Origin of the sequence: Burkholderia sp. AU31652, assembly GCF_002223155.1 — a bacterium.
Lineage (GTDB): Bacteria > Pseudomonadota > Gammaproteobacteria > Burkholderiales > Burkholderiaceae > Burkholderia.
Window position 1 is genome coordinate 282,136 of record NZ_NKFG01000007.1, and the last position, 57,671, is coordinate 339,806.

Here is a 57,671-nt window from a genome sequence, read left to right on the forward strand (position 1 = left end):
GCCAGCTGTTCCTGTCCGCGGTCAAGGTCGGGCCGGCGCTCGCGGCCGGCTGCACGGTGGTGCTCAAGGCGTCCGAGGAAGCGCCGGGCCCATTGCTCGAATTCGCGCGGCTCGTGCACGAGGCGGGATTTCCGCCCGGCGTCGTCAACGTCATCACCGGCTTCGGTCCGGAATGCGGCGCGGTGCTGAGCAGCCATCCCGGCGTGGACAAGGTCGCGTTCACCGGCGGCCCCGAGACTGCGCGCCACATCGTGCGGAACACGGCGAACAATCTCGCGAAGGTGTCGCTTGAGCTCGGCGGCAAGTCGCCGTTCATCGTGTTCGCCGATGCCGATATCCAGAGCGCGGTCAATGCGCAGGTCGCCGCGATCTTCGCCGCGAGCGGCCAGAGCTGCGTGGCCGGTTCGCGCCTGCTGATCGAGGCCTCCGTCAAGGAGCGGTTCCTGGCACTGCTGGTCGAACGCGTAGCGCGCATTCGCGTGGGTTCGCCCGGCGAGATGGCAACGGAGTACGGGCCGCTCTGCACGGAGCGACAGCTTCGCCACATCGAGGCGGTCGTCGCGCGCTCCGTGCGCCAGGGCGCGAAAGTGCTCGCCGGCGGGAACAGGCTGGAGCGCGACGGGTACTACTACGCGCCGACGATTCTGGATTGCACCGGCGTCGACGGTGCCGACAGCATCACGACGGAACTGTTCGGCCCGGTGCTGTCGGTCGACACGTTCGAATCCGAGCAAGAAGCGATCGCCAAGGCCAACAGCACGGCCTTTGGCCTCGCGGCGGGCATTTTCACGACCAACCTCACCCGCGCTCACCGTGTGTCGAAGCGCGTGCGCTCGGGCATCGTCTGGATCAACACGTATCGGGCGGTGTCGCCGCTCGTGCCGTTCGGCGGCTTCGGTTTGTCGGGGCACGGCCGCGAAGGCGGTTTGAGCGCCGCGCTCGAATACACGACGACGAAATCCGTATGGCTTCGCACGTCGGACGAGCCGATCAGCGATCCGTTCGTGATGCGTTGAGCAACGGCGCATTCACCCGCAGTACCGATCAAAAGCCTCGAAGGTGGCGCCGGGCCGCGCAGGAACGTGCGTGCTCCGGCTCGCCCGGGCAATAAGGATGGAGACAGCATGACACACCCGGAAAGCGATAGCGGCGTTCTGGCTATCGAAAGCAACTCGATCGACTATGTTGCCCACGAGGCCCGGCACGGCAAGCCGGCCGACCTGTTCACCCTGTGGTTCTGCACGAACGTCGCGCCGCTCGCCGTGATTTCCGGCGCCACGTCGGTGCTGGTGTTCCACCTCGATTTCGTGAGTGCGATTTTCGCGATCGCGGCCGGGCAGTTCTTCGGCGCGATCTTCCATGCGCTCACGTCCGCGCAAGGGCCGCTCGTCGGCGTACCGCAGATGATCCAGAGCCGGGCCCAGTTCGGTCGATACGGGTCGCTGCTGGTGGTGGGATTCACGACGCTGATCTACCTCGGCTTCTTCGTGTCGAACATCATTCTCGCGGGCAAGACGCTTCATACGGCAGCGCCTTCGGTGCCCGTGCCGGTTGCAACCGTTATCGGCGCCGTGCTCGCAACGCTGGTCGGCGTGATCGGCTGTCACTTCATTCACCGCTTCAACAAGGTGGGCGCGTGGTTCATGGGCGGCGCGCTCGTCGTCGGCATCGCGCTGATGGCGCCGAACTTCGACGCCCGGATGTTCCAGCAGGGCCAGTTCGATCTCGCCAACTGGTTCGCGGTGTTCGGACTGTGCGCGGTATGGCAAATCAGCTTCGCACCCTATACGTCCGATTATTCGCGCTATCTGCCGGCCTCCACCGGATTCGCGAAGACCTTTGCGTACACATACTTCGGCACGTCGCTCGGTACGATCTTCGCGTTCCTGTTCGGCGTGCTCGCCGTCAGCACCGGACATTCCACGGACGCGATGCAGGCGATCCGCGATCAGACCGGTGCCTTCGGCTACGTGCTGATCTTTCTGTTCCTGGTCAACATCATCGGCCACAACGGAATGAACCTGTATGGCGCGGTGCTGTCCTTCATCACCGCCGCGCAGACTTTCCGGCCTCACTGGGTTCCCGGCCGCAGCGTGCGCGTCGTCGTCTCGACGATCCTGCTGGTCGCGTCCACCGCCACCGCGCTGTGGGCATCGAGCAACTTCATCGCGATCTTCCTCAACGCGGTCTTCGCGATGCGCATCGTTCTGGCGCCCTGGGTCGCGATCAACCTGATCGACTTCTATCTCGTCAACGACCGGCACTACCGGGTCGCTGAAATCATCGGCAGCCACGGTGGCGCGTACGGGGCGTTCAACGTCAAGACCATGGCGATCTACGTGTTCGGCATTGCCGTCCAGGTGCCGTTCATGGACGAGCCCTTTTTCCACGGCCCGTGGGCATCGCTCCTCGGTGGCGCGGACATCTCGTGGATGGTGGGCCTCGTCGCTACGGCGCTGGCCTGCTATCTGTTCGCGTCGAGGAATGGTTCGCGTGCCCGCCGCGGGTGCCCGGTAGCCGCCGAGGCGATGAAGTGAACACAAGCGGATACGGTGGCCGTTCGCCGGCGAGGTGTACGCGGAACGGCGCTCGCGCGCCGCTCCGCCTTCCCGTGCGAACGATGACGGCAGGTTTGCAAAGGCGCGCTTGCGCCAACCAAGGAGTCGAACATGAACGAAGATGATGCGCTGTTTCAGAAGGGATTGCCGATTCGCCGGGAAGTGCTCGGCGCGGAGTATGTCGATGCGTCGATGGAAAAGGCCGACGCGTTCATGATGTCGTTCCAGCGCGCGACGACCGCATGGGCCTGGGGATGGGCCTGGGGCGACGACACGCTCGATCGCAAGACACGCAGCCTGCTCAATCTCGCGATGTTGACGGCCGCCGGTCACACCAACGAACTCAAGCTGCACGTCAAGGGTGCGCTCAACACCGGGGTGAGCGTGGATGAAATCAGGGCGACACTCCTGCACGCGACCGCCTACTCGGGCATCCCGCACGGCCTGAGCGCATTCAAGGCCGCACACGAAGTGCTGGTGGCCGAAGGCGCGTTGAAGTGAACGCCGACGGCTGAAAGACGCAGCGGCGCCAGTGCCGACGACACGGCGTCCGTTCCGCGCTGGCGCCCGCCGATCCGTATCGGGTATTCGCCAGTCCGGCCGTCCCGCCGCCGCTCACGCCTGCCTGGCCGTGGCCTGCGCCGCCAGCGCGGCCCGCTCGATCCAGCGGATGGCCGGCGCATCCTGCTCGCCCGGCGCGGGCTTGCCGATCAGGAAGCCCTGCACCTCGCGGCAGCCGGCATCCGTGATGCACGCCAGCTGCTCCTCCGTCTCGACGCCTTCCGCGACGGTCGTCACGCCGAGGCGCTTGCCGAGATCGGCCACCGTGCGCACGACGGCCGCGCAGTCCGGGCGCGTGACTGCATCGCGCACGAAGCTGCCGTCGATCTTGATCTTGTCGAACGGGAACGCGCGCAGATGCGCGAGCGACGAGAAGCCGGTGCCGAAGTCATCAAGGGCGACGCGCACGCCCATCGAACGCAGTGCGCGCAGGTCCGCGATGGCCTTGCCCTCGTCGTGCAGCAGCGCGGTTTCCGTCACCTCGATTTCCAGCCGGTCGGGCGCGAGGCCCGCGCCGGCCAGCGCCGCCGCTAAGGTCGGCGCAATCGTGCCGTGGCCGAGCTGCCCCGCCGACACGTTGACGGCAACGCGCGCACCGTCGGGCCAGCGCGCCGCCTCCCGGCAGGCCTGCTCGAGCACGAAGCGGCCGAGCCGGTCGATCAGGCCGCCGCGCTCGGCCACCGGAATGAAGCAGCCCGGCGAAATCCAGCCGGTGCGCGGATGATGCCAGCGCAGCAGCGCCTCGCGCGCCGTGATCTGGCGGGTGAGGACATCGACGATCGGCTGGTAGAACACGTACAGCCCCTGGTTCTCGTCCAGCGCGACGCGCAGCTTCGATTCGAGCGCGACCCGCTCCTGCGCGCTCGATTCCATGTCCGGCGAGAACATCCGGTAGGTGCCCTTCCCGGCTTTCTTGGCCGCATAGAGCGCCATGTCCGCGCGGGACAGCAGCGCGCCGGCGTCGTTGCCGTGATGCGGCGCCAGCACGCAGCCGATCGATGCACCGATGCGGAACGGCCGGTCGGGCGACGGCGCATAGGGGGCGACGAGCGTGTCGACGAGCCGCGCGGCCGCACCCATCGCGCGGTCCGCGTCGGTGTCGCGCAGCAGCACCGCGAATTCGTCGCCGCCGATGCGCCCCAGCATCATCCCCGGCTCGGGGCACTGCCCGCGCAGGCGCTCCGCGACCTGGCGCAGCACCGCGTCGCCGGCCGAATGCCCGCACGCGTCGTTGATCAGCTTGAAGCCGTCGAGGTCGATGAAAAGCAGCGCGAGCAGCTTGTCCGAGCGGCGCAGGCTCGCGTCGAATTCGGCCAGGAAGGTCGCGCGGTTCGGCAGGCCGGTGAGCGAATCGTGATGCGCGAGCTGGTGAATGCGCGCCTCCGCCTCGGCCTGCTGCGTGACGATCGACCACGACAGCATCGGGCCGATGTAGCGCCCCTGGGCGTCGCGCACGGCCGAGACCTGGATGTCGAGCACTTCCGGCCCGAGCGGAATGCGGGCGCGATGCGGCAGGTTCGCCGGATCGGCGAGCAGGCGGCGCTGGTGCTGCGGGTGCGGGTGCGGGTGGAAGAAGTCGATCGACGCGCCAAGCGCGTCGTCCGCGCGGATCGGCAGCAGGTGCTCGATCGAGCGCAGCAGGTTGCGCGACGTCGCGTTCAGGTAGTTGATGCGGAACGTCTCCGGGTCGGCCGTCATCACGGCCACCGGCATGTCGTCGATCATCCGCATCAGCCGCGTCTGCGCCTGCTCGCGCAGACGCGATTCGTCCTGCGCGTCGACGGTGCGCAGGACGCTCCGGTAGTTGACGGAGATGACGGCGATCAGCGACGCCGACACGAAGGCCATGTTGACCGCGGTGGCGACGAGCGTCGGCTGGCCGGTCGAGATGAAGAACACGATGAACGCGACGTTGACGATCAAGGCCACGCTCAGCGCGGCCGTCCGCAGGTACATCAGGCTGAAGACGCAACCGATCATCGTGATCGCCATGTAGAACGCCACCTGGGCCTTTTGCCACGCATCGCCGTACGGGAACAGCAGCAGCGCCCAGGTGGTGAACGTCACCGCGACCGGGATCACCAGCCAGTTCGTAACCGTGAGCGCACGCATCACGGTGTCCGGCGTCGGCTCCAGCAGCCGGGTGCGGTGCCAGTGCAGCAGCCGCGCGAGCGCGGCGAGCGTCATCGCGGCCGGCATCGCGACCGACAGCCACCACGGCGTGCTGCCGAGGTGCGTGACGGCGAGGCTCCAGGTGCTCGAGATGAGGATCAGGTACGACACCGGGATCTGGCCGGCGAATACCCGGTATTGCGCCGCGAGCAGGTCCGGGTTCCGGTCCGGCGCCGCGAGGCTTGCCAGTCTTGCCATCCGTGCGTAGAGGATTTTCATGTGAGCCTGCCGGCGGCAACCCGGGGGCGGGCTGCCGTGTCCGGCGTCGAGGGTTACCCGCGCGGATCCGGGTCGAGATCGGCCGCGACGGCCGATTCGGACGCAGGAACCGCCGTGCGGACGCGGTTGCCGCCGGTCAGCGCAATCTGCCCGCTGCCGACGATCTCGTTGAGGGGGGCGGGCCTGCCGAGCAGGAAGCCCTGCGCTTCGTCGCAGCCTTCGTCGGCCAGCAGCGCCAGCTGGTCGTGCGTCTCGATGCCTTCGGCCAGGATCGGAATGCCCAGGCTCTTGCCGAGCGCGAGCACGGCGCGGATGATCGCGCGATCCTGCGGTTTCGCTTCCGCGTCCGCGACGAACGACTGGTCGAGCTTGATGCGGTCGAACGGGAACGAGCGCAGCGTGTCGAGCGACGAATAGCCGGTACCGAAATCGTCGAGCGCGATGCTCACGCCCAGCGCCTTGATCTGCCGCAGCGTGTCCAGCGCACGCTCGCGGCTGGCGAAGATCGTCGATTCGGTCAGCTCCAGCTGCAGGCGCGACGCCGGCAGGCGGGTGGCTTCGAGCACGTCCGCCACGAGCGCCGTCAGGTCCGCGTGCATGAACTGCACGGCCGATACGTTCACCGCGACCGCATAGGGCGGCTCCCACGTGGCCGCCCGCGCGCAGGCCTCGCGCAGCACCCATGCGCCGATGTCCAGGATCACGCCGTTTTCCTCGGCGAGCGGAATGAACTCGGCGGGCGGAATCGTGCCGAGCGTCGCGTGCTGCCAGCGCAGCAGCGCCTCGTAGCCGCGGATCTCGCCGGTCGCGAGCGACGTCTGCACCTGGTAGTGGATGCTCAGCTGGTTGTCGGCCACCGCGCGGCGCAGGTCGGCCGCGAGGCTGCGGCGCGCGCGGACGATCAGGTCCATCGCCGGCTCGTAGAAGCAGATCGATTGCGCGATGCTGCCCTTCGCGCGGTACATCGCGAGGTCCGCGTTGTTGATGAGGATGGCCTTGGTGGCCGCGTCGTCCGGATAGATGGCGACGCCGAAGCTCGCACCCGGCACGACCTCGTAGTCGTCCAGCCTGACCGGCTTGTAGAGTGCCGGCTCGAGCCGTTCGAGCAGATCCATCAGGCGCGTGTCGTCGTCCATCCGGCAAAGCGCCGCGAATTCGTCGCCGCCGATGCGGGCGACGAATTCGCCTTCGCGCAGCAGGTTCGTCATGCGGCGCACGAGGATGCGCAGCACCTCGTCGCCGGCGTGGTGGCCGCGCAGGTCGTTGATTTCCTTGAAGCGGTTCAGGTCGATGCCGATCAGCGCGAGCTTCGTGCGTTGTTCCTGCGCAAGCGCGATTTCGAGGTCGAGCCGCTCGTTGAAGCTGGCCCGGTTGGGCAGGCCGGTCAGCATGTCGCTCAGCGCCAGCCGGCGCAGGTGTTCGAGCGATTCGGCCCGCACGTTGCTGTCGATCACGTAGCTCACGAGCCCCGTGCAGACGATCACGAGCGACGTGCCCGCGACCGCCAGCGCCAGCGGACGCATCTCGCTCATGTCGGTCCAGTTGCCGTCGAGCATCAGCGGCGTGATGCGCAGCGCGGACATCCCGGTGAAATGCAATGCGAGGATCGCGAGCGACAGCACGCCGGCCATCTGGTTGACGGCGTGCGGCGACGGCCGCATCGCGAGGTGCAGCGCGAGCGCCGCGAGCGTCATCGCCAGGACCACCGACGCGACCAGGTAGCCGACGTCCCACGACACGATCCCCTCGACCCGCCACGCGAGCATGCCGGTGTAGTGCATCAGCACGATCGCCACGCCGACGATCGCGCCGCCGAGCGCGGGCGCGACCTTGACGATGCGACAGGTCGTCAGTGCGAAGCCGATCGTGCTGCCCACGACCGCGATGAGCAGCGACACGAGCGTGAGCGGCAGGTTGAAGTGCACGGGCGCGCCGGCGTCGAATCCGAGCATCGCGATGAAGTGCGTGCACCAGATCGCCACGCCGGCCGAAATGGCCGTCAGCACCTGCCAGCCGAGCCGCTGCGTGCCGGAGGTGTTCACCGTGCGCTGGAACAGGCGCGCGGTGACCCACGAGCCGCCTCCGCACAGCAGTGCGGCAAGCAACACCAGCCAGTGGTTGTGCCGATGAACGATGCACCCGAAAACTGTCACCAAAACCTTTCTTCCCCTATCCGTCGCATGGGCCGATGCCATGCCCGATCGACGCAGCGGGGGGCAATGCCGCTTCGATCAGGCGTGCCCTCCAGATATCGGCATGTGATGAATAAACTGAACGCCGCGTGGCCGGGCGCAAACGATTGCACGACAGATATTTTTTTGGGAAAAAGTGCCGGAACGAGACGGGATGGGGAGCGGAGGTTCGGGCTGCGGCGGAGGCCGAGCACATTGCGCTCGAATGGCACGCCACCGGACAGGTGATCGATTGGACGGAACGCGTTCCGACGAACGGCGCGACGGGTGACGCGTCGCGGCGAGATCAGCAGGATAGACGGCGAGTGTCGTGAAAGCCGGCCGCCAAAAAATCGACCGCCTGCAATCGCAGGCGGTCGATCAACGGCTGCCCTTCATTCGCCCGGGCGTCACGTGGCTTCGACCGGTTCGCCCTTCGCCGAAGCGAAGGGTTCACCACGCGCGCGCCGGGCGTTCAACGCGCTCACACAACCGCCATCAATTCACTCCGACCGCACTCCACGCGCGAGCGACCGCGGCGCTTTCGGCCGAGTTCGTGCCATACAGGTCGTTCGCCGCCTGGATCGACGCACGACGCGCGTTCGGGTAGCTGGAGTTGGCGTTCAGATACACGGTCAGCGTCCGGTACCAGATCTTCCCGGCCTTCTCGCGGCCCACGCCGCTGAAGGTCGTGTCGCCGTTGCACACCAGCTGCGCCTTCGTCAGGCCGGTATCGGTCGACGGCACCGTCGGGCCTTCCGCGAGCAGGTAGAACAGGCGGTTGCCGACGCCCGACGTGAAATGCGGATCGTGGCGCGGATTCGACCACGAGAATCCGCCGGACGGGTAACAGCTGAACGACCGGCCGTCGAGATCCTGCTTGTACATCTTGCGCAGGCCGCCGCTCACCACGCGCGCACCGATCACGTAGTTGCCGGGATCGTTCGGGTTGTTGGCGTAGTACTTCACGAGCGTGCCGAAGATGTCGGACGTCGACTCGTTCAGGCCGCCCGCGTCACCCGAGTAGTTCAGGTTGGCCGTGGCCTCGGTCACGCCGTGACTCATCTCGTGTCCGGCGACGTCCACCGACACGACCGGTTTCGGCAGGCTGGTGCCGGGTTGGCCGTCTCCATACACCATCACGTGCGAATCCAGCCATGCCGCATTCGCGCCGGTCGTGCCGCTGCCCGTGTTGAACACCACGTGTGCATAGCTCTTCACGCCGCGGCCGTCATTGAAGATGCCGTTACGGTTGTGCGTCGTCTTGTAGTAGTCCCAAGTCAGCGCGAGACCATAGTCGATGTCGGCGGCGACTGTCTGCCGGTCGGTGGTCGTATTGTTGCCCCACACGTTCGTGCTGCTCGTGAAGATCGGCAGGTCGGTCGCCTGCTCGACGTCGTCCGAGGTCAGCCCGCGGCCGTCGTAGACCGAGCCGGAGCCACGGCTCGGATCGAGCATCCGGTACGCGTTCGTGCCCGTCTGGTCCGTGGTGAGCGTCAGGTTGCCGTAGTACAACGAGCGGCCAGTGCCGGTCGCGGCCGCCGTCTTGATCAGGTCCTGCGCGTCGAGCACGGTGCCGGTGCGCGCATCGACGTAGTACAGCACCGCGTCGCCATGCACTTCGGTCGCCTTGCCGTACACGCGCACCGCGTAGGCCAGCGTCGGCGTGACGTCGCGTGCGAACACGACGAGTTCCGCGTCATCGACGCGGCGCACGTCCGAGTTGAAACGCGCGGCCGCGATGCGCTTGACCCGGGCAGCGCCGATGTCGGGTGCGTTGCGTACGACCGCGCGGTCGCCAACCTTGCCGATCGTGCCGGCGAGACTGATCGGCGCGAGCTGGGTCACGCTCGCCTGCTTCAACTGCCCCTTGCTCGAATGGACGACCACGTCGCCCCCGATCACGGGCAGGCCCGCGTAGAAGCGGTCGAACCGCACGTGCTCAGTGCCGTCGGGGTCGACGATCACGTCGCGCACCTGGAACTGATCGCCATCCGCCGGCGCGCTCGCCTGCGGCCCTGCGAACTTCAACGTGCGTGCTGCGCCGCCGGCTGCGAGGCTGAAGGCGGACGGGTTCTGCTGGATCAGTTGCAGTGCCTTGTCGACCGTAGCCGACGGGTCGCCGGCCTGGGCAAAAGCACTGAGACTCGCGACGGTAATCGCGGAGATGGACAGCAGACGAGACAGTTTCTTCATGTAATCCCCCGGCTTATAAGTGGGTGATGTTCGAGGAATGCATCAAGTACAGACTTTGATGTAAGACATGTCACGAACCGCAGAGGGATGCTAGAGGGTCATTTTTATAATTACAAGATATTTTCTGACAGTTTATTTTTTACTGTCATCGTCGTTAATCGAGTCATTGTTTGGTGAGAAATTTGAAATGATCTCGTCGGCCGCGATGGCGGGATCGACAAGGTTGCATCGGGGGAATGTGTCGGAGAGGCTGGCGCTGCCTGGGAAAGACCGCACGTGGCGCGGGTCGGGCAGGACGAATGAGGTAAAGCCGGGGGTAATGCTCCAGACACTAGTTGCTTTATTAAATATTTATTTTGATTGTTGCCATTGCCGGCGCGCCAATGAAACTTTTAATGGCCGTTCGATTCTCGATTTTGACGACAATGCCTTTGAATTCGTAGTGAAAGCCTGCCGAGCGGCGCACGAGGTAATGCTTTCTACGAATCTTTCGCTTGAGCGGCGCGGCGCAACCCATCGGATGTGCACGTCACACGTTCTCTTGCATCGGAAGGCTCATGCCCAGTCAGCGGTTGCGCACGCGGTTGTTGCCGGGGAACGCGCGTGCGGCCGATGCACTATTCACTGACGTCCGCTGCCTAGCCGGTCCTCACCTTGAACCGCACCACCAGCCACGTCAGCGCGCCCAGCACGAACACGGCGAGCGTCCACGTGCCGCCGTGGTGCTGCAGCACCGCGGCCGTCGCCGCGATGCCCGCCAGTCCTTGCTGCAGGAAACCGCACAACGCCATCGCATGCGCGCCGTGTTCGTGCGCATTGCTGACGGCGGTCGCCATGCTGTTGGGAAACAGCACCGCCTGGCCAAAAATCGCGAGGCAATACAGCGCGATGAAGATCCACAGGCCGCCGAAATGATCCAGCCGGCCACCCAGCCAGGACGCCAGCATCAACGTGGTTGCGAGCGCAACCAGCGCGGCACCGGCATGCATCAGCCGCACGCCGCCGAGCCGCTTCACGACGCGATTGACCAGCATCGCGCCGCTGAAATAGGCGACACCGAGCAACAGGCCGATACTGCCGAAGCTCGTCACGGCCAGCCTGAAATGTTCCTGGAACACGAACGGACTCACTTCCTGCAAGGTCACCGTTGTCGCGAACCCCAACCCGCCCGCGCAAGCCGGCCATAGGAAACCCGGGCGCCGCAGCAGGCTCCGGTAAGTGCCGGCCATCCCCGACGTGACCGCGGTGCGGCTTCCCGCCTTCAACGGCAACGCCGCCGACAGGCCGATCGCGAGCGCGGCGATGACGGCCATCAGCACGAAACCCGTTTGCCAGTGACTGTATCGGCCGATCAGCCCGCCGACGAACTGGCCGCCGCCCAGCGCGGTGATGAAGGCGATCGACAACACCGACAGCCGTCGCGCCAGTTCGTCGCCGCGCCAGTAGTCGCGGACGATGATTCTGGCGATGATCGCCGCGCCGCCGCCCCCGATGCCCTGGATGGCGCGCAACGCGAGCAGCGCCGGCGCGAGCGTGCAGACGGCGAGCAGCAGGCTGCTGGCGACGAACAGCAGCAGCGAGATCAGCAACGGGCCGCGCCTGCCCCAGCGTTCCGCGGCGGCGCCCCAGAACGGCACCGGCAGCGCCGCGCCGATCACATAGGCGGAGATGGACAACTCGGCGCCGCCTTGCGTCATCTTCAGTTCGCGCATGACGACAGGCAGTGACGGCAGGTACACCGTCGTCGCCATTTGCGCCATGAAGACGACCAGGCAGGCCAGCGCCATCAGCGACGCAGTCGACGCGGCCGGTTCGCACGGTGTACCGGCGGCAAGAACGGGTTTGTCGCTCATGCCAGCCCCCGATTCGCTCGAGACGCGGGCCTGGCCGTTACCCATCCGTGCACACATGACGGGTTGCCGTCACGGGTGCTACGCACATGCATGCTGTCCCGCAACCCGGGTTCGGTCGCCATCGTTTCTCTCTCTTGATCTTGTCGGGGTTGGCCGCCGCGGTGTGCGGCAGGATTGTCGTGGCTGGTCGTACAAAGGCGCAGGCAGCGAACAGCCGACTTCGATGTCACATTCAAACGGCCATTGCGGGACGCCGAGACTACCCGGCCCGGACACGTCTGCTCGCCCCCCCGATACAGGCGCTGCCGGCACGCCGCGCCGCGTAATCACGTGTAATCGATTCTGGAAAAAACCGGTCCTATATTGGCGTCACTCTTTCGCCATGCGCCTGACTTCAGGCGGGTCGAACAGAGCCAATCAAGCGCCGGTCGCCGTTCGATCAACCTCGAGACTGACGGGGAAGAATTCAACGCTCCCGTGCGTAACGTTCGAATCAATCAGGAGAGCATCATGCCAGACATCTTCATCTGGAAGCCCAATGAAAACCAGACATACAGCACGGCGGGTACGAATGAGGTGAGCGCCCCTTCCTTTGACAAGGAAGCCGGCAAATCCTTCTCGATGATCGCTCCCGCCGGAACGTTGACGCTGCTGTCCCGGCAGTCGTCGGTATGGGGCGGAAGTTTCGACAACGACATCCCGCCCGTTGAAATCGATCTTCGTAGCGGTGCCCTCGTGATGCGCGGCATCTCCGGCGATGCGCGCGGCGTCGATTTCACGATGGGCCCGTATCCGCACAAGCTCATCGGTCACCCGTTCGTCAACTTCAGGATCGTCGACGCCGCGTTCGAGGCCAGCCGTTTCGATACGGTGAATGCGGGCGGCCTGGTCCCGCCGTTGCTCGGCATGTATATCGACCTTCTCCTCGATCTGGAACTGGCCGGCGCCAGCCGCTATGACGTCTCCTGCCGGTTGTACGCCAGCACCAAGAAGCTGCGTGTCCAGGGCCAGTCCGCGGTGAATGTCCGTGCCGAAGAGATCGTGCTGACATTCAGCGAGTATGCCGTTCTGCCGGCGGCGCTGCCCCGGGTTCCGGGCAACGATTACTCGCTGCACATGGAATCGACGGGCGGCAAGATGGAGATCGCCGAATCGCGTCTCGCGTTCGGAAGGCGTGCGAAGAGCGCGATGACGAGCAAGCAGATTACGTTGCGCAAAAGCGTGCGGGTCTGGGCTCAGGACGATGCCAATGCGAAGTTCGTTACCGACGCGGTCGAGTTTTACGACAGTGCGTCGACGGCAACGTTTTCCATCTCGCACAACGCCAACGTGGAATTCGATACGTATTCCGGCGGAAAACCTTTCGATTTCCTGGGCAACAAGACGTATCCCCAGGGGTTGTTCAACTTCCAGTCGACACCCGAGTCCAAGGCGACGGGCAAGTTCACCTTCTACGGCGCCGGCAGCGCGTTCGACCAGTCGGCGATGCTGCACAAGCAGGTCGTCGCCATCGACGGAGTGCCGCAGTCGAACGACCAGCAACTCCGCTTCGAGTACGTTCGCGTCGGCAACACGCAGAACATGGTGGTGTCGCTCAAGAAGTGACCGGAAGGGTTCCGTCTTCAGCCTGCGTGTGACGGGGCCGGGCAACAGCCCGTCAGGCTGATTCGGCGTTGACCAGGCTGCCCCTCCAATGCAGATGGGTTGGCGGAGCAAGCCTGGGCATCGCGAAGATTCAACGATGAACCGCGGCATTCGAGGGACCGCTTCCTGCATGAGGCACGCATGGGGCACAATACGCAGCTTCAAAAATTCAACCGCGGTCAAACCCATGCGCTTCATCGTCGTTGGAACCAGCGGAGCGGGGAAATCCACCTTTTCCAGCGCGCTGGCGGCAGCAGCCGGCTGCCCTTGCATCGAGCTGGATCGACTCTACTGGGGCCCCGGCTGGACAGCCGTGCCGCCGGAACAGTTCGAGAGCGCCGTGCTGGCCGCGACCGCCGGCGACCGCTGGGTCGCCGACGGGAACTACAGCGCCGTGCGCGACGTGCTCTGGTCGAGAGCCACGCACGTGGTCTGGCTCAACTTCGGGCGACGGACGGTGTTCTCCCGGGTGCTCTGGCGCACGTTGAGCCGAGGGCTCATGCGCACCGAGCTTTCTCACGGCAACCGTGAATCGCTGCGGATGGCATTCTCCCGGGAGTCGGTGCTGCTGTGGTCGTACACCACGTTCGCCAGGAATCGCATCAAGTTCGCCGCCCTGCGAGACGACCCGACATTCGCGCATCTGCACTGGACGGAAATCACCCGGCCTTCGCACACCCGCGCGGTCATCGACAGGCTGGCCCGCGCCAGCGGCTGAGCGCGGCGCGACGCTTACCTGCGTCAGTCATCGAACGTGCCTTGATATGCCGGCGCGGCATCCGCGCGCGTGTTCAGTTCGAACATCACGCCGCCCGGTGCGCGGCAGAAGAAACGCGAACCGCGCCCGTTGTTGAAGACGTCCGTCACCATCTCGACGCCCTCCTCCCGGAAGCGCTCGAACAACGTGCGAACCTCATCGAGGCTCGGCAGTTCGAACCCGACGTGGAAATTCGTCGGCCATGCCGGCCTGTCGTCGCTGACGTGATCGATTACCACGTCGAAGCCCGGACGCTTGAGGATCCAGGATTGTTCCCAGCTTCCCGCGATCGTGAAACCGAGGTGCCGCTCGAAGAATCGGGCCGTCGCCAGCGTGTCGGCCGACGGGAAGCTCAGGTGGTTGAGCTTCATGGTTTGCGTAATGGCAGTCATTGCGAGTCCCTGTCATGCGTGGATCGGCGGAGGCCCCATGCCGTTCCGCCCGACGCATTCAGAATACGAGCCGGCGCTCACGTTCGACAACTCGCATTCGTCGCACGTCCGGACCGCCCGCGAACCCGCATGAAACCGGGGGCCGGGGCGCCGTTGCGATCGCCGTGGATCGCGCTATTCGCATTTGGCCGGGATGGGCCTGCCCCCTCGTTTCGCTGTGTTTGCCGTGTGAGCCCCGGGCGCAAGGCAAACGGCAGGGACTGCCACACGCGCTCGGCGCATCCCTGTCGCTTTGCGTGACGCATCAAGCGTCGATGGCCCGAGGGTGACAAACCCACCCCGGGCCACGGATTTCCCGCCAGTGCCGGACATCACGACCGCTGCCCGGCACCACCGGTCAATCGGTGCTGCACGGATGACGTCAGAACTGGTAACCCGCGCCCACCACCGCGCCGAAGTCCGAACGCGTGTTGCCCGTCACCGACGCCTTGACGACCCAGCGGTTGCTTTCCGTCACGTACGAGTACCCGGCGGCGAAACCCTGCTGGCCGTGATAGTTCGACGTCGCCGCCGAGACCATCGAGCGGCCCGCGCCCGTCGGTTGCGGCAGGCCGGCCACGGCCATGGCCGATGCCACGCCGCCGTACATGTCCTTCTTCAGGTCGTTGAACGAGTTGTACACCTGGCCGATGCGCTGGTCGGTGTAGCCCTTCGCCTGATTCGACGCGGCCGACAGGTTGTCGTTCAGCTGCTGCACGTTCACCGCGTCGGTCGGCGCGGTGCCGGCCGCGACGTTCGTGACCTGGCGCTCGCTGCCCTTCGCGCCGACCGAGAACGAATTGTCGCGATCGGCGACGGAGCCCTGGCCGACCGCCACCGCGTTCTTGCCGGTTGCCGTCGCCGTCGACCCGATCGCACCCGCATCGGCTCGCGCGATCCACGTGGTGTTCGCATCGGTCGCCGCCGCGCGGATCTGGTCGTTGGCCGCCACGTTCTTCAGCGCATTGTTGAACTGGCCCATGTTGACCGCGTCGTTGTTGTTCACGCCTGCCGCGACGCCGGTCAGCACGCGGTCGCCCGACGTGCCGGAGAAGTTCACGCTGGTGCCGCCGGTGTCCTTCCCGACCGTGATCGCGCCATTCGGATCCTGCTGCTGCACGAGGCCGGCCTTGCCGTTCGCGATGTTGGTCACGTTCCCCTGCAGGTTCGTGATGTCGGTCGTGTTCTTCGCGACCTGCTGGTTGGTCGCGTAGAGCTGCGAGCCGTTCACCGCGTCCGTGCTGGTTGCGCTGAGCGTCCCCGCCTGCACGTTGGTGATGCGCGTGCCGCCGGCGCCGCCGAGGGTGATCGAGTTCTTCGAGCTGTCGTCGTACTGCACCGCGAGCGCGCCGAGCTGGTTGAGACTCGACTGCACGCCCTTCAGCTGCTTCACGTTCACCGCGTCCGTATCGTCGGTGCCCGCGGCGACGTTCTTCAGCACGACGGCCGCATTCGTGTCGCCGCCGATCAGCGAAACCGAATTCAGCCGGTTGCCGTTCGTGTCGACATCGTACTTGACGACGTTCTTCACGGCCTCGCCCGCCTGGTTGGACACCTGCGTGATCTGCTGTTCGAGCGACGACTTCACGCCCGACAACTGGCCGCCGTTCACCGCGTCGGTGCTGCCCGCGGCGATGTTGCCGTCGGCCACGTTCGTCAGCTTCGTCGGTGCGCCGCTGCGCGCCGCGTTGTAGGCGCCGGCCTTCGGGTCGAACTGGAGCGCGTCCTGTTGCAGCCCGGCGATCGCGGCCGTGTTGCCGGCGATGTTCGTTTCGGCGTTGCCGATGCGCGTTTCGTGATTCTCGAGCGTCGTCGTGTTGCTGCCGACCCGGCCGTCGAGGTTCGTGAGTGCGTCGCCGACGTTGTTGAACGAGCCGCCGCCGACTTTATAGGCCGGCGCGCTGATCGAGCCGTCCGGATTCGCCGTTGCACCGCCGCCCAGCGCGGCTGCGGTGCCGTCGCTCGCGCGGCGCAGTTGCGCGCCGTTCACCGCGTCGGTGCTGCCGGCCGCGACGTTGCCTTCCGCGATATTGGTCAGTCGCACCGGGCTCCCGCCGTTGCCTGCACCGAGCGAAACCTGCTTCTTGCTCGCGTCGTCGTACTTCACTGCGAGCGCATCGAGCTGGCTCGTGCCGTCCTGAATCGCCGCGTTCAACTGGTCGACGTTGACCGCGTCCGTGCCGTTCTTGCCGGCCGCGACGTTGCCGATGCGTTGCGGGCCGTTGCCGCCGTGGCTCGCGTCGTATGCGCCGAGGTTCGTGTTCCACAGCAGCGCATCCTGCTGAAGCGCGGCGATGTTGCCCGTGTTCGTCGTCACCTGGTTGCCGAGCGTCGTCACGTTGTTGCCGACGGTCGTGATCGACTGGTTCAGCGTGTCGGTGGCCTTGCCGAGCTGACCGACGTTCACGGCATCGCCCGCGGCAATGCCGTCCGCCACGTTGTGCAGGCCGACCGGCGACTGCGCGCCCTTGCCGCCGAGCGTCACGCCGCTGTGCGCATCATCGTCGTACTGCACGGCGTTCTTCGTCGCATTGCCGATCTGGTTGTTGATCGACGTGCTCAGGTTGCCGAGCGTCGTGCTGAGGTTGTTCGTCACGCTCGTGCTGAGCGACGACAGGCCGCCGTTCAGTTGGCCGACGTTCACGGCGTCGGTATTCGCGACACCGGCCGCGACGTTGTGCAGCGTCGTGCCGTTCGTGCCGGCGAACGTCACCGAGTCGAAGCCGCTCTGGCCGTCGTACTTCACGTTGCGTGCATCGGCTGCCTGCAGGTTGCTGATGTTCGTGGTTGCCGTGCTCAGCGAGGTGTTGATGCCGGTGACGCTGGTCTGCAGGTTCGCGATGTTCGACGCCGCCGTCGAGATGGACGTCTGCAGCGGCGCGACGCTGCCCTTCAGCTGGCCGACGTTGACCGCATCGGTGTCGGCGACGCCGGCCGCGACGCCGTTGATCGTCGTGCCGTTGGCGCCGTCGAGTGCGATCGCCGCATGCGAATCGTCGGTGTATTTCACGACGTTCTTCGTTGCGGTCACGATGCTGGTGCTGAGGCTGTTGCCCACGTTGGTCACGCGCTGGTCGACGTTCGAGATCGTGGTCGACAGCGAATTGCCGACCGACGTCACGCGCGCGTCGACCGTGGCGATGCTCGTGCTGAGCGTGCCGTTCACGTTCTTCAGCTGCTGGACGTTGACGGCGTCCGTATCGGCCGCGCCTGCCGCGACGTTCTTGAGCTGGCGCTCGTTGCCGATCGCGCCGAACGACACCGCGCCGCCGACCGGCGCGGCCGTGCCGCCGAACACCGGCGTGCCGCCATTGTTCGCACCGACGCTGCCCGAACCGATCGCCACCTGGTTGTTGTCGTTCGTCTGCGCGCCTGCACCGATCGCGACGGATTGCGTGCCGGCGGCGCGCGTCTGGGTGGCCGCGTCATACGACGCGCCGGCCGACACGCCGTCGCTCGACGTCGGGTTGGCGCCGCCGATCGCGACCGAACGATCGCCGCTGGCCAGCGCCGAGTGGCCCAGTGCGATCGAGCTCGTGCCGTGCGCATCGGCGACGTTGCCGAGCGCCATCGAGAAATCGCCGACCGCGGCCGACTGGCGGCCGATGGCGAGCGCCGTGTTGCCTTGCGCGACGGCTACCGTGCCGATGGCCGTGGCCGAGTTCGCCAGCGCCTGCGCGCCGACGCCGACCGCGATCGCGCCGCCGCTGCTGGTGCCGCCATTGCTGCTTGCGTTCGACTGGTCGCCGATCGCGATGCCGCTGGTGCCGGCCTTGGCGTTCGTGCCCATCTTGACGTTTGCCGTGCTTACCGCCACGTAGCTCCCGCTCTTGGTCGCGACGCACAACGGGTTCGTGCCGTCGATGCACTGACCGCTCAGCGCGTTGTCCGGGTTGCCGCGATCGACGAAATTGTCCGCATGCGCGGCGCCCGAGATCAGCACACCTGCACCCGTGAACATGGCGGCGGCAAGCGCCGAAATCTGCTTCCTCTTCATGGTCTTCTGCTCCGTTTTGTAGCGTTTGGTTTGAATACGGACTACTTAGTTTTGTTGAAGACTTCAGCTGCGACTGCGATTGCGATTACGACTTCAGTGCGGAACCCGATGCCCGTGCCCGACTCGAGCGTGCCGAAGACGGCGCGCATCGTCCGCCCGTGGCGACGGGACGTTCGAAAGCGCGGGCCCGTCGTTCGTGTGACGGCCCGTTCCGTTAATCCTGGTGATGCATTAGGAATGCATATCGTTTTATATGGGCTAATTCGCCCAGCGACTGAATCCGGAGATTCAATCCGCCGTTATGGACACCCCTGATTTGATGTCGCGCTGACCGCGACCCACCCCGCTTCTTTTATTTCATCCACGGCAACCGGATTTTCGCTTGCGCGCAACGGACATGCGCTCGGAGTCACATCAATTGATGCCTCGGATCCGAATCGCACAACGTCCGTCACAATCCGCCGTGCCTTGCGTTGCTCGGTGCAACCCTGCACTCAAAGTTCGGACGAATTATGAGACACGAATTAAAATTATTGAAGGTGGCATTCTTTATAGATTGTAAAATTCAATATATTCAAATAGTTGCGCTAAAAACGTGCATCTCGCAAACGATTTCGCGCCATCTAAATTAATCGAGATGTTTTGTCGGGAGGATAAAATCTTTGCTGAGGCGGATTAAAGAAAAATTCCTCAAAAGATTTCCCCAAAAATATTTCTGAACTACGCGACCGCACGTGGCGGCGCCAAATGAAAATGGCGGAAATGGACAGGCACCGGTGTGCCGCACGCCAAACACGAATCACCATACAAGCTGAAGCAGCTGAAAAACGGATTGAAGCAGATAGAGTCAATGCGTCTGGCAAGAATTGAAATATGCCCCTACAATTCGGCTCGCATCGATACCGGCAGTCGCGCACTTTTCAGCGCGCGACGCCGGCAACGCTTCGCGCCTTTACCGGGTCAGTGATCAAAACCCGCCATGCAAGGCATTACGCCGACCGGTTGTCCGTCGTGTAGCGGGGCGAAATTCGAATGTCGATGCGCTTGTACGTCGCCATGGAGCAGCTTCCGACGATTGATCCGAACCGGGCCGGCCACCCGCAGGAACGCAGCCAGCAGTCATTCCAGAACAGGTGCACGATGCATCCATCGATCTCCGCATTGGGCGACGCCCATATCCTGATCGTCGACGATCAGCCCGACCAGCTTCGCTTGCTGATCGACATCCTGCGCGGCACGGGGTGCCGGATCAGCATTGCGTCCGACGGGCTGCAGGCGTGCCAGCGCGCGCAGGCGCTCATGCCCGACCTGATCCTGATGGATGTCCGCATGCCGCGCATGGACGGCTTCACCGCATGCCGGCTGCTTGCCGCTGATCCGCTGACGTGCGCGATTCCGGTGATTTTCCTGACCGTGGCCGGCGCGTTGCACGAGCGCCTCGAGGGGTTCGACATCGGCTGCGTCGACTATGTGGTCAAGCCGTTCGAGCCCGCCGAAGTGCTCGCGCGGATTCGCGTGCAGCTCGCGCGCGAGAAGCGCGAGCGGCCCGTCGACATGGAAAACCCGTTCGTGGCCGGCAAGGACGACGACATCATCGTGCGCGCGGCGATCCGCCACCTGGCACGGACGCTGAACGATCCGCCGACGGTGGAGCAGCTGGCCCGCGCGGTCGGCACGCACGAAAAGCGGCTGTCACGCGCGTTTCGCGACAATCTCGGCCAGACGGTGTTCGAGTACTTGCGGCACGAGCGGCTGCGGATCGCGCAGGACCTGCTGGATTCGACGTCGCTCAGCATTGCCAGCATCGCGAAGGAGATCGGCTTTTCCACGCCGGCGAATTTCGCGACCGCATTCCGCGAACGTTTCGGCCTCACGCCGACCGAGTGGCGGCGCCAGCGTCACGCCGGCGAACGCGCCGTGCGCCGGGAGCCGCAACGCGACGCGTAGGCCCGCTGCGCGCGTTCGCGCCTACCAGTTGTATTTCGCGGTGGCCAGCACGGTTCGCTCGTTGCCGAACACGCAGACGGCGTACGACTGGCAACCGCTCACATAGCTGCGATCGAACACGTTCGCGACATTCAGCGCGAATCGCCAGTGCGGCATCTCGTAGTGCAGCGCCAGGTCGACCAGCGTCACGCTCGGCACGGTCAGCGAGTTGTCGGGTGCGCCGGCCGACGCGCTCTGGTAGCGCACGCCACCGCCGACCCCGAGGCCCGACAGGATACCCGTGCGCCAGGTCCAGTCGGCCCACATCGACGCCATCTGCCGCGGCAGCGGCACCGACACCGGCCAGTGGTTCAGCGACGCGTCGTTCGCCTGCACGTTCTTGACGTCCTGATACACATACGACGCGACGACCGACAACTCGCGGGTGACCTTGCCGACCGCGCTCAGCTCGATCCCGCGCGAGCGCACCTTGCCGGTCTGCACGGACGTCGTGCCGGTCGGGTCGAGACTCACCGGTGTCGGCGTCGCGACGTTGGTCTGGTCGATCTGGTAGACGGCCGCACTCAACAGCAGGTTCTTGCCGGGCGGCTGCCAGCGCAACCCGGCTTCCGTCTGCTTGCCGCGTGTCGGCTTCGGCAAGCCGCCGCCGTACATCCTCACGCCGATGACGGGATCGAACGACGTCGAATAGCTCACGTACGGCGACAGCCCGGCGTCGCCCTGATAGGTGAGCCCGACGCGCCCGGAGAACGCACTGACGTCCTGCCGCGCCTGCGTGCCGGCCGTCCGGTCGTCGAACCGCGCATTGACGAAATCCTCGCGGCCGCCGAGCGTCAGCGTCCAGCGCCGCCAGCGGATCTGGTCCTGCGCATACACGCCGAACGTGTTCATCGCCGTGTACTGGTCGACGTGGCCGAGCGACGTCGGGCCGGAGAAAATCGCGTCCGTGACGGGCCGGTAGACGGGGTGATACAGGTTGAGCGACGGCGCCAGCGCGAGCCACACGCTGTTGGTCGTCGTCTGCCGGTCATATTGCGCGCCGAGCAGCAGCGTATGTTCGAGCGGCCCCGTGCCGAAGCGCGCCTGCGCGTGGTTGTCGATGTCGAACCGGCTGTAGTTGAGCTGGAACAGCCCCGCATAACGCATCATGTTGGTGCTGCTGCGGGGCACGTAGCCGATACCGAACACCGTCGCGTCGTCGAGCGACAGGTGCGACCAGCGCACGTCCTGGTGCAGCGACCAGATCGCATTCACGCGGTGCTCCAGCGCGTAGCCGAGCGACCACTGCTTCTTCCGGTAGTCGTTGAAGCCGGGGGCGCCCATGTAGATGTCCTGCGACAGCCGGCCATTCGGGTTCGGCAACACGGTGCCCGACGCCGGTAGGAAGTTCGACGAAATATCGCTGCTGTCCTGCAGGAACGTCGCCGATAGCGTCAGTGACGTATCGGCGGTCGGCCGCCATCGGAACGACGGCGCCAGCGCGACGCGCCGGTCGCCGTTCGGGCCGGTGACCGCGTTGCCGTCGCGCGCCACGCCGACGAAGCGGTACGCATAGCGGCCGTCCGGATCGAGCGTATCGCCGACATCGAGCATGAATTGCTTGCGCGCGTCGTTGCCGATCTGCACGCCGGCTTCGCGGACGCGCTCGCCGTCGGCGAGCTTCGTGTGCGCATCGACGATCGCGCCGGGCTCGCCCGCGCCGTACAGCACCGAGGTCGGCCCGCGCAGCACGGCGATCGAGTCGATCGTGTACGGGTCGACGCGCCAGTTCGCGATGACGGCCGTATTCGGCGCGGCGACGCCGTCGACGTACAGCGTCGGCGTGAAGCCGCGCAGCGCCGCATACCAGTCGGTGCGGCTGTCGGCGCCGAACGTCGCGAATCCCGGCACGTAGCGCAGCGTCTGGTTCAGGTCGGTCGCGCCGGTCATCTCGATCTGCTGCGCGGTCACGAGATTGACCGTTTGCGGGATCTCGGCCACCGGCGTGTCGGTCTTCGTGCCGGCCGTGGTGCGCAGCCCGACGAGCCCGCTCGACGCGCCGTCGGCCTTCCCGGTCACGTCGATCGTCGGCAGCACGGCCGCCGCCGCGCCGGCCGGCGGCGTGACTGCCGCACCCGATGCCTGCGCGTGTGCGCCGCCCGCCGCCGCCACGACCCACGCGCTTCCGGCCGCGATCGCCCTCGCGCGTCGCGCCGCACCCGTCCCCGTTACCATCGTTCCTTGCTCCGTCGTGCTGGTGGCCGATTCGGCCCGATCGCGGCGCGACGCGCCGTCGGCGTCCGCCCTGTGTTGTCTTCTTGGCGATGCAGGTTGCGCGCGAGTCGGCATGCACTGGCCCATGGCGTCGGTCGCGAGCGCAGCGATGATACCGGGCGAATAGGGCGCAGTCTCAAAAAAATGCGTCGTCGGCCGGCGCCGGGCAAGGCGGATGAAAGACGGGGACGCTAGACTGCGTGCGCGACGGGAAGCGGCCGCGGGCTGCACGGCCCGCGCGCATCAACGGGGTTCGTCGTGCCTTGGCGGCCGCGCGCGTCCTGCGTTGCGAGGTTGTCCGCCCCCGGTTCGGCTTCCGTGTTTGCCACGTCATCGTCACGTCACCACCGAGGACCGTATGCGCCGCCTGTCGACTCGCCCCCTGTTCGCCGCGTGGCTCGCGGTGAGCGCACTTTGCTGGGCCATGCCGCCGGCCGGCGCCTGTGAGGTCCCGGCGGCCGTCACGACGATCGATCCGCCCGGCTACTATGACGACGCCGCCGGCTATGCGCGCGCCGTGAAGCCGATGCGCGATTTCATTTCACGGCTCAATGCGTCGGCGGACAAGGGTGACTGGTCATGCGCGGTGAGCCTGCTGGAAAGCTGGGCGCGGGCCGACGCGCTGATGGGCCGGATCACCGGTTACCAGGGCGACTACGAGCGCTCCTGGGCCGGCACCGACTTCGCGATGGTGATCCTGCGCATGCCGCGCGACGTGCGCGACGCGAACCGCGCCCGGTTCGACGCGATCGATCCGTGGCTCGAACGTATCGCGACCGCCACCCGCGATGCGCAAGCGATCAACCACCTGCACAACAACCTCGTGTACTGGGCCGGACTCGACCTGATCGCCATCGGCACTGTGACCGGCAACGCGAGCCTCGTCGATTCGGGGCTGCTGCGGGTACGCGAAGGCATCCGCGACATCGGCCCCGACGGTTCGCTGGCACGGGAAGTCAAACGCGGCAACCGCGCGCTGCACTATCACACGTTCGCGCTGCTCCCGCTCGTGTTCGCGGCGGAACTCGTGCAGCGGCGCCATATCGATCTCTATCGGGAAAACGACGGCGCGATCGGCCGCCTGGCGAACCTGGTCATCGATGCGGTCGACGATCCCGCCAGCTTCACGGCCATCACGCCGGTCAGGCAGGACCTGTTTCCGTGGACGTTCCGCGATGAACTGAGCTGGGTCGAGCCGTACTACGCGCGCTTTCACGACGCGCGGCTGCCGGCGATCATCGCACCGCGCCGCCCGTTCACCGAATGGCGGCTCGGCGGGGACGTGACGGCAGTCTGGGGCGTGTCGCTGCCGTAGCGGGAGCGGCCTGCCGCGTGAACCGCTAGGCGCGCCCGCGCCGCATCCTGAGCGTCGCCGACGGCGACTCGCCGAACGCCCGCTTGTACTCGATCGCGAACCGCCCGAGGTGCGCGAAACCCCATTTCAGCGCGATGTCCGTCACCGACGCGAGCCCCGGCGACGCGTCGGCCAGCAATTCCTCGCGCACATGTTGCAGCCGCAACTGCCGCACGAAGCCCATCGGCGTGGTGCCGTGGCGATGACGAAAGCCGGCGAACAGCGTGCTCGGGCTGACGCCGGCGAGTTCGGCGAGCCGTTCGATCGTCAGCGGCTCGTCGAGATGCGCGCGGACGTAGTCCTCGACGCGCCGCACATAGAACGGCGCAATCGCCACCGGCAGGTGCCGCGTGCCGTTGCGTGCGCTGTTCGGGTGGCCGTGCAGCAGCAGGTTGAGCAGCGTCGATTCGAGCTGCTCGAACGCGAGCGGATGACGCAGCGGATGCGCGTCCGTCGCGATCGCGCCGGCGAGGATCGGCAGCATCTGCATCAGACACGCGCCCTGCGCCGACGACAGGCTGAATGCCGGCTCGAATTCGACCGGCGCGCGCCGGTCGTCGCCGAAATGCCGCTGCGCGTGGCGCTCCATCACTTCGCGCTCGATACGCAGGATGACTTGCGGACACGCGTCGCCCCAGCGCATCTTCAGCGGCAGCGTCGGCGAGATCAACGACGCGGTGCCCGGCGACGACACGAAACGCGCCGAGCCGCACTCGATCTCCGCGTCGCCGCGCAACGGGATCTGCAACAGGAAGAAGTGCTCGAGCGGCCCGGGCTCGATGCTGACGCCGCCGCCATAATCGAGCAGGTTCAACGACAGGTTGCCCCAGCGCGCGTGATGCATGCAGCTGTGCAGCGCGCGCGATTCGCCGGTCGGCGTGAGCCGGTGCGGCTTGAAGACGTCGGCCACGCGTGCGCGCACCTCGTCGACGTCGTTCGACTGCAGCAGCAGGTTGTCGTGATTGAAACAGGCCGTATCCGGCAACCAGCCTGTTCCGGAAAATTGCGCCATCGCTGTTCTCCCGTCATGCTCCATTGCACTCGCGCCGTGCATGCATTCCCGATGTGGGGGCATCCGCCGCACGATCCGGATAGCGCCCGGAGTATCCGGACAGTCCGGCCGCCCAAGCGAGCAAGTCCTGCATACATGACGCAAGAAGCGGGCCGTTCGCGCATCGTAGAAAACTGTGCGGGGCTTCCGCATCCGCACATACCCGCAGTCAGCCGCGCGCCTGCCCACGCGCGGCGGCCGGTGCAACAGGTTTCCGGAATTCGCGGATATCGGCCGAAGAAAGCGGATAGAAGTGCCCATTTCGTCCGCCAATACTGGGTCCGTCGCAGCAAAAAACTGGAATGGAGGGGCATATGCAAGGACGTCACATCGAGATTCCGTCGCCGGACGGCGGCACGTTTCGCGCCTACCTGAGCACGCCGGCCGGCGGCAAGGGACCGGGCATCGTGCTGTGCCATGAGATCTTCGGCGTGAACGCGACGATGCGGGAAGCAGCCGACTACTACGCGGAGGAAGGCTACACGGTGCTCGTGCCCGACCTGTTCTGGCGCCAGGCGCCGGGGATCGAACTCGGCTATGCGGGAGCGGATGCCGAACGCGCAATGGCCCTTTACCGCGAATACGACGAGAACAAGGGTGTCGAGGATGTTGGCGCCACGCTGGCCGTGCTCAGGCAGCTTCCCGAATGCACGGGCGGAACCGGCGTGCTCGGCTACTGTCTCGGCGGCAAGCTCGCGTATCTCGCCGCGTGCCGGCTGCCGGACGTGGCCGCGGCGGTCAGCTACTACGGCGTCGGCATCGAGCACGCGCTCGACGAGGCGTCGCACCTGCACGGCCGGCTCGTGCTGCAGATCGCGGGGCAGGACCGCTTCTGCCCGCCCGACGCGCAGCAGCGCATTGCTGGAGCGCTGGCCGGGCGCGACGGCGTCGAAGTGTACGTGTATCCCGGGGTCGATCACGCGTTCGCACGCGCCGGCGGCGATCATTTCGACAAGGCCGCCGCGAGCATGGCCCATCAGCGCGCGATCGCCGCGTTCCGTGCCGCGCTCGGCCCGCACTACGACCTGTCCACACTGTGGGAAGCGCATCTCCAACACGAGTTCGACACACGCAACGTCGACGCCACAATGGCGACGATGGTTGCCGAACCGTACGTCAACCATATTCCGACGCTGACGGGCGGCGTCGGCTACGACGAGCTCAAGCGCTTCTACACGCATCACTTCGTGCATGCGAATCCGCCGGACACGACGATCACGCCGATCTCGCGCACGGTCGGCGCGAGCCAGATCGTCGACGAGCTGCTGTTCTGCTTCACGCACACCACCGAGATCGACTGGATGCTGCCGGGCGTCGCGCCGACCGGCAAGCGCGTCGAGATTCCGCTCGTCGCGATCGTCAAGTTTCGCGGCGACAAGCTCTATCACGAGCACATCTACTGGGACCAGGCGAGCGTGCTCGTGCAGGTCGGCCTGCTCGATCCGGCCGGCCTGCCGGTCGCGGGTGTCGAAACGGCCCGCAAGCTGCTCGACGAAACCGTGCCGTCGAACGGGCTGATGCGCCGCTGGCAGGACAGCGCGCCGTCGTCGGGCACGCATTGACACAACACCTTCCCCCACACAACGATTTCCGGAGACACCCCATGACTGCCCTTGCTGGCAAAGTCGCGATCGTCACCGGCGGCGCCACGCTGATCGGCGCCGCGGTCGCGCAGGACCTGAGCCGCGCCGGTGCGTGCGTCGCGATCCTCGATCTCGATGTGGAGAACGGCGCGCGCGTGGCCGACTCGCTCGGCGAACGGGCGATGTTCGTCGCGCTCGACATCACCGACGATCGCGCGATCGAGCATGCGGTCGCGGCCATCGTCGAGCGGTTCGGCGCGATCGACGTGCTCGTCAACCTCGCGTGCAGCTACGTCGACAACGGCATCCAGGCGACCCGCAACGACTGGCTCGCCGCGATGGACGTCAACGTCGTGTCGGCGGCGATGCTCGCCAAGGCCGTGCATCCGCAGATGGTCCGGCGCGGCGGCGGCGCGATCGTGAACTTCAGCTCGATCTCGGCCCAGTGCGCGCAAACCGGCCGCTGGCTGTACCCGACATCCAAGGCGGCGATCCGCCAGCTCACGCGCAGCATGGCGATGGATCTCGCGCCCGACCGCATTCGCGTCAATTCGGTGTCGCCGGGCTGGACGTGGTCGCGCGTGATGGACGAGCTGACGCACGGCGACCGCGCGAAGACCGATCGCGTCGCCGCGCCGTTCCACCTGCTCGGCCGGGTCGGCGATCCGTCCGAGGTCGCGCAGGTCGTGACGTTCCTGTGCAGCGACGCGGCGAGCTTCGTGACCGGCGCCGACTACGCGGTGGATGGCGGCTATGCCGCGATGGGCCCCGAACAGGCGGTGCCAGCCATTCCGCGTCTCGCGGAGTGACGGTTCCTCAGCACCGCTTCCCGCCATCGTTTTGATCCCGGCCGGCATTCGGCCAACCAAGGACAACCTCATGAGACGCATCGCCATCGTCGGCGCCGGCCAGTCCGGCCTGCAACTCGCCTTCGCCCTGCTCGACCAGGGCTACCACGTCACGCTCGCGACCAACCGCGACGCCGAACAGATTCGCACCGGCAAGGTCATGTCGAGCCAGTGCATGTTCCACACGTCATTGCAGATCGAGCGCGATCTCGGCCTGAACGGCTGGGAGGAAGCGTGCCCGTCCGTCGAAGGGATCGGCATCGCGGTGCCGCATCCGGACGGCAACGGCCGCAAGGTGATCGACTGGTCGTCGCGGCTGACGCGCTACGCGCAGTCGGTCGACCAGCGCGTGAAGATGGCCGACTGGCTCGACCGCGTGAAGCGCCGTGGCGCGGACGTGCGCATTGCCGACATCGGCGTGCCCGAACTCGAGGAGCTCGCACGCAGCCACGACCTCGTGCTGCTCGCGGCCGGCAAGGGCGAGATCGTCAACCTGCTCGGCCGCGACGACACGCGCAGCGCGTTCGACCGCCCGCAACGCGCGCTGGCCCTCACCTACGTGAAAGGGATGACGCCGAGCCAGCCGTATTCGCGCGTGCGCTTCAACCTGCTGCCGGGCATCGGCGAGTACTTCGTGTTTCCCGCGCTGACCACGACGGGCCCGTGCGAAATCATGGTGTTCGAAGGCATTCCGGGCGGCCCGCTCGACTGCTGGGCCGACGTGAAGACACCCGATCAGCATCTGGACCGCAGCCTGTCGTTCCTGCAGCAGTACGTACCGTGGGAATTCGAGCGCTGCCGCGACGTCGAGCTCACCGATCCGAACGGCACGCTCGCCGGACGCTTCACGCCAACGGTGCGCAAGCCGTTCTTCCGGCTGCCGTCGGGCCGCACGGTGTTCGGGATGGCCGATGCGGTGGTCGTCAACGATCCGATCACCGGCCAGGGATCGAACAACGCCGCGAAATGCGCGAAAGCGTATTTCGATGCGATCGTCGCGCGCGATGCCGCGCCGTTCGGCGAAGACTGGATGCAGCAGACCTTCGAAGGATACTGGGCGTATGCGCAGCACGTCGTGCGCTGGACCAACTCGCTGCTCACGCCACCGCCGCCGCACATCCTCGAACTGCTCGGCGCGGCCGGCCAGTTGCCGTCGCTCGCCGCGGCGATCGTCGACGGCTTCGACGATCCGCGCCGGTTCTCGCCGTGGTGGTTCGAGCCGTCGGCCTGCGCGGCGATGATCCGCGAACACAGCGCACGCACGGAGTGACCGACATGGAAACGACCGCTACCGATCGCCCGGCCCTCGACCCGCTGCAGTTGCGCGCCGCGTTCGGCCAATTCCCAACCGGCGTGACCGTGATCACCACGTGCGCGGCCGACGGACGCAAGGTGGGCCTCACCGCCAATTCGTTCTCGTCGCTGTCGCTCGATCCGCCGCTCGTGCTGTGGAGCCTGCGCAAGGTCGCGCCGAGCCGCCCGGATTTCGTCGCGGCCACCCATTTCGCGATCAACATCCTCGCGCACGACCAGATCGAGCTGTCGCGCCGCTTCGCGACGCCCAGCGCCGACAAGTTCGACGGCGTGCTTCACGTCGATTCGGAGACCGGCGGCGTGCCCTGCCTCGACGGCGCGAGCGCGCGCTTCGTGTGCCGCAACGTCGGCCATTACGAAGGCGGCGATCACCTGCTCTTCATCGGCCAGATCGAACAGTTCGACACGTTCGGCCGTGCGCCGCTGGTGTTCCATGCGGGCCAGTATCGCGCGATCGCCGATCATCCCGATCTTTTTCGCGCCGTTTGATTAGTTATACAAATAAATCAACAGGAGGTGGTGAACATGAAAATCGGCTCTCGCATGCTCGTCGTCGCAGGCCTCACGATCGCCGGCATGGCCGCCAGCGCGCCGGCCGGCGCAGCCGACCTGCCGGCGGTCAACCTCGGCATGACCAGCTTCCTCGACGGGATGCCGCCGGCCGGCGCCGGCTGGTACGGCACGCAGTACCTGCAGTACTACACGGCCGGCCGCGTCAACGACAATGCGGGCAACAAGGTCGGGTTGCCGAAGCAGGACATCGACCTGTTCGCAGGGCTGAGCCAGCTCGTCTATCAGTCGCCGCTGACGTTCGCGGGCATGCATCCCGGCCTCGACGTGATCCTGCCGTGGATCGCGTCCGCGCGAACCGACGACGGCATCGGCAACGTCGCGCTGAATGCACGCGCCGGCTTCGGCGACCTGCTGATCGGCCCGTTCATCCAGTTTGACCCGGTGATGGGCGCGCAAGGCCCGCGCTTCGCGCAGCGCGTGGAGTTCCAGTTCATCGCGCCGACCGGCGCGTACGACCCGTCGCGGGCGATCAATCCCGGCAGCCATGTCTGGTCGTTCGATCCGTACTGGGCAGCGACGCTGTGGCTCACGCCCAAGTGGACCGTGTCGTGGCGGCTGCATTATCTGTGGAACGCGACCAACCATCAGCCGGCCACGTCGCTCGGCCCGGACGTGACGTCGACGCAGGCCGGCCAGGCGATCCACGCGAACTTCGCGACCGAATACGAAGTGCGCCCCGGCCTGCGGCTGGGACTCAACGGCTACTGGCTGCGCCAGACCACCGACATGAAGACAAACGGGCAGGACGTGCCGGGCACGCGGGAGGCCGTGTTCGCGATCGGCCCGGGGGCCATGTATAGCTTCTCGCCGCAGGATCATCTGATGTTCAACGCGTACTTCGAAACCTATGCGCGCAACCGGCCGCAGGGCACGCGGATGGTGCTGCGGTATGTGCATCACTTTCAGTGACGGCCGCGAACGGCGACGACGTGCCCCCTCCATCGCTCACGCGCCGTGAACGTCCTCGTCAATCCGCAGCAGCCGGCCGGCGTTCGCAATCACGACGAACGTGCCAACGTTGTGCAGGATCGCCGCCCACACCGCGCCGAGCATGCCGGTCGCGGCGAGCGCGATCACCGCGAGCGTCCACGCGAGGCCGATCGCCGCATTGGTCGTCGCCGTGCGACGGCATTGTCGGCCAAGGCGGATGCAGGTCGGAATCCGCTTCAGGTCGTCGCCTAGCAGCACGACATCGGCCGATGCGATCGCGATGTCGACGCCACGCTCGCCCATCGCGATGCTCGTCGAGCCGGCCTTGATCGCCAGCACGTCGTTCAGCCCGTCGCCGACGACGAGCGGATGCAGGCCCGCACCGATCTCGCGCATCACATAGTCGAGCTTGTCGTGCGGCAGCGCCTGCGCGACCACCGTCTCGATGCCGGTCTCGGCCGCGACCTTGCTCGCGACGCGCTCGCGGTCACCCGTCAGCAGCGTCTGCCGCGCAAGGCCCAGCGTCCGCAGTTCGGCGAGCGCATCGCGCGCATCGGGCCGCAAGGTATCCGCGAAACCGAACCACGCGAGCAGCCGCCCGTCGAGTACGAGGCCGACGAGCGGCCCGTCGAATCCTTCCGGCGGTGACGGCAAGTCACCGGCATGGTCGGCGAGCAGCGTGGGCCGGCCGAGTACCGCCGTGCCGTCCGGCGTGTCGGCGACGACCCCGAGCCCGCGCAATTCCCGCGTGCGCTCGAACGGCGCAACGGCAGCGCCGGTCAGGCCTGACGCGGCGGCATCGCGAACGAGCGCGCGGCTCGCCGGATGCGCGCTGCTTTCGCCGAGCCGCGCGGCCAGCGCACGCGCCTGCGCGCCGTCAACGCCCGGCTGCAGCCACACCTGCCGCACGTGCAATTCCCCGCGGGTGAGCGTGCCCGTCTTGTCGATCACGAGCGAATCGACTTCGGCGATCTTGTCGAGGAACGCGGCATTGCGAAACAGGATGCCGTGCCGCGCGCCGACCGCGATCCCGGCAATGGCCGTGGACGGCGCGGCGAGCACCAGCGCGCACGGGCACGCGGCCACGATCACCGCGAGCATCGCCGATGCATTCGAGGACGTGAACCAGACGATCGCCGCGATCAGCAGCACGAGCGCGAGATATGCGCCCATGTGCCGCTCGAGCACTTGCGTGACGGGCGGTTTCGCCTGTTCCGCGTGCTGCATCAGCGCGATGATCTTGCCGAGCGTCGAATCCTTGCCCGTGTGCGTGACGTCGATGCGCAGCACGCCGTCGAGGTTCAGCGCGCCGCCATACACGGCGCTGCCTGCGTCGACGTCGTGCGGCACGGATTCGCCGGTGATCGGCCCATTGTCGACGCTCGACGTGCCCGCGACGACGACGCCGTCGACCGGAATGCGCGCGCCGGCCACCACTTCGATGCGGTCGCCCGCACGCAGCGCGTCGTACGCGACTTCGACGACACTGCCGTCGGTGCCGATACGGCGCACGCGGCCGGCCGTCAGCCGGCCGAGCGCGCGGATCGCCTCCTGCGAACCGAGCACGCTGCGCTCTTCCAGTGCATGGCCGAAGGTCATCACGATCGGCAGCAACGCGGCTGTCGTCATGTCGCCGATCGCCCACGCGGCCAGCATCGCGAGCGCGATCAGGCGATCGGTCACGCCGTGCAGGCTCGGCGCGCGCAGGCTGTGCCACGCGCTCGCGAACACCGGCCCCGCGACGATCAGCGACGCGAGCGCGGCGAGCAGTTGCGCGAGCGTGTCGCCGCCGGCCGACAGCACGCGCCATGCGAACGACAGCACGAGCAGGCCGCCCCCGAGCAGCGCCAGCGCGATCTGCCGCGTGATCGTGCGGCGTTCGTCGGAGGACAGCGCGTAGGCGGTCGTGCCGGCAGGCGCGGCGTCCGGCTGCGTGGCCGGTTCGGCGAGCGAATTCATCGGGCGGTTCCGGGCAGGATCAGGTTGGAAGTATCGTGCGGATCGATCGTCGTCACGCGTCCGGCTTTCGACAGCACATGCTGCATGCGATCGCGATACAGCCGCGCCAGCAGCCCCGGATCGCCGTTCTCGCGAAGCGTCGCGTCGAGTTGCCGGATGTCCAGCGTGTCGGTCTGCGCGGTCGCGACGCGTTCGGCCGCGTGGGCCTGCGCGTCCTGCACGATCCGGTCGGCATCCTGCTGCGCATCCTGGCGCCGCTGTTCGGCGGCGGTGCGGGCTTCGGCGATGGTCCGTTCAGCGACCTGCAGCGACGTCAGCACCGCGTTGAACGCATCGGCGGCCGCTCCGGGAAACGCGGGCTGCACGTCGACGCGCGCGATTTCGACGCCGAGCCCCGCGTGCGCCGCGTCGAGTGCGCGCAGGTGCCGCGCGATCGCATCGGCGAGATCGCCGCGCAACCGTTCGCGACGCGCGGCCATCTGCCGGTCGGCGGCCAGTTGCTCGGGCCGCGCGACCAGGATCGCGTCGAGATCGCGGGTCGCCGCAACTTCGACGGCCGACGCGGACACGATCCGCTCGAGCGCCGCGTCGAGGCGAGCCTGCTGCAGCACGTACGCGTACGGATCGCTGACCCGGTAATAAAGCACCGCGCTCAACGCGACCGCGCCGCCGTCGCCCGTCAGCACGTAGCCCGAACCGGCGAGCGCGTCGGGCAACCGCGCGACGCCCTTCGCGGACGGCGCGAGCGCCCGCGGATCGCGGTCGAGCGAGCGGATCCGCTGCTCGAGCACGCGCGCGGCGCCCGGCACGAGCAGGACCGATTCGAACGGCTGCGGCCACGCGATCACGAGCCCGGCGTCCTGGGTACGCACGAGCGCGCCGAACCGCATCACGACCGCGCGGCTGTCCGCCGGAATCCGCCGGATGTTCGAGCCGGCCCACGCGCAGGCGGCGAGCACCGCGAGCGCGGCGACGAACCAGAACGACAGACGCACGGCCTGCGCGCCCGGCCCGAGCGGCGGTGCGGACGGCTCGCTCATCGCGCGGCCTTGTGTGCCTTGGGCGCCGGCGCGGCCTGCGCCGACGCGTCGCCCGGGCCCTGCACGAGCACGCGGAACGGCGCGGCGTCGGTACGCAGGATCAGGTTCGTGTTGGTGCCGACCACCGTGTTCAGCGTGTCGAGCGAACGCAGCATCGTGTACAGGTGCGGGTTGCCCGCATAGCTCTTGCCGTAGATGTCGGCCGCGTCCTTGCGCGATTGCGCTTCGATGCCGGCCGCTTTCACGTTCGCATCGGCCAGTGCGATGCGCGCGTCGCGCTCGGCATCGGAACGGATCTGCGCGGCCTCGCGATTGCCCTCCGCGGTACGCTGCGCGGCCACCGTCTCGCGTTCCGCGCTCATCCGGTCGACGGTCGCGGCGAGCGTGACGGCCGGCAGCGTGAGCCGTTCGAGCCCGACCTGGGCGACGCGCACGCCATAAGCCGAATAGAGCTGCGCATCGATCTGCCGGCGCAGCGCATCTTCGAACTCGCCGATCTTCACCTGGGCCGGATCGGTGTTCACGAGCGACGCGAGATCGTATCCGGCGGACGTCGTCTGCAGCGCGGAGCCGACGAGCGAGCGGATCTGCCGCGCCGCTTCGTCCGGCTCGTTGCCGACCGCGCGCATGAAGCGCCCGATGTCGCGCGCATCGGCCGGCACGCGCCACGCGACGTAGGCCTCGACGATGATGCGCAGCCCGTCGCGGGTACCGACGTCCTGCAGGCCGCTCGACGTGGTGTGCAGGCGCAGGTCGACGGGCGTCACCGCGTCGATCGGCGCGGGCAGGCGCCACGCGAGCCCGGGTTCGAGCAGCACGCGCACCGGCCGGCCGAAGCGCGTGATCACCGACGCCTCGCCGGCACGCACCTGCACGAAGCTCGCCACCGCGAGCGCGACGAGCACGCACAGCACCGCGACGGCCACGCGCAGGCGGAACGCGCCGGGCGGCTGCGGCGCACCGTGGTGCGCGTGATGAGGATGGCCGTGGTGCGCATGATCATGCGCGTGCGAATGAAACAGACTCACGATGTCGCCCCGGGTGCGGCGTCGCCCGCGTGCGGCGCGGCGACACGGCGTGTTGCCGTGTCGCGCCGTCCGTGCGGAAATCGCCGCGACATGTCAATGGATGCCGGCAAGATCGCCGGCAGGCGTATTGCGAAGATCGACGGTCGCCCGCGTGCCGTCGGCCAGCCGGTCGTCGATGATCGTCATGCGCGCGTCGCGCAGGCCGCGTTGCAGCCGGTCGAGGTAATACTCGAACGGAAACGCGGGGCCGCCGAGCCGGTATGCGACCAGGTCGGCGTCGAAATCGATCTGCTGCACGCGCGCCGACGACATCGTGTCGCCGGCCTGCGCTTCGGCGTGCGCGACCCGTTCGAGCGCCTGCTGCTGTGCGTTGCCGAGCAGGCCGGCCGCGAAGCCGCCCGCCTGCGCGACGCTGCCCTGCGCGCGGATCTGCGCGGCCTGCACGTCATGGAACGCGGCGGCCGCGCCGGTCGGCGGATGCACGCTCTCGATCACGACCGCGATCACGTCGACGCCGCTTTGCAGCCGGTCGAGCTGCTGCTGGATCGCGCGCTTCAACTGGCCGGCCATCGCGGCCTGATTGGTTTCGAGCAGCGATTCGAGCGTATGCGACGCGAGGTAGTGCACGAGTTCGCGATTGGCGCTCGTGCGCACCGTGCTTTCCGGGTCGATCGTGCGATAGAGCGCCGCGCGCGCGTCGGCATCGGTCGGGCCGAGCCGGTAGTCCACCCGCACGTCGGCGTTGACGATCTGGAAGTTCTGGCGGTCGCCGTTCGCGCCGGCGATCACCTGGGTGGTTTCCCACGGATGCGGCACATCCCAAAGACGGTCGAGGCGTTCGGGTGTCGGGCCATCGGCCGGCACGGGCGACGTATCGGCGCCGCCGTCGCTCGCGTTGCCCGCGATCGCGACCTGGTGCACCGCGCCGTTGTCGACGATGCGCGCGCGCCCGAACGGCCAGGGCAGGCCGACGTGCAGGCCCGGCTGCCAGACGGCGACCGGCGCGCCGAAGCGCTCATAGACCGCGCGCTGCTCCGGGTTCAGCACGACGACGGCGGTAAGCAGCCATGCACACGCGACGGTGGTGGCGAGCGCGCCGGGCAGCAGCCGCACGAAGCTGCGCCAGCCCCAGCTCTGCCGCAGGTCGATGCCGTAACGACGGCGCAGTTCGGCGCCGAGCGACGCGAACGGCGACGGGCGCCGGCTCAGCAGCCCGGCGATCGCGCTGGTCGGCACGATGGCGCCGCGCGGCACCGCAAACCACGACAGCACGCCGCGCAGCGCCAGTTCGGCGGCGACGGCAGCATTGAGCAGCGCGACCGCCCGCACGAGCCCGTCTGCGGGGCGGTGCCGGAACGCGAACCCTGCAGCGGCCAGCGCACCCGCGAGCGCGGTGACGAGCGCGACGCGCAGCACCCGCGTGAGCGACGCGGACACCGCCGAACGGCTGGCGGCCGCCGCATGGTGGCGTTCAGCGACGAGTGTGAGGAAGGCGAGCACGATGCAGGCCGCGCCGGCCGCGAGCGTCGGCTCGGGCGCAGCCATCGCGCGCACCAGCATCCCGGGCGATGGCGGCTGCCACGCGAGCGCGGCCAGCGCGACGGAGAGCACGCCGCCCGCGGCAACGGCCCACGGCCGCCAGTCGATCGCAGCGGCGATCGCCGGCCACGGGTTGTCGTCCTGCTCCGGCTCGTGCTTGCGGCTGAACGCATCGCGCAGCCAGTCGCCGATCAGCGTGGCGGCCGATAGTTCGGGAGGATCGCGGCGCGCGCGGCCGGCGAGCAGCACGCCGATCGCGACCACGAGTACGTTGCACCAGGCACTGGCAAGCGGCGCGCACCAGCGCAGGTCGGCGGGGAGGAAGTCGACCGCGCCCAGCGCGCCGAGCGTGGCGACCAGCAACGCGGCGGCGCCTGCGACCGGCGCGAGTGCGTCGCGGCTGGCCGGATTGCCGGGAATGTCGTCGTTGCCTTCCGCCTGTTGCCCCATCGGGGATTCCTTACGTACGCGTTACAGGATGCGCAGGAGTCCGTGCGGAATGCTGCGAGCGGCAATGTAGCGCGGCGGATGACGAAACTCAAGGCATCGATGCGATTGGCTCGACGGATGAAACAGTCGTGCGGATGGAACCTTTCCGCCACATTACGCGCAACGTGCGCAGCCGATATCCGGCACGGCGCATCGGCCTGGATTCAGATCAGATGCCGGCCCGCCACCGACTCGATCTCGAGCACGCAGGCATGCGGGTATGCGGGGGGTGCCGCCCGGCGGCCTCCTACTTCGCCGCCTGCGCCGCCGGCGTGAACGAGCACTTCGGATCGTTCTTGCCCCGCGCCGAACAGCACTCGAGCAGGTCGCTCACCGACTTCACGTTGGCCGCGTTCCACTCGTCGCGGCTGCGGTTGTTGTCGATCGGCATCCAGTGCGTCAGCGGATAGCTGCTCGCCAGCGGGTTGCTGCCTTTCGGCGGCGGCAGCAACCCGGCGGCGAGCGGCACGTAGATCTTGCAACTGTTCTGGTCGCCGATCCGGTGGCAGCCGATGCAGGTGTTACCGGGCGTGCTGATCGCGTGCGACGTCCATGACGCGAAGTCGGCCCCGAGATTGACGTACTTGCCCCACGGATCGGTCGGCACGCGGTTCCAAACCTGCCCGATCCATGGGCTGTACATGACCGGGCTCGCGTCGTGGCACGACACGCAGCGCTTCGTCGCGGTCGCAGCCGGTTTCCACCAGAATTCCGCGGCCGACGGCCGGCCGGGCGGCGGGGTCTTCTCGTTCGGCGGCGGCACGCGCGACGCGTCCATGCCGCCCGTGCCGCCCTTGTCCGCATGAAACCAGCAGGTCTTGCCGTTGCGCACGTGGTGCAGCACGATGTCGACTTCGTCGTAATACGGGCTGCGGTTCTCGCGGATCTGCTTGCGACGGCAAAACGCCGAGATCTGCGTGTCGCCGTGGGACAGGTCGAGGATCTTCGAGTAAGGCGTGCATTGCCCGGAGGTCGGCGCGTCGTACGGCAACAGCGCCGGGCGATCGCAGGTCATGTGTGCCGTGTACCGCGCGGGCACGCTGCCGTTGACGGTGATCGGCACGTCCGTCCCGCTGTTGCAGTCGAACGCGGGAATCTCGCCGATTTCGTCGGTGCACTGCTGCGCGTATTCGTGCAGGGAGGCATCGGCGCCTTCCGCGGCAAACGAGGCGGGCGCGGCCAGCAGCATCGCCAGCGCCGCGACGCAGGTCCTGATCGTCATGCCGCCTCCTTCGTGTAGCGCATCGCCACCTTGCGGATGGCCTCGATGTATTTGACGTAGCCGGTGCATCGGCACACGTTGCCGCCCACCCACGTCTCGATCATCGCGTCCAGTTCGGCGGCGGGCACCGGCTGCGCGCGCAGATGATCGAGCATCGCGGTCGCGGCCATCAGGAATCCCGACGCGCAGTAGCCGCACTGGAACGCGAACGATTCGAGAAAGCTCTGCTGCAGCGGCGACAGCGTGCCGTCCTGCGCGAGCCCTTCGATCGTGTACACGTGCATGCCGGCCATCGCGCTGACCGGCGTCGAGCACGACAGCGTCTTTTCCATCGGCGCGTCGGGCGTGTTGCGCACGCCGACCGTGCACGCACGGCACACGCCGATGCCGCAGCACAGCTTCGTGCCGGTCAGGTCCTGTCGTTCATGCAGGAAGTCGATGAGGTTCATGTCGGCGTCGTCGGCTGCTGCCTCGACGGGCTGGCCATTCACGACCATGCGGACCGGATCGCTCATTGCAGTGCCTCCCGAATCTTGTCCGGCGTGACCGGCGTGACCCTGAACCTTCGCCCCGTCGCCATCGCCAGCGCATTGAGCAGCGCCGGCGCGATCGGGCACATCACCGCTTCCGCGATGCCGCGCGCATTCGCGGGATCGTTGCCGGGCGGCGGCAGCGCGATCAGCTCTTGCTCGGGAATGTCGGGCAGGCGCGTCACCTCGTAGCGGTCGAGGTTCCATCGGCCGCCACCCGGGCCGTCCGGGCCGAGCGGGCACGTCTCGGTCAGCACGTTGCCGATGCCCATCGCGACCGCGCCCTGCGACTGTCCTTCGACGAGCTCCGGCGACAGTTGCCGCCCGACGCTCACCGCCGACACCACGCGCTCGACCTTCACGCGCCCGTTCGCCGGATCGACGGACACGCCGACGAGCGACGCCGATGGCGCATAGGTCGTGCGCCCGTAGAGGCTCGTGTCGACCGGCGGCGCCTGCAGCGTGCGGTACAACGGCGTCAGGAAGTAAGGATCGAGGCCGACCGCCACGTAGTCGTAGTCGATTTGCGCACTGCCCGACGCGAACGGATAGGTGCCCTTCCAGAAGTAGCCGGCATAGCTCGCATGCACGGCCGCCACCGTCTGCAGGCCCAGCTCCGTGATGGTGTCGAGCAGCGTCGGCCACGTAATCGGCGTGAGGCCGTTCGCGACGAGCGCACCATTGGCCCAGCGCACATCCTCGGCCCGCACGGACACGCCCCACCATGCACGGGCAGCCGGCAACACGCTTTGCAGGAACAAGGCCTGTGCCGCCCCCTTCACTGCGTGGTACTGATGGAATGCGCCGAGACAGGCGCTCGACGAACCGTACGTATAGCGCACCGTCTTCGGATTGGCCGACGGGTTGCTCGACCGCGTGAGCCCGAGTGCATTGAACGGCCCGATCTCGCTCATGGCGATCGTCTGCGCGTTCTGCCCGAGAAATTCGGACGGTGCGAGCCCCAGCGTCGTGGCCGCGCCGTTACCCATGTCGGTGTACGGCGTGACCACACGCAGCCGGCTGTCGGGCAGGATCTGCACCATCCCGAACATGCCGTCACCGGAGGTGCCGTAGGCCTCGTTCGCCATCGCGAGTCCGACGCCGTAGCGGAGATGGCGCGCAGCGCGTTCCGCGCGGGTGCGCTCGCGTTCGCGCCACAGCGGGTGCTGTTCGAGCCGGTCGAGCAGCGCGTCGAGCTGCAGGTCGAACAGGATCGGCGCACCCGTGATCGCGCGCCCCTTGCCGAGCCCGGGCGTGCCGCCGAGAAAATTGGCGCGACGGATCGCGAACGGCGAGAGCCCGAGCCGGCGCGCGGCCTCGTCCATCAGCGTCTCGACCGCCATGAACGCCTGGGGGCCGCCGAAGCCGCGCTGCGATCCGCCGAACGCTTCCCGCGTGTAAGTCGAGGCCGCCTGCGCGCGTGCGCGCGGAATCTCGTAGCAGCTCATCGCGCTCAGCGCGGCGAGCTGCGCGACGTACGGCGACAGGTTCTTCTTGCCGCCGCCGTTCATCAGGAAATCGCACGTGATCGCTTCGAGCTTGCCGCGCCGGTTGAACCACAGCGATTCCGAAAACTGCGTTTCGCAGCGCTTCAACCCGACCTGGAACTGCTCGTAGCGCGACTGCTGCCAGCGTAGCGCGCCCGTCGCGAACGGCGCCGCGAGCGCGAGATAAAGCGGGAAATAGGACTTGTCGCGCCCGCCGAAGCCGCCGCCCGGATAGCACGCGATGACGTGGGCCTCCTTGGCCGCGATGTCGCTGCCCTGAAACAGCGCGAGTGCGCCGGTCGCATCGTCGTTCGCCGACTGCGTACCGAGCACGAGGCTCATTGTCGCGCTGGATGCGTCGTACCAGGCGAGCCCCGCTTCGGGTTCCATGAACATCGGGTCCATCGCCGGCGTCTCGAATCCTTCGTTGCCGGTCGCGCGCACGCCGATCCACGCGCCGGCGGCCGCGTTGCGGGCAATCGTCGCGTCGATGTTGGCGACCGCCTCCTCGCGTTGCTTCAGGTATTCGGCGGTCGGCTTGCCGCTGCTGTCGGTCTGGTAGTTGTCGACGTAGTTGAAGCCGCGTTCGTCATCGCGCACGTAGATCGTCACGGGAGAAAACGGCACGGCCTGCGCGGCCGTCGGGCGCGTGACCGGCGCGCCGTAACGGATCACGCCTTGGTTGAAATCGAGCAGCTTCTTCGCTCGACGATAGACATCGAAGTTCTCGAAGATCAGCAGCGCGGCCGGTTGTCCGTAGCAATCCGCCGCGTGGCCGGTGCGCGCGAGCCAGTAGATGTCCTGGTTCGCGATCGGGTCGGCCTCGGGTGCCAGCGGAATCCGTCGCGCGCTCAGCAACGCGTTGTCGACGACGGCGATCGGCCGCAATTCGGCCGGCAGCACACCGAGGTCATAGCCTTCGTACACGGCGTCGACCCGATCGCACCGCAACGCATAGAGCCAGTTCTCCTGCTGCGGCCAGCCGACGAAGTCGCGCGACTTGAAGTCGCGTGCGTAGATCTTCTGGCCCGTGACCTTCGGGATGCCGTCGATGCGCCAGCGCGCCTTGCCGGGCACCGGCGCCCAGCCCGGCCCGGCCGCGTCGTCGTCCGCCTGCCCGGCGGCGCCGAGCGCCAGCGCCGGCAAATGGGTGATCGAGATCGCGACGAGCGCGCCGCTCCCGGCCAGCTTCAGAAACGTCCGGCGTGTCACAGGCACATCGATGGCCATGCTGGGTCCCTCGTTCGAATGGTCGTGCCGGCACGGCCGACGCGCGACGCGACGCCGGCCGGGTACGGGCCGCTTCGGGTGTGCTTCGTCGTGCGGGATGTCGGTGCGGAAACGGTCTTGCGGACGCGGTCGCGTGCCGGCGGTCAGGAATCGGGGGGAAGCGGACCGGGGAACGTGCGCGGCGGATTCGCGCGGGCGCCACGGGCCCGCGGATGTCTGCTGGATGAAGCGTCAGGCCACCTGCTTGCCATTGCTTGCTCGTTCATGTTTCCCCCGGCCTTGATCGTGCGTGACTGGCCTGTTTTCCGTATTGTCGGGCCGTCTCTTGATTTTCAAGTGTTGTTGTTCGGTATTTCCGGCACGTGCAACGTTTGCGTCGTCAGTACCGTGATGCAGACATGATTTTCAATAATGTAGAAATTCGGGCCGGGTATTTCAAGGAGATTTTCGGATGGCGCGCAGCGGTGCGCAAAAAACGAACGAGAAGCCATTGCCATGAACGACGGAGTCAACAATCCCGCGGATCGTTGCCGTCTTTCAATATCAGGCGAGGTATCGCCGTGCCGTTTCATCCAGGCGCACAACGCGATGCCGGCAAACTTCGCCGGCATTCAGGTTAGCAGTAGGGGGCAGCCGCTAAGGCGGTGGACTACGGCTCGTTCCATGGCCGACCATGGGTCCAGGATGCCTTGACGCCGCTATGGTCAACCTGTCTCGCGGCGCCGCCTGGGGAGGGAGCCTCCATGAAGCCTGTTACCGTGCCGGCCGGCGGGGGTGGCCATCCGGCACGCAAAACCTTGATCGACGCAACCGGCGCAACGCCGCTGCGTCACTCACTGCCCGATGCCCACGAACGTCGGCAGCAGCACGCGATAGACGTGGATCATCGCCGGCCCGAGCAGCACCATCATCAGTGCGGGGAAAATGCAGAAGATCAGCGGGAACAGCAGCTTCAGCGCGATCTTCGCGGCCCGCTCTTCCGCGCGCATCCGGCGCCGCGTGCGCAGCATGTCGGACAGCACGCGCAGCGATTCGCTGATGCTCGTGCCAAAGCGGTCGGCCTGGATCAGCATCGCGCAGAACGATTCGATGTCCTCCACACCGGTACGCAGCGCGAGATTGCGCAGCGCCGTCTCCTTCGTGAAGCCGGAGCGCATCTCGAGCAGCAGCAGGTCGAGTTCGCTCGCGACCACCTCGCTGCTGAACCGCAGCTCCTCGCTCACCTTCATCAGCGCCGCATCGAGCCCGAGACCCGCTTCGACGCACACCGTCAGCAGGTCGAGCGCGTCCGGGAAATCCTCGAAGATCTTCCTCTGGCGCACCTTGACCCGCTGCGACAGCACGACGTTCGGAATGTAGTAGCCGATGCCGGCGAGCGCGACGAGGATGACCGACAGGATCGCACGCTCGTCGCCGAGCGACGTCGTGATCAGCACGAGCAGCGCCGCGCACGGCAACCCGAGCGCGAGCGCCGTCTTCGCGGTGAAATACAGCGCAGCCGCGCTCTGGTTGCGCCAGCCGGCATTCATGAGCCGGATGCGCAGCGGCGAATTCTCCCAGCCCTCCTTCGGCACCGACAGCTTCGAGATCGGCGTGGACAGCTCGACCAGCTTCGCGACCCAGCGCGACGTCAGGTCGTCGCCGTCGCCCGTGCCCGCCACGCCGGTCGCGCCCGCCCCGGCCCCGCCGGCCTGCTGGACCCGGCGCTGGATGCTGCGCGGCGCGAACAGCAGCATCGCGACGAGCGCGCCGCCGGCCACGAAGAGGAACAAGCCGCCCAGCATCACGGCCTGGACTACGCTCAGGTTTTGCATGACAGCCTCGCAACGGTTCGTTATACGGCTCGCGCGTCAGACGCGAATGCGGACAATACGGCGGATCCAGAACAGCCCGAACAGCATCGACACCAGCATCGCGCCGACCATCCTGATCCCCGCCGGGTCCTCCCAGAGCACGGACAGGAATTCGCGGTTCAGCAGCGCCATCACCGCGGCGGTGCCGAACGGCAGCAGCCCGAGAATCCATGCCGACAACCGCCCTTCCGCCGACAGCACGCGCACCTTGTCGAACAGCTTGAAGCGCTCGCGGATCAGCGCGGCGATGCTGTCGAGCAGCTCGGCGAGGTTGCCGCCCGTCTCGCGCTGGATCAGCACCGCGATCACGAAGTAGCGCAGGTCCTGCACCGGCACGCGCGTGACGAGGTTCATCAGCGCATCGTGCAACGACACGCCGTAGTTGACCTCGTCGAACGTGACGCGGAACTCGCCGCCCATCGGCTCGGGAAACTCGTCGCCGACCATCCCGAGCGTGCTCGTGAACGAGTGGCCGGACCGCAGCGCGCGCGCGATCATGTCGCAGATGTCCGGCAACTGCCGCTCGAGCTTGCGCATCCGCTTCCCGCGGCAGCGCATCACGTACATCATCGGCAGGCATCCGGCGAACAGCGCGACCGGCAGCGCAGCGAGCTGCGGCAACGTCGCGAAGCTCAGCGCAAGCCACGCGAACGCCGCGAACACCGTGCTGAGCATGATCAGCTTCGGCAGCGTCCAGTCGAGGCCCGATTGCTGGATCACGAGATCGAGCCGATGCACGCGCGGCATGCGCAGCAGCAGCCGGTCGAACGGCTTCGATTCGTCGAGCATCCGCTTCTTCAGGATCGACAGCCGTTCCTGCTGGACGTTGCCGCCGGCCGACATCGAGCGGATGCGCGATTCGATCCGGCGCGCGGCGGCGCCATGCCGCGCGTTCCACCATTGATAACCGCCTTCGATCGCGAGAACCACCGCGACGAAGGTGAGAATCACAAAACCGTAAAAGATCGTGTTCATGAAGCCTCCCCGGCAGCGAACGGCGCCCTGTCGTCAGTTCGTCTCGTACCGCTGAGACGGGTCGTACAGCGAATCCGGCAGGTTGATGCCGAATGCCTGCAGCCGCTCGACGAACTTCGGCCGCACGCCCGTCGCGCAGAAGTGGCCGCGTACCGAACCGTCGCGGTCCACGCCCGTTCGCTTGAACGTGAAGATCTCCTGCATGTTGATGATGTCGCCCTCCATCCCGGTCAGTTCCTGGATGCTGACGATCTTGCGCCTGCCGTCGGTCAGCCGCGCGGCCTGCACGACCACCGAGATCGCCGACGTGATCTGCTGGCGCATCGTCTTCGGCGGCAGCGTCAGGCCGGAGACGCTGATCATGTTCTCGAGCCGCGTCAGCGCGTCGCGCGGGGTGTTCGCGTGGATCGTCGCGAGCGAGCCCTCGTGGCCGGTGTTCATCGCGTTGAGCATGTCGAGCGCTTCGGCGCCGCGCACTTCGCCGAGGATGATCCGGTCCGGGCGCATCCGCAGCGCGTTGCGCACCAGCGTGCGCTGCGTGATCTCGCCCTTGCCTTCGATGTTCGGCGGGCGTGTTTCGAGCCGCAGCACGTGCGGCTGCTGCAGTTGCAGTTCGGCGGCATCCTCGATCGTCACGATCCGCTCGTTGCGCGGAATGAAGCCGGACAGGATGTTGAGCAGCGTCGTCTTGCCGCTGCCGGTGCCGCCCGACACCAGCACGTTCACCTTCGCGCGCGACAGCGCATCGAGCAACTCGGCCATCGGCGGCGTCAGGCTGTGGTAGCGCACGAGGTCGTCCATCTTCAGCGGATTGACCGCGAAACGCCGGATCGACATCAGCGGCCCGTCGATCGCGGACGGCGGGATGATCGCGTTCACGCGCGAGCCGTCGGGCAGACGCGCATCGACCATCGGGCTCGATTCGTCGATGCGGCGCCCGACGCGCGACACGATCTTCTCGATCACCTTCATCAGGTGCGCGTCGTCGTAGAACGTCACGTCGGTCAGTTCGAGCTGGCCGAAGCGCTCGACATAGACCTGCCGGTACGTGTTCACGAGGATGTCGGAAACGGTCGGGTCGCGCAGCAGCGCTTCGAGCGGGCCGAAACCGAACATCTCGTCGTACACGTCGATCGCGAGCTGCCGCCGCTCGATGTCGTTCGCCGGCAGCCGCTCCTCGTCGAGGATGCGCGTGATCAGCAGGCCGATCTCCATGCGGACCGATTCCTGCGGCATCCGCGACAGGCGCTCGAGCTCGACGCGTTCGAGCACGGCCAGGTGGATTTCGCGGCGCAGCTTCTGGTATGCGTCGCGCACCGACGAATGGGTCGGGCCGGCCGGTTCGCTGCCCGTCGCCAGCGGCTGGGCCCGTTGCAAGGACATCTGTTCGCGCAATGACATGATGGTTCCCCGAAAGATTTACATGGACTTGAGCTTCGGCGTGGCCTTGCGGCCGAACAGCCGGGACATCAGCGGTTCGCTGTGCGTCGCGCCGTGTCCCGCGCGCACCTCCCCTTCGACGAGTTGCTTCGCATACCCTTGCAACGCTCGGACGACCCCCGTGCCGCGCGCGACCCGCGACACCGGATGGCCCTGGTTGAGCGCTTCGAGCACGGTGTCGGCATCGTCGGGAATCGTGCAGGCCGCGTGCAGGCCGAGCACTTCCTCGAGCGCCGTGCGAGTGCGGTCGCTCGCGCGCGTCGCGCGGTTCACGATCAGCCGCATCTGGTCAGTCGAGTAGCCGAGCGACACGAGGATCTCCAGCAGCCGGCGCCCGGCCCGCACGTGCGGCATCGCGGGCTGCAGCACGAGCGCGATCTGGTCGCTGCGATCCAGCGCGACCATCGACAGCGGATTGATGCAGACGCCGACGTCGAAGATCACGAAGTCGTAACGCGGCGCGGCGACGCCCAGGATCCATTCGAGCGCGTCCTCGCGCATCTCGGCGGCCTTGACCGGGTCGCCGGCGCCCGCGAGCACGTGGAAGTTTTCCGTCACGTGCGCGACGCTCGCGTCGAGGAACGCGCTGTCGAGCCGTTCGATCTGCGCGCACAGCTGCGGCAGCGTCGACGGCGGGGTTTCGTCGCTGACGAGGAACGCCGCGTCGGCGAACTGCTGGTTCAGGTCGATCAGCAGCACGCGGCGCTTGAAGCCTTCCGCGATCTCGAATGCGAGGTTGCTGGCCGCGAAGCTCGTGCCGGCCCCGCCCTTGCACGACATGAACGACACGATCCGCGTGTCGTCCGTGTCGCGCCGCGTGCTTTGCGCGGCGGCCCGTTCGAGCGCGTGGCCGAGCGCCTGCGGGTCGAGCGGCCACAGCAGCACGTCGCGGGCGCCCGCCCGCATCGCGTCGAGCAGCACGTGCGGCGACGCGTCGGCCGTCACGAGAATGCAGGTCAGGCTCGCGTGCGCGCGGCAGATCCGTTCGATCGCCGACAGCTCGGACGGGTCGAGCGACGTGCCGTCGACCAGCAGGATGTCGAACGCGTCGAGCCCGTCGGTGCGATGTTCGATCTGCGACGGGCGGCCGGTCGCGCGTGTCGCGCGATAGTGTCCGCAGTCGGCCACGAGGCGCGCGATCTGCGAAAGACGCGCGGTGTCGTCGGAAGCTACGAGGATGTTGATCATGTCGTGTGCCTCGCCTGTTCGATTAATTACAGTTGGCGCCGCCGGTCGCGGAAGTGAGGCTTTCGCGCGGCAGTGTCGTCGTGAACGGCGGCATCGTCACCGTGATGTTCACGAACGGGATCATCGTCTTGACCGTGACGTTCGTGACGCTGACCGTCACGAACGCGCACGAATTCACGTCACAGCTCGCGGGCGAGTAGTTCACCGACACGTTCGCGTTCGACAGCAGCGGCAGCAGCGCTCTCACCCGCTTCACGACGCCGGCCGCATTCACGTCGCACACCACCGCCGTGCGCGCGCCCAGGCGCACGGCTTCGCTCGCGGTGCTCCAGTAGAACAGCACGCGGCCGAATTCGAAGATGCCGATCAGCAGCATGATCAGGATCCATGCGATCAGCGCGAACTCGACGATCGCCGAGCCGCGTTGGGCACGCCGGCGTGACGGGGGGGCATGGCGCGCGTTCATGACACTTGCCTCATCACGGTGACGATGTTGTTGAAGGTGATCGACGGCAGCCCCGGGAACGCGGGGATCGGCTGGTACTTGTAGCCCGTGATCTTCACTTCGACGACGTTGATCGCGCCCGTCGCGGTGCCGCCCGACGCGTTGTTGTTCGAGTCGTAGGTCGGCAGGTTCGCGAACTGCGACGGGTCGGACGTGTCGCTGCAGCCGGTCGTGCGCTGCGCGTCGCAGATCGTCACCATCGACGTCTTGAGCCCCGGCACCAGCTCGGTGCCGGCGGCGCCGCACGTCGTGCTGCCGTAGACGACGAGGCACTGCGCCTGCGACGCCGGATACGCGCTGTCGGTCGGCAACCAGACCGACAGGTAGCGCGCCGCATCGCGCGTCGCCTTGGTCAGCGTCTCGAACTGGTAGATCGCGCGGCCGAACTCGGCCACGCCGGTCGCGAGCATGATCATCGGCATCAGCACGAGCGCGAACTCGACGGCGACGGCGCCGCGGGTGCGCGAACGGCGAAACGGGGGCTTTTTCATGATCCGCTCTCCGCTATTGAACGAGCATCGGGACCTGGGTCCCGGACGCGCTGCCGCTGCCCGGCAAGCCGTGCGTCGCGCACGGATTGTTGCCGGAGACCGACGAGCCGAGGTATTCGAGGTGCGCGACGATCGCGCCGCTGCCGGAGCTGAACGGCAGCGGATCGAGCATCAGCACGCAGTCCCATTGCGTGACGTGCACCTTGCCGCTGCTGCCCTTCAGCGTCGAACAGTCGCCTTCCGGCGCGAGCGCGACACGGCGGTCGCTGCCGTAAGTCTGGTAGTTGCTCGCCGTCGCGGTGCCGTTGGTGTTGATCCCGCTGCCGGTCGGCGGCGCGCCGTCGCCCTGGTAGGACTTGAAGGCTGCGCGGTCGGCCACGAACTGCGTGTACGCATCGCCCTTGATGCCGGCCGTTCCGGGCGGCCCGTAGTTCGGGCCGACATACGCGTAGCCGGTGAAGTCGGGCTGGCCGCTCGAGCCGTTCGCGCCATTCGTGTAGATGCCGAAGCGCGTGTTCCAGGCGCGCAGCGACGCCGACTTCAGGCCCGTGGTGGCGAGATCCGGCGGACTCGTGATGTTGCAGGTATTGCCCGACAGCTCGCTCGCGAGGGTCGGTTCGTTCGTCGAGCCGTCGAGCGCCGCCCAGCCGAAGTTGCCCGGCCCGTAGGTCGACGACGACCCGGACGGCGACGAGATCCAGTCGCCGACCTTGTAGGCCGGATCGGACGGGCCGCGACACACGAACACCGGAATCGCGCAGGTCGTCTGCCCGCCGCCGACGGTGGCGATCGCGCTGGCCGACACCTCCGCCGCGTTCGCGAGCTTCGTGCCCGGCAGCACGTTCAGTATCTCGATGAACCAGTGCGCGATGTTGCTCAACGTGGCGGTGCACTGCACGTACTTGATGTTCGCCGGCTTCGTGACCGAGTTCTTCGTCTGGAACGCGTTGGACAGCGAGTCGCTGAACGTGACGTTCGCGTTCGTCGACATCTGCACCGACTTGTTCTGGAAGAACACGAAGTTCAGGTGGCCGGCGGCGATGCCGTCCGCCTCGGCCACCGACAGGCTGATGGCCGAGGTCAGGTCACGCGCGGCCGACAGCGCGCACGCATCGGCGCTGTTCTGCAGTTCGCTGCGCGTGACGTACAGCTTGCCGAGATCCAGCGCGAGGCCGACGAACCCGATCATCACCGCCAGTGCGAGACCGACGATGATCGCGACGGCACCGCGCTGGCGATGCAGGCTGCGACGCATGACTTTCGGATGGCGAGCTGCGCTGTTCATGGCGTTCTCCCTGAGCGTGCCGTCGTTACTGGGTGGACTTGCCGATGCCGATCACGAACGCATTGGCGGGCGGCACGGTCTGCTTGAACGACTTGTCGTAGTTGTCGAGCGCGGCCGCGGCGGCAGCGCCGTCGACCCCCGGCGCCGACACCGAGGCCGCGTGGTCGGCGGCATGCGGGTCGATGATCTGGGCCTGGGTCACGGCGCGGACCGAATCGCCGAAGCGGGTGTCCCACACCGGGGTCGACGACATGCAGCCGGCAAGCGCGAACGCGAGCGGTGCGGCGAGCGCCACGCGGCGCACGATGACGAGGTAGGCGGATTTCATGAGCGTCCCCTTGGATGGCTTCAACGATCGGTGGATTCGGGTGCCGCGCTCACGCGCACGACCTGCTGCGCATGGGCCGCCGCCGGTGTCCGGCGCTTCGGCTGCCCCGCGGGCTGGGCCGGCGTGTCGGAACCGGCCGCCGCAAGACGGGCGGCGGCGGCTTCGATACGCGCGATGCGGGCCGCGTTGGCGGATTCGTGCTGCGAGACGGCGGCGGCAACCGGTGCCGGCGTCTTCTGCGGCTCGGCCGGCGCCGGCGGCTGCGCGTCCGTCCCCTGCGGCGCGCGCGGCGCGGGCAGCGCGGCGGCCGGGGCGGCGGGCGCTTCCGATTGCGGTGCCGGTGCGGGGGCCGGTGCCTGGGCCGGGGTCTGCGGTGCGGCTGCCGCGCCGTTCACCGGTTGGGCGCCGTGCTTGCGAACACCGCCGCGGCCTTCCATGTTGCCGGTCGCATACACGTCGACTTCGTTCGGCTTCGAGAAGCTGTCGGTCGGCAGCGGCACGTCGGCGGTCTGCAGCGGCTTCACCAGGTGCGGCGTGATCACGAAGATCAGCTCGGTGCGGTCCTGCTGGAACGAGGTACTGCGGAGCAGCGCGCCGAGCACGGGAATTTCGCCGACACCGGGGAGCGCCTTCAGCGCGCCGGTCCCGTTGTCCTTGATCAGCCCGCCGATCGCGAACGTTTCGCCGTCGCCCATCTGCACCGTCGTCGAAGCGCGCCGCGTCGTGATCAGCGGCAGGATCGACGTGCCGCCGATGTTGGACGCGCTCAGCGTGACGCCCGTCTGCGACAGCTCCGACACTTCCGGCGCGACCTTCAGGCTGATCCGGCCGTTGCCCAGCACGGTCGGCGTGAACTTCAGCGCGACGCCGAACTCCTCTTCCTGCAGCGTGATCGACGAGACGCCGTTGCTGCCGCTCTGCGGGATCGGGATGAAGATCTTGCCGCCGGCGAGGAACGTCGCTTCCTGGCCGCTGATCGTCACGAGATTCGGCTCCGCGAGGATCTTGACCAGGTTGTCGGTGTTCTGCGCGTCGGCCGCGAGGTTGAACGGCTTGTTGTTCGCCTTGCTGAAGGCGATCCCGGTCGCGACGCCCGCGAGCAGGTTGCTGACCAGCGCGCCGCTCCACGAACCGAAGCCGCCCTGGATGTTGAGCGCGCTGCCCATCTGGTTGATCAGCGTCTTCGACACCTCGGCCACCTTCACCTCGAGCATCACCTGCTGCGGCGACGTGACGTTCAGCATGTTGAGCACCCCGCCCGCCTTGCCGCCGCCCGCCGGATCGCCCGCGCTGTCACCGTACGCCCGGGCGATCTGCATGGCCTGCTGCGCGGCCATCGAGCTCGACACGGTGCCCGCCAGCACGATCGTGCCGGCGGCGGTCGACACGTGGATGTCGCGCTCGCTCGGCATCAGCTGCATCAGCGACGCCTGCAGGCCGCCGGCATCCGCGCCGACCGCGACGTCGATCACGCGGCATGCCCCGCTCTTGCCTTGCACGATCATGTTGGTCGTGCCGACCGCGAGCCCGAGGATGTACAGCGTCTGCGGCGACACCATCGTGGCCTGCGCGACGGCCGGATTGCCGATCGTCCGATTACGGACCGGCTCCGGCATCGGCACCAGCAGCGACTTGCCGAGCGGCACGCTGACACTGGTCGATTCGCGCACGGCGCCGACGCAGTTCGGCCCGCGCAGCGGCCCCGCCGCTGCGGCGGGCGCGGCGGCCGCCACCGGCGCCATGCTGATCGTCATCTGCATCGGCCCCTTGCCGACCGCGGCCGGCGCGCTGGCGCCGCCCTTGGTCAGCGCGGCCGACTCGACGCCTTCCTGCGCGAGCGCGCCATAAACGGTCAGCCATCCTGAACAGAGGATCGCGGCCATCATCGTGCCCCGTGCGACGCGTGTCTGCAGTGGGCCGGTACCTGTGCATTGCGGTTTGATCTTCATTTCGTCTGATCCCCCGAGAGACCGGCGCCGTGCCGGTTATCGACTTCCAGGGCCGCCGCGCATTGCCGGCGGCCGTTTATGTGACTTCGATGAACTGATTCAGAAACACTCGACGCTGCCCTTCACGCCCGTCAGCACGCCGACGCAGTCGCGCCGCACTTCCGGCGCCGCGTGCGATGCGACGTGCACGCGCACCGTCTTCACACGGGCCGGTGCCGGCGGCGCTTCGGGTGCGGGCTCCTTGCCGAGCAGCGTCAGCTTGGTCGCCCCGTCGGTGTTCAGCGTCTTCTGGTCGACCTGGTTGCGCAGCACGAGCGACAGCGTGCCGACGCTGCGCGCGAGGTCGAGCCGTTCGGCCTGGTCGGGCGTGACTTCCAGCGTCACCGCGTTGACGACCTTCGGCGCCGTGTCGTCGCGGCTGACCTGCTGCGCGACGGCGAGCACGAGGATGTGCTCGAGCACGATCTTCGAGATGCTCTGCCCGTCGGTCTTGCCCTGTTGTTCCTGCGTGTTGACGATCACGTCGACGTAGTTGCCCGGCAGCGCGAAGCCCGCGACACCGACCACGTCGTTCACGCGCACCGTGATCGCGCGGCTGCCGTCGGCGATCACCGCGGACAGCCCGCCCTTCGTGCCGACCGGCGCGAGCTTCGACTCGATCACCGGCTCGCCGCGTGCGAGGCTGGTGCGCACGACGCGCCCTTCGAGCCCCTTCGTATCGGTGAACGCGCCGTTGGGCACGCTGCCCGACGGCCAGCTGACCATGTGGATCTGGTTCGGCCCGAGCGGTTCGCCCAGGTTCAGATCGGTGTTGGCCACCGCGACCGGCGTGACCGAGCTCGTGGATGTCTGCACCAGCCAGTGGGACGCGAACACGACCGCGGCAAGACCCGCGACCATCGCGACGACCAGCATAATGACCGCTCGACTGTTTTTCATGGCAATGCTCCTCGACGAATCGTGAAAGAAACGGCTCAACCGGTGATGTAGGTGCGCCCGCCGCGCTCGACGGGCGGCGGATGGCTGCCGTCCCGTTCAGGCACCGTGCCGAAATAGCTCGCCCATGCGTCGTACAGCGCGTCGTGCGTCACCTCGGGCGGATCGCCGCGGTAACGCGCGCCGGCGGCCACGAGACGCAGCAGGTCCGCCGGGAAACAGGCGAGAAACGCCTTGCCGGTCGGCAGGTGCAGCCGATGCAGCAGGTAGTCGAATGCATCGCTCGCCGATACGAGTCCGAGCGATGCGCAGGCCGCGTTGTACACCTGGCGGTAGTCGTCGATCGACATCGCGCCGACGTGCAGCTTCGAGCCGAGGCGGCGCAGGAATGCGTCGTCGCCCAGCTGCTCCGGCGACAGGTTGCTCGAGAACACCGGCCAGACGTCGAACGGCATCACGAAGCGGTTGCCGGATTCGAGCGTCAGGAAATCGACGCCGCGATCGAGCGGACGCAGCCAGCGATTGAGCAGGTCGCGCGGCTCGACGCGCTGGCGGCCGAGATCGTCGACGACGTACATGCCCAGGTTCGCCTTCATGTGCGGCGGCGCCTGGTAGAAGCCGGCGGCCTCGTCGCGGCGCAGGTCGAGCTCGTCGAGCGTCAGCTCGCCGCCCGACATCACGACCGGCCGTTGACACAGGCGCCAGCGGCGATCGACCGACAGGCCGCCGGACGGCGTGCCCGCGTCGACGTGCACGAGCGGGTCGTAGATCTGGATCACTTCGCCGGCCGCGCAAATCGCGTGCGGCACCGGCACGCGGCCGCGCATCAGCGAGCCGAGCCGCTCGGCGAGGAAGGTCTTGCCGCTGCCGGCCGGGCCGTAGATCAGCAGCGGACGGCCGGCGTTCAGCGCGGCCGCCGCCGCATCGAGCAGCGACGTGTCGATCACGATGCCTTCGAACGCCGCCCACACTTCGTTCTGGCTGATGCGCAGCTTGCGCACCGAATGCGCGTTCAGGCATTCGATATAGGCATCGAGCGTCACCGGTGCGGGACCGCTGTAGCCGCTGCGGGCCCGTTCTTCCAGCGCGAGCACGCGGCCCGCGTCGGTCAGGCGGAACGTCACGTCGAGATCGGTCGCGCCGCGATGGGTGAGCTCGACGAGGTGCTCGCGCACCAGGAATGCGAAGACGTCGTCGAGCACCGCGAGCGACAGGCAGTGCCGTTCGACCAGGTCGCCGTATGACGGGCGGCCGAGCATCAGTGTCGACTTCAGCACGAGGCCGGCAACGAACGTCATGCTCAACCCGGTTTCCTCGAGCGAGCGCGGCGCCGCCGGCAACTGCGCGCCCAGCTTCGTATGCGCTTCCCGCGACGGCAACGGATCGGGCAGGCGTGCCACCTGTGCGTCGCGTCTCGGTTCGGTGTGATTCGTGTTCATGATCGTTGCGTCCTCGTTGCGGATGCGTCGCGCTATGCGCACGACACGAACAGCATGCCCAGCGTGCCGGCCGCGATCGCCACGCCGTACGGCAGCGTGCCGACCGATGCGATTTCGACGGGGCCGCGGGCGGCCTCGGCGCTCGCGCCTTGCAAGCGCCGCGCGATCAACACGCGCACGTTCGCCCACATCTGGCGCATCCGCCCGCGCAACAGCGCGAAGGCGATGGCGCCGATCCCGCCGGCCAGGAAGGTGGCCAGCACGATGTAAAACGTCATTTCCGCGCCGACCCAGGCGCCGATCGCGAGCATCAGCTTCACGTCGCCGGCCGCCATGCCGCGCAACAGGTAGAACGGCAGCAGCATGCCGAAGCCGGTCGCGGCGCCGGCGAGCCATCCGAGCGCACCTGCCACGACACCGTGCAACAGGCACTGGGCAACCAGCGCGCCGGCCACGCCGAGCAGGACGAGACGGTTCGGAATGCGACGGGTCGCGATGTCCGTGCTGGCCGCGGCGACAGCAAGCAGCGTCACGCACAACGGAACCGGATAAGGCGGCGCAACAGGGAGCATGGCGAACCTCGCGGTGGAATCGGTGGATTCAATGGAATCGGCGGATCAGGAAACCATTGCCAGCGCGGTGGCCACGGCGGCCGTCACGGCCGTCGCGATCACCTCGTACGTATCGGCAAGCGAGCCTTTTAGCGTGACGACGCTGCCCAGCACCGCAACGGCGAACATCGCGCCGAGCAATGCATATTCGGTCGACGTCACACCCTGCTCGTCGCTGATCCAGCGACGTACGACGCGCATCGTGGCTTGCATGATGGTCTCCGGTTCCGGGTCGATCAGATGACCGGGGACGGCTCGAGCGCTGCACCGGCCGAGCCGTCCGCGGCACGATCCATCAGATGGCTGCGACCGCCGAATCGAGGTCGTCCGCGATCGTGGTGAACACGGTCTTGAGGTCCTTTCCGACCGTCGTCAGCGCGGCGATGATGCCGATGGCGATCAGTGCGGCGATCAAGCCGTATTCGATGGCCGTCACACCGTCTTCGTCGCGGAGGAAACGGCTGGCTTGTTGAATGAACTTGGACATGATGATCTCCTTGCGTAGTCACTTTCAGATCCCTCGCGTGCCGGCAGGATCGATTGATCCGGCATCGATACGTCGAGGCATGGTGTTAATGCCGTGTGGTGCCAACGAACGAATCGGACGAGCCGTTCGCCGCACCGTCCATCAAATCGCAGCAACGATCGAATCCAGATCGTCGGCGACCGTGCTGAAGACGGTCTTCAGATCCGTACCGACCGTCGTCAACGCGGCGACGATGCCGATCGCGATCAGCGCGGCGATCAGGCCGTATTCAATGGCCGTCACGCCGCCCTGATCCTCGACGAGCCAGGCGATCTTCTCGATGATTCTTGACATGAGCACTCTCCTTTCGGACTGCTATGAAATACCCTTCGTCCGTCAGAACGTCGGGGGTGGGCACCACCGGCACTACTCGAAAAATCGGAATGCGTCGCTCAGCTGCGGGAGCGGGGATAGACACCCCTGTCCGTGCGAACGGGTATCAATGAGGCAGTGAGCGAGAGAGGCGTGTACGGTGCGACCGGCCGGATGAACCGGACGATCCGATCGACCCGAACGGCACGACTGCCGTTCGACGCGTGGAATCCTGTTGAACGGGAGACAAACTCCCGGAAAATCCGCAATGTGTCTTTAATGCGGTTTGCGATCCGCAATATGCTGTGGTCTTTCATTTTTATTCCCCAATGCTGCCATGCCGATTTCTTATTGCCCTGACGCTACCGGGTCTCATGGGTCATTCGACGAAGTCTTGCTCGGTTGATCGACCTGGAGCTGCGTGTTCCCCGTCGCGCTCCGGCCCTCCTTTCCGCAGGTGATTCCGCAGCGGATTCCGTCTGTCCTTTGCCGGAACCGCCCGGTCGTCACCTCGTCGACTGCCGTGCCAACGCTTACGCAAAGAGCAGGCCACCTTGAACGAAATCCAGGCGTATCAAGCGTTCCAGCGATGCCCGTCCTCCCCGGCCCGCGGCGCGATGCGCGAAATGTTTCAAAATTGATCGATCCGCCCGCGCACGCGTTGCACGCCTGAACGCCGGTCGCCGCGCTGCAACAAGGGTCTCAATTTTTTTCTCGGGACTTTCCCGAACACGTCCGGCCGCTCGCGCGCCGCGGTATCGGCGGCACGCAAACCCGGTAAAAAACCCGGAATGTTTCAAGCCAGATACATGAAATCCGGTCGCGCCGTTTTCTCATACGTGAAAACGCGGTTTTCACGCGTATCGCTGAACAATTTAAATACCCGCCGTCCGTGCGCGGTTTGCATCGTGCGATTTTTTCTTCAACAATGAATTCACCGGACAACGCGATTTCAGCGCGATTCGATCCGTGGGCACGACAACATGAAAACGGCTGTGAAAGACCACGCAGCCTTCACGACAGACGGGGAATCATGTACACAGCCAACCGTGAAATCCGCGGGCGTGCAATACGCCGCATCCAATGGCTGACAGCCGACCGGATCATTCCGTACAGCTGCATCATGCTGATGCTCTTCACCGCATTGCTGATCCTGTGGGGGATCGTGACCGACGGCTTCACGTCGACCACCACGGTCCGACCCGGCACCGACTTCTCGGTCTTCTGGACCGCATCGCATCTCGTGTTGCAAGGCCACGCCGCATCGGTCTACGACATTTCCTCATTCAAGCAGGCCGAGTTCGCGCACTTCGGTGCGTCTCTGCAGCACCAGCCGCTTCCCTGGCTCTATCCGCCGACGATGCTGCTGTTCATCGCGCCGCTTGCCCTTGTGCCTTTCCTGCCCGCGTATTTCCTCTTTTTGGCGGGCAGTCTTTTATGCTACGCGTTCGCAGTCTCGCGGTTGTCGGGATTGCGCGCGCATCTTCCCCACCCGCGCGCCGCCACGCTCGTCGTGGTCGCGTATTCGGGGGTGTGCCTGTCCGCGCTGTTCGGCCAGAACAGCGTCCTGACCGCCGGCCTCGCCGCGCTCGCGCTGCATCTGCTGGGCAAGCGCCCGATCGCTGCCGGCGTGGTGATCGGGTTGCTTGCGATCAAGCCGCAACTCGCCGTCGTGTTTCCATTCGTGCTGATCGCGGCGCGGGCATGGCGCACGTTCGCGGCGGCCGCGCTGAGCGCGACGCTGTTCGCGGCGGCCGGGATTGCACTGACCGGCCCCGGCGCGCTGCACGGTTTGAGCCAGGCCATGTCGACGGTACGCGACATGCATTTCATGCTCGCGTCGTACTGGTACGCGTCGCCGACGCCGTTCGCCGCGTTGCGGCTCGCGGGTGCGCCGGTGGCCGCCGCGCTGGCCGCGCAAGCGGCGGTCGCACTGATCGCGATCGCCGCGGCCGTCGATGTGTGGCGCCGTACGCCCGACATGCGCCTGCGCGGCGCGGTGCTGGCGGTCGCCACGCTGCTGACGACGCCCTATCTGTGGCATTACGAATTGACGTGGCTCGGCATCGCGATCTTCTGCCTGATCGCGCACGGCCTCGACGAAGGCTGGCTGCCCGGCGACCAGGGCATTCTCGTGCTCGCGTGGCTGCTGCCGGTCTTCGAGATGTTCAACCGGTTGACGAAGCTGCCCCAGATCGGGCCGGTCGTGCTGCTCGCGGTGCTGCTCGTCGTCGTGCGTCGCGCGGCCCTCGCGTCACGGACCACGCCATGAAAGCGCCTTCGTTCGCCCGCCACGCGCATGCCGCCACCGACGTGCATCCGGAACTCCCGATCGCGGGCCCGCGCCGCTATCCGCACTGGCTCAATCGCGAACGCGTGCGCCTTTATGCGGCCGCCGTGCTGATGGCGGAACTGCTGTTCATCGGCATCTATTCGCTCCGCGTGGTCCTGTCGCACCACGGCGCACCGGAACCGCTGTCGCCGGATTTCTCGCCGATCTGGAGCGCGGCGTGGCTCGCCGCGCACGGGCACGCGGCCGATGCATGGCATTTCCCCGCGCTGCTCGCGGTCCAGAAGCTCGCGATTCCGGCGCTGAATCTCGCGGAAGGCACGCTGCCGTGGCTCTATCCGCCGTCCATGCTGCTGCTCGTGCTGCCGCTCGGCTGGCTGCCGTACACGCTGGCGCGCGTGCTGTGGCTCGGGCTCACGTATGGGCTGTTCGCGGCAACGATCCGCGCGATCGTGCAGCGCGATGCCGCGTGGCTGTGCGCGCTCGCGTTCCCCGGCGCGTTCCTCACGGTGATCGCCGGGCAGACCAGCCTCTTCACCGCGTTGCTCGCCGGCGCCGGCCTGCTTGCGCTGAACCGCCGCCCGGTGTACGCCGGAATCTGCTTCGG

Annotated in this window: 45 protein-coding genes (2 of these 45 only partly in view); 14 read left to right on the forward strand and 31 right to left on the reverse strand. The window is 67.2% G+C overall.

The genetic code is table 11. The annotated features are described in order from the left end of the window. From CFB40_RS33295 to CFB40_RS33305, 3 genes are all read left to right on the forward strand, one after another. Window positions 1-1,016, forward strand: partial view of an aldehyde dehydrogenase gene (locus CFB40_RS33295; protein ID WP_089433707.1) — the 3' portion only. 454 nt of this gene lie to the left of the window's left edge; 1,016 of the gene's 1,470 nt are visible here — the last part of the coding sequence; its start codon lies off the left edge, out of view; its stop codon occupies window positions 1,014-1,016. 108 nt (window positions 1,017-1,124) lie between these two features. Further along, window positions 1,125-2,537, forward strand: coding sequence for a purine-cytosine permease family protein (locus CFB40_RS33300; RefSeq protein ID WP_089433708.1), 1,413 nt, complete (start codon window positions 1,125-1,127; stop codon window positions 2,535-2,537). 132 nt (window positions 2,538-2,669) lie between these two features. Next, window positions 2,670-3,059, forward strand: a complete 390-nt coding sequence (locus CFB40_RS33305; protein WP_089433709.1) for a carboxymuconolactone decarboxylase family protein — start codon at window positions 2,670-2,672, stop codon at window positions 3,057-3,059. A 114-nt stretch (window positions 3,060-3,173) separates the two neighbouring features. On the opposite strand, the gene CFB40_RS33310 is transcribed toward CFB40_RS33305, so the two are convergent. The 4 genes from CFB40_RS33310 to CFB40_RS33325 all read right to left on the reverse strand — a co-directional run bounded on the left by CFB40_RS33310 (window position 3,174) and on the right by CFB40_RS33325 (window position 11,730). Then, complete coding sequence (locus CFB40_RS33310; RefSeq protein WP_089433710.1) at window positions 3,174-5,510, reverse strand: putative bifunctional diguanylate cyclase/phosphodiesterase; 2,337 nt, start codon at window positions 5,508-5,510, stop codon at window positions 3,174-3,176. Between the two features lie 53 nt (window positions 5,511-5,563). Next, window positions 5,564-7,663 (reverse strand): putative bifunctional diguanylate cyclase/phosphodiesterase, encoded by a 2,100-nt coding sequence (locus CFB40_RS33315; RefSeq protein WP_256976954.1) that lies wholly within the window; start codon window positions 7,661-7,663, stop codon window positions 5,564-5,566. A 516-nt stretch (window positions 7,664-8,179) separates the two neighbouring features. Beyond that, entirely contained in the window at window positions 8,180-9,877 is a 1,698-nt protein-coding gene (locus tag CFB40_RS33320) for a M4 family metallopeptidase (RefSeq protein WP_089433712.1), read from the reverse strand. Window positions 9,878-10,515: 638 nt separating this feature from the next. Beyond that, window positions 10,516-11,730 (reverse strand): MFS transporter, encoded by a 1,215-nt coding sequence (locus tag CFB40_RS33325; protein WP_256976955.1) that lies wholly within the window; start codon window positions 11,728-11,730, stop codon window positions 10,516-10,518. A gap of 510 nt (window positions 11,731-12,240) precedes the next feature. Between CFB40_RS33325 and CFB40_RS33335 the strand changes: the two genes are divergently transcribed. Next, on the forward strand, window positions 12,241-13,335 hold the full coding sequence (locus tag CFB40_RS33335; RefSeq protein ID WP_143329923.1) for a hypothetical protein: 1,095 nt from the start codon (window positions 12,241-12,243) through the stop codon (window positions 13,333-13,335). Between the two features lie 226 nt (window positions 13,336-13,561). Then, a complete protein-coding gene (locus CFB40_RS33340) occupies window positions 13,562-14,092 on the forward strand; it encodes a toxin (protein ID WP_089429701.1) in 531 nt (176 codons plus the stop codon). Between the two features lie 23 nt (window positions 14,093-14,115). On the opposite strand, the gene CFB40_RS33345 is transcribed toward CFB40_RS33340, so the two are convergent. Next, on the reverse strand, window positions 14,116-14,523 hold the full coding sequence (locus CFB40_RS33345; RefSeq protein ID WP_174970604.1) for a VOC family protein: 408 nt from the start codon (window positions 14,521-14,523) through the stop codon (window positions 14,116-14,118). 421 nt (window positions 14,524-14,944) lie between these two features. Then, window positions 14,945-18,559, reverse strand: coding sequence for a YadA-like family protein (locus tag CFB40_RS33350; RefSeq protein ID WP_089433716.1), 3,615 nt, complete (start codon window positions 18,557-18,559; stop codon window positions 14,945-14,947). 1,140 nt (window positions 18,560-19,699) lie between these two features. On the opposite strand from CFB40_RS33350, the gene CFB40_RS33355 reads away from it, so the two are divergent. Beyond that, window positions 19,700-20,506, forward strand: coding sequence for a response regulator transcription factor (locus CFB40_RS33355; protein WP_089430125.1), 807 nt, complete (start codon window positions 19,700-19,702; stop codon window positions 20,504-20,506). Between the two features lie 21 nt (window positions 20,507-20,527). Here the strand turns inward: CFB40_RS33355 and CFB40_RS33360 are convergent, their stop codons facing one another. After that, window positions 20,528-22,720: a TonB-dependent siderophore receptor gene (locus tag CFB40_RS33360; protein WP_089433717.1), complete on the reverse strand. Its 2,193-nt coding sequence runs from the start codon at window positions 22,718-22,720 to the stop codon at window positions 20,528-20,530. A 397-nt stretch (window positions 22,721-23,117) separates the two neighbouring features. Here CFB40_RS33360 and CFB40_RS33365 point away from each other — a divergent pair, with 397 nt between their 5' ends. Further along, window positions 23,118-24,074 carry a mannuronate-specific alginate lyase gene (locus CFB40_RS33365; RefSeq protein WP_089433718.1) on the forward strand — a complete coding sequence of 319 codons (957 nt, stop codon included), beginning with the start codon at window positions 23,118-23,120 and terminating at the stop codon, window positions 24,072-24,074. A 25-nt stretch (window positions 24,075-24,099) separates the two neighbouring features. On the opposite strand, the gene CFB40_RS33370 is transcribed toward CFB40_RS33365, so the two are convergent. Then, the gene (locus CFB40_RS33370; protein ID WP_089433719.1) at window positions 24,100-25,125 is read right to left on the reverse strand and encodes an AraC family transcriptional regulator; all 1,026 of its coding nucleotides are present in this window, start codon (window positions 25,123-25,125) and stop codon (window positions 24,100-24,102) included. A 353-nt stretch (window positions 25,126-25,478) separates the two neighbouring features. Here CFB40_RS33370 and CFB40_RS33375 point away from each other — a divergent pair, with 353 nt between their 5' ends. From CFB40_RS33375 to CFB40_RS33395, 5 genes are all read left to right on the forward strand, one after another. Continuing rightward, on the forward strand, window positions 25,479-26,726 hold the full coding sequence (locus CFB40_RS33375; protein WP_089433720.1) for a dienelactone hydrolase family protein: 1,248 nt from the start codon (window positions 25,479-25,481) through the stop codon (window positions 26,724-26,726). 41 nt (window positions 26,727-26,767) lie between these two features. Then, a complete protein-coding gene (locus CFB40_RS33380; RefSeq protein WP_089433721.1) occupies window positions 26,768-27,556 on the forward strand; it encodes an SDR family oxidoreductase in 789 nt (262 codons plus the stop codon). A 70-nt stretch (window positions 27,557-27,626) separates the two neighbouring features. Continuing rightward, complete coding sequence (locus CFB40_RS33385) at window positions 27,627-28,865, forward strand: styrene monooxygenase/indole monooxygenase family protein (protein ID WP_089433722.1); 1,239 nt, start codon at window positions 27,627-27,629, stop codon at window positions 28,863-28,865. A 5-nt stretch (window positions 28,866-28,870) separates the two neighbouring features. Then, window positions 28,871-29,398, forward strand: coding sequence for a flavin reductase family protein (locus tag CFB40_RS33390; protein ID WP_089433723.1), 528 nt, complete (start codon window positions 28,871-28,873; stop codon window positions 29,396-29,398). 36 nt (window positions 29,399-29,434) lie between these two features. Continuing rightward, window positions 29,435-30,391: a SphA family protein gene (locus CFB40_RS33395; RefSeq protein ID WP_089434020.1), complete on the forward strand. Its 957-nt coding sequence runs from the start codon at window positions 29,435-29,437 to the stop codon at window positions 30,389-30,391. Between the two features lie 36 nt (window positions 30,392-30,427). Here CFB40_RS33395 and CFB40_RS33400 read toward each other — a convergent pair whose 3' ends face one another. The 23 genes from CFB40_RS33400 to CFB40_RS33505 form a co-directional block, all read right to left on the reverse strand. Beyond that, window positions 30,428-32,371: a heavy metal translocating P-type ATPase gene (locus CFB40_RS33400; protein WP_089429710.1), complete on the reverse strand. Its 1,944-nt coding sequence runs from the start codon at window positions 32,369-32,371 to the stop codon at window positions 30,428-30,430. After that, a complete protein-coding gene (gene hflK, locus CFB40_RS33405) occupies window positions 32,368-33,411 on the reverse strand; it encodes a protease modulator HflK (RefSeq protein WP_089433724.1) in 1,044 nt (347 codons plus the stop codon). Before hflK (CFB40_RS33405) ends, CFB40_RS33400 begins: the two co-directional genes overlap by 4 nt. Next, window positions 33,408-34,439 carry a protease modulator HflC gene (gene hflC, locus CFB40_RS33410; protein ID WP_089429712.1) on the reverse strand — a complete coding sequence of 344 codons (1,032 nt, stop codon included), beginning with the start codon at window positions 34,437-34,439 and terminating at the stop codon, window positions 33,408-33,410. Before hflC ends, hflK (CFB40_RS33405) begins: the two co-directional genes overlap by 4 nt. A 93-nt stretch (window positions 34,440-34,532) precedes the next feature. After that, the gene (gene hflK, locus CFB40_RS33415) at window positions 34,533-36,428 is read right to left on the reverse strand and encodes a protease modulator HflK (RefSeq protein WP_089433725.1); all 1,896 of its coding nucleotides are present in this window, start codon (window positions 36,426-36,428) and stop codon (window positions 34,533-34,535) included. 286 nt (window positions 36,429-36,714) lie between these two features. Continuing rightward, the gene (locus tag CFB40_RS33420; RefSeq protein WP_089429714.1) at window positions 36,715-37,689 is read right to left on the reverse strand and encodes a hypothetical protein; all 975 of its coding nucleotides are present in this window, start codon (window positions 37,687-37,689) and stop codon (window positions 36,715-36,717) included. After that, entirely contained in the window at window positions 37,686-38,204 is a 519-nt protein-coding gene (locus CFB40_RS33425; RefSeq protein WP_089433726.1) for a (2Fe-2S)-binding protein, read from the reverse strand. The genes CFB40_RS33420 and CFB40_RS33425 overlap by 4 nt, the downstream gene beginning before the upstream one ends. Continuing rightward, window positions 38,201-40,936, reverse strand: coding sequence for a xanthine dehydrogenase family protein molybdopterin-binding subunit (locus tag CFB40_RS33430; protein ID WP_089433727.1), 2,736 nt, complete (start codon window positions 40,934-40,936; stop codon window positions 38,201-38,203). The genes CFB40_RS33425 and CFB40_RS33430 overlap by 4 nt, the downstream gene beginning before the upstream one ends. 332 nt (window positions 40,937-41,268) lie before the next feature. Then, window positions 41,269-41,547 carry a hypothetical protein gene (locus tag CFB40_RS38385; RefSeq protein WP_143329924.1) on the reverse strand — a complete coding sequence of 93 codons (279 nt, stop codon included), beginning with the start codon at window positions 41,545-41,547 and terminating at the stop codon, window positions 41,269-41,271. Between the two features lie 222 nt (window positions 41,548-41,769). Then, entirely contained in the window at window positions 41,770-42,750 is a 981-nt protein-coding gene (locus CFB40_RS33435) for a type II secretion system F family protein (protein ID WP_089429717.1), read from the reverse strand. Between the two features lie 36 nt (window positions 42,751-42,786). Next, complete coding sequence (locus CFB40_RS33440) at window positions 42,787-43,764, reverse strand: type II secretion system F family protein (RefSeq protein ID WP_089429718.1); 978 nt, start codon at window positions 43,762-43,764, stop codon at window positions 42,787-42,789. A gap of 33 nt (window positions 43,765-43,797) precedes the next feature. After that, window positions 43,798-45,165: a CpaF family protein gene (locus CFB40_RS33445; RefSeq protein ID WP_089429719.1), complete on the reverse strand. Its 1,368-nt coding sequence runs from the start codon at window positions 45,163-45,165 to the stop codon at window positions 43,798-43,800. Between the two features lie 18 nt (window positions 45,166-45,183). Continuing rightward, window positions 45,184-46,392 (reverse strand): AAA family ATPase, encoded by a 1,209-nt coding sequence (locus CFB40_RS33450; protein WP_089433728.1) that lies wholly within the window; start codon window positions 46,390-46,392, stop codon window positions 45,184-45,186. 22 nt (window positions 46,393-46,414) lie between these two features. Further along, complete coding sequence (locus CFB40_RS33455; RefSeq protein ID WP_089429721.1) at window positions 46,415-46,858, reverse strand: TadE/TadG family type IV pilus assembly protein; 444 nt, start codon at window positions 46,856-46,858, stop codon at window positions 46,415-46,417. Further along, window positions 46,855-47,388, reverse strand: coding sequence for a TadE/TadG family type IV pilus assembly protein (locus CFB40_RS33460; protein WP_089433729.1), 534 nt, complete (start codon window positions 47,386-47,388; stop codon window positions 46,855-46,857). Before CFB40_RS33460 ends, CFB40_RS33455 begins: the two co-directional genes overlap by 4 nt. Window positions 47,389-47,401: 13 nt before the next feature. Continuing rightward, window positions 47,402-48,673 carry a pilus assembly protein TadG-related protein gene (locus CFB40_RS33465; RefSeq protein ID WP_089433730.1) on the reverse strand — a complete coding sequence of 424 codons (1,272 nt, stop codon included), beginning with the start codon at window positions 48,671-48,673 and terminating at the stop codon, window positions 47,402-47,404. A gap of 25 nt (window positions 48,674-48,698) precedes the next feature. Continuing rightward, window positions 48,699-49,001 carry a hypothetical protein gene (locus CFB40_RS33470; RefSeq protein ID WP_089429724.1) on the reverse strand — a complete coding sequence of 101 codons (303 nt, stop codon included), beginning with the start codon at window positions 48,999-49,001 and terminating at the stop codon, window positions 48,699-48,701. A gap of 20 nt (window positions 49,002-49,021) precedes the next feature. Next, the gene (locus tag CFB40_RS33475) at window positions 49,022-50,950 is read right to left on the reverse strand and encodes a type II and III secretion system protein family protein (protein ID WP_089433731.1); all 1,929 of its coding nucleotides are present in this window, start codon (window positions 50,948-50,950) and stop codon (window positions 49,022-49,024) included. A gap of 99 nt (window positions 50,951-51,049) precedes the next feature. Continuing rightward, window positions 51,050-51,889 (reverse strand): Flp pilus assembly protein CpaB, encoded by an 840-nt coding sequence (cpaB, locus tag CFB40_RS33480; RefSeq protein ID WP_089433732.1) that lies wholly within the window; start codon window positions 51,887-51,889, stop codon window positions 51,050-51,052. Between the two features lie 35 nt (window positions 51,890-51,924). Further along, the gene (locus tag CFB40_RS33485; RefSeq protein WP_089433733.1) at window positions 51,925-53,325 is read right to left on the reverse strand and encodes an ATPase; all 1,401 of its coding nucleotides are present in this window, start codon (window positions 53,323-53,325) and stop codon (window positions 51,925-51,927) included. A 32-nt stretch (window positions 53,326-53,357) separates the two neighbouring features. After that, on the reverse strand, window positions 53,358-53,897 hold the full coding sequence (locus tag CFB40_RS33490; RefSeq protein WP_089433734.1) for an A24 family peptidase: 540 nt from the start codon (window positions 53,895-53,897) through the stop codon (window positions 53,358-53,360). A 45-nt stretch (window positions 53,898-53,942) separates the two neighbouring features. Continuing rightward, window positions 53,943-54,149, reverse strand: coding sequence for a Flp family type IVb pilin (locus CFB40_RS33495; protein ID WP_089429729.1), 207 nt, complete (start codon window positions 54,147-54,149; stop codon window positions 53,943-53,945). Between the two features lie 82 nt (window positions 54,150-54,231). After that, on the reverse strand, window positions 54,232-54,423 hold the full coding sequence (locus tag CFB40_RS33500; RefSeq protein ID WP_089433735.1) for a Flp family type IVb pilin: 192 nt from the start codon (window positions 54,421-54,423) through the stop codon (window positions 54,232-54,234). A 141-nt stretch (window positions 54,424-54,564) separates the two neighbouring features. Then, window positions 54,565-54,756, reverse strand: coding sequence for a Flp family type IVb pilin (locus CFB40_RS33505; RefSeq protein WP_039355485.1), 192 nt, complete (start codon window positions 54,754-54,756; stop codon window positions 54,565-54,567). Between the two features lie 1,051 nt (window positions 54,757-55,807). Between CFB40_RS33505 and CFB40_RS33510 the strand changes: the two genes are divergently transcribed. Together CFB40_RS33510 and CFB40_RS33515 are read left to right on the forward strand one after the other, a co-directional pair. After that, window positions 55,808-57,046 (forward strand): glycosyltransferase family 87 protein, encoded by a 1,239-nt coding sequence (locus CFB40_RS33510; protein ID WP_089433736.1) that lies wholly within the window; start codon window positions 55,808-55,810, stop codon window positions 57,044-57,046. Further along, on the forward strand, window positions 57,043-57,671 hold the start of the coding sequence (locus CFB40_RS33515) for a glycosyltransferase family 87 protein (RefSeq protein WP_089433737.1). The gene runs 751 nt beyond the window's last position; 629 of the gene's 1,380 nt are visible here — the first part of the coding sequence; its start codon is at window positions 57,043-57,045; the stop codon falls past the right edge of the window. The genes CFB40_RS33510 and CFB40_RS33515 overlap by 4 nt, the downstream gene beginning before the upstream one ends.

Coding starts and splice junctions, on each gene's coding strand:
- CFB40_RS33455 (WP_089429721.1), bottom strand. CDS start 46,858: ATGAACGCGCGCCATGCCCCCCCGTCACGCCGGCGTGCCCAACGCGGC.
- CFB40_RS33325 (WP_256976955.1), bottom strand. CDS start 11,730: ATGAGCGACAAACCCGTTCTTGCCGCCGGTACACCGTGCGAACCGGCC.
- CFB40_RS33335 (WP_143329923.1), top strand. CDS start 12,241: ATGCCAGACATCTTCATCTGGAAGCCCAATGAAAACCAGACATACAGC.
- CFB40_RS33300 (WP_089433708.1), top strand. CDS start 1,125: ATGACACACCCGGAAAGCGATAGCGGCGTTCTGGCTATCGAAAGCAAC.
- hflK (WP_089433725.1), bottom strand. CDS start 36,428: ATGGGGCAACAGGCGGAAGGCAACGACGACATTCCCGGCAATCCGGCC.
- CFB40_RS33490 (WP_089433734.1), bottom strand. CDS start 53,897: ATGCTCCCTGTTGCGCCGCCTTATCCGGTTCCGTTGTGCGTGACGCTG.
- CFB40_RS33385 (WP_089433722.1), top strand. CDS start 27,627: ATGAGACGCATCGCCATCGTCGGCGCCGGCCAGTCCGGCCTGCAACTC.
- CFB40_RS33350 (WP_089433716.1), bottom strand. CDS start 18,559: ATGAAGAGGAAGCAGATTTCGGCGCTTGCCGCCGCCATGTTCACGGGT.
- CFB40_RS33445 (WP_089429719.1), bottom strand. CDS start 45,165: ATGTCATTGCGCGAACAGATGTCCTTGCAACGGGCCCAGCCGCTGGCG.
- cpaB (WP_089433732.1), bottom strand. CDS start 51,889: ATGAAAAACAGTCGAGCGGTCATTATGCTGGTCGTCGCGATGGTCGCG.
- CFB40_RS33440 (WP_089429718.1), bottom strand. CDS start 43,764: ATGAACACGATCTTTTACGGTTTTGTGATTCTCACCTTCGTCGCGGTG.
- CFB40_RS33365 (WP_089433718.1), top strand. CDS start 23,118: ATGCGCCGCCTGTCGACTCGCCCCCTGTTCGCCGCGTGGCTCGCGGTG.
- CFB40_RS33460 (WP_089433729.1), bottom strand. CDS start 47,388: ATGAAAAAGCCCCCGTTTCGCCGTTCGCGCACCCGCGGCGCCGTCGCC.
- CFB40_RS33305 (WP_089433709.1), top strand. CDS start 2,670: ATGAACGAAGATGATGCGCTGTTTCAGAAGGGATTGCCGATTCGCCGG.
- CFB40_RS33505 (WP_039355485.1), bottom strand. CDS start 54,756: ATGTCAAGAATCATCGAGAAGATCGCCTGGCTCGTCGAGGATCAGGGC.
- CFB40_RS33340 (WP_089429701.1), top strand. CDS start 13,562: ATGCGCTTCATCGTCGTTGGAACCAGCGGAGCGGGGAAATCCACCTTT.
- CFB40_RS33380 (WP_089433721.1), top strand. CDS start 26,768: ATGACTGCCCTTGCTGGCAAAGTCGCGATCGTCACCGGCGGCGCCACG.
- CFB40_RS33395 (WP_089434020.1), top strand. CDS start 29,435: ATGAAAATCGGCTCTCGCATGCTCGTCGTCGCAGGCCTCACGATCGCC.
- CFB40_RS33430 (WP_089433727.1), bottom strand. CDS start 40,936: ATGGCCATCGATGTGCCTGTGACACGCCGGACGTTTCTGAAGCTGGCC.
- CFB40_RS33355 (WP_089430125.1), top strand. CDS start 19,700: ATGCATCCATCGATCTCCGCATTGGGCGACGCCCATATCCTGATCGTC.
- CFB40_RS33510 (WP_089433736.1), top strand. CDS start 55,808: ATGTACACAGCCAACCGTGAAATCCGCGGGCGTGCAATACGCCGCATC.
- CFB40_RS33425 (WP_089433726.1), bottom strand. CDS start 38,204: ATGAGCGATCCGGTCCGCATGGTCGTGAATGGCCAGCCCGTCGAGGCA.
- CFB40_RS33320 (WP_089433712.1), bottom strand. CDS start 9,877: ATGAAGAAACTGTCTCGTCTGCTGTCCATCTCCGCGATTACCGTCGCG.
- CFB40_RS33370 (WP_089433719.1), bottom strand. CDS start 25,125: ATGGCGCAATTTTCCGGAACAGGCTGGTTGCCGGATACGGCCTGTTTC.
- CFB40_RS33420 (WP_089429714.1), bottom strand. CDS start 37,689: ATGACGATCAGGACCTGCGTCGCGGCGCTGGCGATGCTGCTGGCCGCG.
- CFB40_RS33470 (WP_089429724.1), bottom strand. CDS start 49,001: ATGAAATCCGCCTACCTCGTCATCGTGCGCCGCGTGGCGCTCGCCGCA.
- CFB40_RS38385 (WP_143329924.1), bottom strand. CDS start 41,547: ATGCCGGCGAAGTTTGCCGGCATCGCGTTGTGCGCCTGGATGAAACGG.
- hflK (WP_089433724.1), bottom strand. CDS start 33,411: ATGAGCGAGCCGTCCGCACCGCCGCTCGGGCCGGGCGCGCAGGCCGTG.
- CFB40_RS33450 (WP_089433728.1), bottom strand. CDS start 46,392: ATGATCAACATCCTCGTAGCTTCCGACGACACCGCGCGTCTTTCGCAG.
- CFB40_RS33400 (WP_089429710.1), bottom strand. CDS start 32,371: ATGAATTCGCTCGCCGAACCGGCCACGCAGCCGGACGCCGCGCCTGCC.
- CFB40_RS33310 (WP_089433710.1), bottom strand. CDS start 5,510: ATGAAAATCCTCTACGCACGGATGGCAAGACTGGCAAGCCTCGCGGCG.
- CFB40_RS33435 (WP_089429717.1), bottom strand. CDS start 42,750: ATGCAAAACCTGAGCGTAGTCCAGGCCGTGATGCTGGGCGGCTTGTTC.
- CFB40_RS33345 (WP_174970604.1), bottom strand. CDS start 14,523: ATGACTGCCATTACGCAAACCATGAAGCTCAACCACCTGAGCTTCCCG.
- CFB40_RS33465 (WP_089433730.1), bottom strand. CDS start 48,673: ATGAACAGCGCAGCTCGCCATCCGAAAGTCATGCGTCGCAGCCTGCAT.
- CFB40_RS33495 (WP_089429729.1), bottom strand. CDS start 54,149: ATGCAAGCCACGATGCGCGTCGTACGTCGCTGGATCAGCGACGAGCAG.
- CFB40_RS33500 (WP_089433735.1), bottom strand. CDS start 54,423: ATGTCCAAGTTCATTCAACAAGCCAGCCGTTTCCTCCGCGACGAAGAC.
- CFB40_RS33475 (WP_089433731.1), bottom strand. CDS start 50,950: ATGAAGATCAAACCGCAATGCACAGGTACCGGCCCACTGCAGACACGC.
- CFB40_RS33390 (WP_089433723.1), top strand. CDS start 28,871: ATGGAAACGACCGCTACCGATCGCCCGGCCCTCGACCCGCTGCAGTTG.
- CFB40_RS33375 (WP_089433720.1), top strand. CDS start 25,479: ATGCAAGGACGTCACATCGAGATTCCGTCGCCGGACGGCGGCACGTTT.
- CFB40_RS33360 (WP_089433717.1), bottom strand. CDS start 22,720: ATGGTAACGGGGACGGGTGCGGCGCGACGCGCGAGGGCGATCGCGGCC.
- CFB40_RS33485 (WP_089433733.1), bottom strand. CDS start 53,325: ATGAACACGAATCACACCGAACCGAGACGCGACGCACAGGTGGCACGC.